Here is a 56,042-nt window from a genome sequence, read left to right as displayed (position 1 = left end):
CCCGCAGTCGCCATCGGCTGGTTGAAGTTGCGCGCGGTCTTGCGGAAGATGAGGTTGCCGCTTTCGTCCGCCTTCCAGCCCTTGATGATCGCGAGGTCGGCGCGGATGCCGCGTTCGAGGATGTATTCCTGGCCGTCGAAGACCTTGGTTTCCTTGCCCTCGGCGACCTGCGTGCCGACGCCGGTCTTGGTGTAGAAGCCGGGAATGCCCGCCCCCCCTGCCCGGCAGCGTTCGGCGAGCGTGCCCTGCGGGCAGAACTCGACCTCGAGTTCGCCGCTGAGATATTGCCGCTCGAATTCCTTGTTCTCGCCGACATAGGACGAGATCATCTTCTTCACTTGGCGCGAGCGGAGCAGTTTGCCGAGGCCCTGCCCGTCGATCCCGGCATTGTTGCTGGCGATCGTCAGGTCCTTCACGCCAGACGCCTGAATCGCGTCGATCAGCCGCTCGGGAATGCCGCACAGCCCGAACCCGCCCGCACAGATCGTCATGCCGTCGAACAGCACGCCTTCGAGTGCCGTTGCCGCATCGGTGTAGCGCTTGTTCGCCATGCATCCTCCTAATCGTCTTTGGTCTCGCATAAGGCGCCTGCGGTCGGTCGGCAACGTGCGCCGAACGACACCGACGCAGAAGCCACCAATCCTCCCCCGCAAGGGGGAGGTGTCGCCGAAGGTGACGGAGGGGGAGGTACGCGGAACGTCGGTTTCCCTTTCCTCCCCCTCCGTCTGGCAAGTGCCAGCCACCTCCCCCTGGCGGGAGAGGATACAGTGGCTTCAATACGCTAGCTTCAACCCCGGCCGCTTCCACCGCGTCTTCACCAGCCGTCCGCTGCCCGAGCAGGTGATGTACGCGTCCATGCCGTCCGCGCCGCCCCAGCAGATGTTGGTCGTGAAGACGTCGTCGGTCGCGACGAACTCGACCAACTCCCCCGCCGGCGAGATCACGCTGATCCCACATTCGCCGATCGTCGCGACGCAGATGTTGCCGCATGCCTCGATCCCGAGCGAATCGAAGAACTTGTAGCCGGCCGGGCGATAGAGAGGCGTGCCCGAGGTGCTGGCGACCTTGCCGGGAGCGACGACGTCGAACGCCATCAGGCGGCAGGTGAACGTCTCCGCCGCGTAGAGCCGCGTGCCGTCGGGCGAGAGGCCGATGCCGTTGGGATTTTCGCTCGGGAAGATGACTTCTTCGAGCTGGGTCCCGTCGGCTTTCGCGTAGAAGATGCCGGTGATGTCGCGTTCCCGGTCGCGCGACTTGCCGTGATCGGTGAACCAGAAGCCGCCGTGCGAATCGAAGACGATGTCGTTGGGTCCGCGCAGCGAGCAGCCGAAATCGCCATCCTTGTAGAGGATCTCGACCGCGCCGGTGGCGAGGTCGATCCGCTCGAGGCGGCCGCCGGAATAGTCGTCCGGCTGACCGTGCGGGGTCAGGAAGCCGTTCGCCTCGCGCCACGCGAAGCCGCCGTTGTTGCAGCAATACAGCTTGCCGTCGGGGCCGATCGCGAGGCCGTTGGGGCCACCGCCGGGTTCGGCGACGGTCGTTTTCGTTCCGTCAGGAGCGATGCGCGTGATGCGGCCCGCCTCGATCTCGACGAGGATGATGCTGCCGTCGGGCATCGCCACCGGGCCCTCGGGGAAACGCAGGCCGTCGGCGACGGTGGTGAAGTCGGTCATGATCCTCTCCGGGCGAGTCGGGTTGGTCCCGGCTTCGACGCCAGCGTAACCGCGTCTCGACTTCGCGCGCAACGGACGGCAGGATGCGCCGATGATCACACCACGCACCGGCGGCCGTATCCTGGTCGATCAACTCGTCGCACAGGGCTGCGACCGGATTTTCACCGTGCCGGGGGAGAGCTTCCTCGCCGTGCTCGACGCGCTGCACGATACGCCGGCGATCGATCTCGTGGTGTGCCGGCAGGAGGGCGGCGTCGGGTTCATGGCGTGCGCGGACGGGACGCTGACGCACCGGCCGGGGGTGGCGTTCGTGACGCGGGGGCCGGGCGCGACCAACGCATCGATCGGCGTGCATGTCGCGATGCAGGATTCGCAGCCGATGATCCTGTTCGTCGGTGATATCGACCGCGGCACGCGTGACCGGGAGGCGTTCCAGGAGATCGATTTCCAGGCGATGTTCGCGCCTATCGCGAAGTGGGCGGCGCGGATCGACGATGCGCGGCGGATCCCGGAATATGTCGCGCGCGCCTATGCGACGGCGATGTCGGGGCGGCCGGGGCCGGTGGTGCTCGCATTGCCCGAGGATATGCTGCTCGATGTCGTGGACGCGGTCGATCGGCCGCGGGTCGAGCGGGTGGCTCAGGGGTGTGACGCCGATACGATGGACCTGCTTGCGGATCTGCTGACGACGGCCGAGCGGCCGGTTGCGATCGTCGGAGGTGCTGGCTGGGATGTGGCGGCGTCGGGCGCGTTCTCGACCTGGGCGGATCGTAATGGCATTCCGGTGGCGGCCGCGTTTCGGCGGCAGGATGCGATTCCGAACGACTGTCCGGTTTGGGCTGGGAATCTGGGGTATGGGCCCAATCCGAAGCTGGTAGAGCGGGTGAAGGCGGCGGATCTGCTACTCGTCGTCGGGCCTCGGCTGGGGGAGGCGACCACCGATGGCTATGCGCTGATCACGGCCGATCATCCGGGGCAGCGGCTGATCCATGTGCATCCCGATCCGGATGAGCTGCACCGGGCATACCGCGCGGATGTCGCGGTATGTGCGGGGATGGCGGAGTTTGCCGAGGCTTTGCTGGTGGTCGACCTGCCGCCGCGGAGTGCTGGGGCGGAGGCACATGCCGAGTGGCTGGAATGGTCTACGCCGGCGCCGCGTGATTTGGTGATGGACCTGGGACCTTGCGTGGCGGCGATGCGCGAGCGGCTGCCGGCGGATGCGATCATCTGCAACGGGGCGGGGAATTATTCGGGCTGGTGGCATCGCTACTGGGCGTATGCCGGGCCGGGGACACAGCTCGCGCCGACCGCCGGGGCGATGGGGTATGGCGTGCCGGCGGCGGTTGCGGCGGCGTTGCGGCATCCTGAGCGGACCGTCGTGGCGCTCGCGGGGGACGGGTGTTTTTTGATGAACGGGCAGGAACTGGCGACGGCGGTGGCGCATGGGGCGGACATGCTGGTGATCGTCGTGGATAATGGCGGGTACGGGACGATCCGGATGCACCAGGAGCGGGAGTATCCGGGGCGGGTTTCGGGGACTGGGTTGCGGAATCCGGACTTTACGGCGCTGGGGCGGGCTTATGGGTGTTGGGCTGAGACTGTTTCCCGGACGGATGAATTTGCGGGGGCGTTGGAGCGGGCTATGTCTCGGTCCGGCGTCAGGTTGCTGCATGTGGAGACGGATATCGAGGCGATTACCGCAGGGACTACGCTGGCGAAGGTGCGTGGGGACTGACTTGCCTTCTGAAATAAAGCTCCGCGCTCCACATAAGCACCACCCCGGCGGAGGCCGGGGCCCAATTGGGGGACGGCTGTAACGAGGGACGAGCCTCCGTTATATCGGCCTTGCCAATTGGGCCCCGGCCTTCGCCGGGGTGGAGGTAGTTGTAGCGGGCGACTTCATCAGCGCAGCCTGTTCCCCCGCGAAGGCGGGGTTCCAGGAGCCGAGGCAGCTAGCGGTATTAAGCTGGGCCCCCGCGTCCGCGGGGGAACATTGCTTGGGGTTTAGCGTGCGACTTCGGCGAGTTTCAGGCGCCCGCCGCCTCCAGCTTTGCCCGCACTGCCGCGACTGCTTCCGCCGCCTTGTCCCCATTAGGCCCACCGCCCTGCGCCATGTCGGGACGGCCGCCGCCGCCCTGCCCGCCTAGCGTCGTCACCGCGATCTTGAGCAGGTCGACGGCGTTGTGGCTGGCGACCAGGTCCGCCGTCACGCCGACCGCGACCGAAGCGCGGCCGTCGTTGATCGCTACCATTACCGCGATGCCGGAGCCGAGGCGCTGCTTGGCTTCGTCGACCGCGCCGCGCAGGCCCTTCGCCTCGAAGTCGTTGAGCACCTGGCCGATGAACGCGACGCCGCCGACCTGTTCGGGGCCAGCCGCTTCGCCCGAGCCACCGCCGCCTAGCGCCAGCGCCTTCTTCGCGTCGGCGAGTTCGCGTTCGAGGCGGCGGCGGTCTTCGAGCAGCGATGCGACGCGCGCCGGGACCTCGTCGGGGGTCGACTTCAGCACTGCCGCCGTCTCGCGGAGGCGGTCGTCACGGCCGGTCAGGTACGCGCGCGCCGCTTCGCCGGTGAGCGCTTCGACACGGCGGATGCCGCTGGAGACCGCGCCTTCGCCGACCACCTTGAACAGGCCGATGTCGCCGAGCGCGTTGACGTGCGTGCCGCCGCACAGTTCGATCGAGTAGGTGCCGTCCTCCGTCGAGCCCATCGACACGACGCGCACCTCGTCGCCGTATTTCTCGCCGAACAGCGCCATCGCGCCCATCGCGATCGCGTCGTCGGGGGTCATCAGCAGCGTCGTGACCGCGCCGTTGCCGCGGACTTGCGCGTTCACGTCGGCCTCGACCTGCGCGATGTCCGCGGGGGTCATCGCGACCGGCTGCGAGAAGTCGAACCGCAGGCGGTCGGGCGCGACGAGGCTCCCCTTCTGCGCGACGTGCGTGCCGAGGCGTTCGCGCAAGGCCTCGTGCAGGAGGTGCGTCGCGGAGTGGTTGGCGCGGATCTGGGCGCGGCGGGCGACGTCGATCTGGAGCTTGACCGGGTCGCCGACCTTGATCTCGCCAGCGTCGACGATCGCGTGGTGGACGAACACGCGGCCGAGCTGCTTCGAGGTCTCGGTGACGTTCGCGCGCAGACCGCTATCGTTCGAGATGTGGCCCGCGTCGCCGACTTGGCCGCCGCTCTCGCCATAGAACGGCGTCTGGTTGACGACGATCGCGACGGTGGCGCCGGTGGTGGCGTGGTCGACGCGCGCGCCGTCCTTCACCAGCGCGACGACCTCGCCCTCGCCGGTATCGGACGCGTAGCCGAGGAATTCGGTGCCGCCGGTCTGCTCGACGATGTCGAACCAGATGTCGTCCGAGGCTTTTGCGCCCGAGCCCTTCCAGGCGGCGCGAGCGGCGCGCTTCTGTTCGGCCATCGCGGTGTCGAAGCCCTCGCGGTCGACCGCGATGTTGCGTTCGCGCAGCGCGTCCTCGGTCAGGTCGTACGGGAAGCCGTAGGTGTCGTAGAGCTTGAACGCGACGTCGCCCGCCAGCGTGCCGTCGGTCATCCCGGTGGTCGCCTCGTCGAGCAGCTTGAGCCCCTTGTCGAGCGTCTGGCGGAAGCGCGTTTCCTCCTGCTGCAACGTCGCCTCGATCAGCGGGCGCGCGCGCGACAGTTCGGGATAGGCGGCGCCCATCTCGGTGACGAGCGCGGGGACGAGCCGGTGCATCAGCGGCTGCTTGGCGCCGAGGATGTGCGCGTGGCGCATCGCGCGGCGCATGATCCGGCGCAGGACATAGCCGCGGCCCTCGCTCGCGGGCAGCACGCCGTCCGCGATCAGGAAGCCGGCGGTGCGCAGGTGATCGGCGATCACGCGGTGGCTGGCGGTGTTGGCGCCGTCGGTCGCGGTGTGCGTCAGCGCGCCCGATGCCGCGATCAGCGCCTTGAACGTGTCCGTATCGTAATTGTCGGTGACGCCCTGCATGACCGCGGCGATGCGCTCGAGCCCCATGCCGGTGTCGATCGACGGCTTGGGCAGGTTGCCGACGATCTCGGCATTCTCCTGCTCATACTGCATGAACACGAGGTTCCAGATCTCGACGAAGCGATCGCCGTCCTCGTCGGGGCTGCCGGGAGGACCGCCGAAGATGTGGTCGCCGTGGTCGTAGAAGATTTCAGAGCACGGCCCGCACGGCCCATTGTCGCCCATCGACCAGAAATTGTCCTTGGTCGGGATGCGGATGATGCGGTGATCGGGGAGTCCGGCGATCTTCTTCCAGAGGTCGAACGCCTCGTCGTCGGTATGATAGACGGTGGCGGTCAGTTTGTCGGGCGACAGGCCCCATTCGCGCGTAAGCAGAGTCCAGGCGTGGACGATCGCCTGCTCCTTGAAATAGTCGCCGAACGAGAAATTGCCGAGCATTTCGAAGAAGGTGTGGTGGCGCGCGGTGTAGCCGACATTGTCGAGATCATTGTGCTTGCCGCCGGCGCGGACGCATTTCTGCGACGAGGTCGCGGTGGTGTAGGGGCGCGATTCGAGGCCGGTGAAGACGTTCTTGAACGGCACCATGCCCGCGTTGACGAACATCAGCGTCGGGTCGTTCTGCGGCACGAGCGGTGCGCTGGGTACGATCTGGTGCCCCTGCGATCCGAAATAGTCGAGGAAGCCGCGGCGGATGTCGTTCGTCGATGTCATGCGCGGGGACTTAGGCGAGCGAGGCGGTTCGCTCAAGTCGGGTGTGAAAAGGGCCGTGCAGTAGAGAATGGTGTCAGCGAATGCCCGCGCTGCACGCATCCGACTGAAACGAAGTGAGCTTGTTTCCCCGCGACGGCGGGGATCCAGACTGGGCGACCGCCTTCGCGGGAGAACAAGGAGGCGGGTGCTGCGGTTCGTTGAGAGCCGCCGTTTGCCCCGATGCACCACCCCGGCGAAGGCCGGGGCCCAATTGGAGAGGTGGAAATGATGGAGAGCAGCGCTTCGTTATCGCCGTCCCCCAATTGGGCCCCGGCCTTCGCCGGGGTGGTGGCGCTATTTTGAAGGTCTCTTACCCCAACGGTGCGTCGATCGATTTGGGCGGTTCGCTGAACCATTCCGGGCCGGCGTCGGTCATGTGGAAGCAATCCTCGATGCGGACCCCGTACCTTCCGGGAATGTAGATCCCCGGCTCATCGGAGAAGCACATCCCCGCCGCCAGCCTGGTCGTCTCGCCGCGGACGAGGTTGACGGGTTCGTGGCCGTCCATGCCGATCCCGTGGCCGGTCCGATGCGACAGGCCGGGCAGCTTGTACCCGGGGCCATATCCGAGCGTCTCGTAATAGCGGCGGACCGCGTCGTCGATGCTGCCCGCAGGCGCACCGATCTTGGCGGCAGCGAACGCGATCTGTTGCCCGCGGGCGACCTGGTCCCACGTCTTGCGCTGGTCGGCGGTTGCCGCGCCGTGGACCCAGGTGCGCGAGATGTCGGATTGATAGCCCTGCACGGTGCAGCCACAGTCCATCAGCACGACCTGGCCGTCGGCGACGCGGTGGATCTCGCGGCTGCCGTGCGGATAGGCCGACGCCTCGCCGATCAGCGCGAGCGCGAACTCGGGGGCGCCGCCGAGTTTCTCCGTCGCGGCGTTCATCAGCGCGCCGATCTCGGGGCCGGTCATGCCCTTCTCGACGCGCGGCTTCGTCCAGCGATACGCGGCCAGCGTGACCTCGGTCGCGGCCTGCATCAGCGCGATTTCGGCGGGGGTCTTGATCATCCGGCAGGCGCGAACGACCGGGTCGGCGGAGACGATCTTGGCGTCAGGCAGGACCCGCGCGAGCCCGGCATAGGCGAAATAGCGCACTTCCGCCTCCAAACCGACCGGCCGCGCGGCGAGTTTCTTGTCGCGCAGGAAGCCGGCGGCCACGGCGAGCGGGTTCTCGTCCTCCTGCCAGACACGGACCTCGGCGGGGACGGCGAGCGTCTCGCGCACCGACGGCTCCTCGAAGAACGGCGTGACGATGCACGGTTCGCCTTCGACCGGGAGGATCGCCAGCGTCAGCCGCTCGCTCGTGTGCCAGCGGACGCCGGTGAAGTAGATCATCGACGAACCCGGCTCGATCAGCACCGCGCCGATGCCCGCCGCCTTCATCAGCGATTGCGCGCGGACCAGCCGCGCGGCGCGTTCGGTGGCATCGATCGGCTTGGTGGCGCCGGTGATGTCGGACAGCGCCGACAGGTCCGGTTCGGCAGCGCGCAGGATCGCGGTGGTCGACAGCAACGGCGCCGCGATGGCGAGGCTCAGCAGGTCGCGGCGCGAGGGGCTGAAGGCGGGCTTGTGGCGTGCGGTCGACATCGCCGGACGATAGGGTCCTTGACCCGGGCGCTGCAATCCCCTTCCCTGTTCGCACTTCTCGGGAGCGATTAATGGCCAAGCGGCTAACCTATTACATCTTGTTCGGCCTCGTCGCGGGGATGGTCGTCGGCTGGGTCCTGAACGCGTCGATCGACAACGGCACGGCCGAGTCCGCCGAACGGCTGAAGGACATCGCCGGCTATTTCTCGATCGTGACGACGCTATTCCTGCGGCTGATCAAGATGATCATCGCGCCATTGGTGTTCTCGACCTTGGTCGTGGGCATCGCGCATATGGGCGATACCGGCGCGCTCGGGCGGGTCGGATTGCGCAGTCTCGGCTGGTTCATCTGCGCGAGCCTGTTGTCGCTCACCCTGGGCCTGATCCTCGTCAACGTGTTGCAGCCGGGCGTCGGCCTCGCGCTCGCGATCCCGCCGGCCACCGCGTCTAGCGGCGTCGACCGCGCGGCGTTCGATCTCGCCAAGTTCATCACGCACATCGTCCCCGATTCGATGATCGCGGCGATGGCGGGCAACGAGATCCTCCAGATCGTCGTGTTCTCGGTGTTCGTCGGCGTTGCGATCACCGCGGTCGGCGAGAAGGCCGCGCCGCTGGTGAAGGCGATAGAGGCGCTGGTCGCGGTGATGCTCCAGATCACCAATTACGTGATGCGGTTCGCGCCGTTTGCGGTGTTCGCGGCGGTGACCGCGACGCTCGCCGAGCGGGGGCCGGCCATCCTCGGCCAGCTCGGCTATTTCATGCTAAGCTTCTACATCGGCTTGGCGCTGTTGTGGGCGGTGCTGATCGGGATCGCGTTCCTGCTGATCGGGCCGCGGACGCGGTTGCTGGTGCGGTATATTCGCGATCCGCTGATCCTCGCCTTCTCGGCGGCATCGTCGGAGGCGGCGTATCCGCGGACGCTGGAGGCGCTCGACCGGTTCGGCGTGCCGCCGCGGATCGCGAGCTTCGTGCTGCCGCTGGGCTATTCGTTCAATCTCGACGGATCGATGATGTACATGACGTTCGCGTCGCTGTTCATCGCGCAGGCGTATGGCATCCACATGCCGATCGGGCAGCAGATCGCGATGCTGCTGGTGCTGATGGTGACGTCGAAGGGGATTGCGGGGGTGCCGCGGGCTTCGTTGGTGGTGATCGCGGGGACGCTGTCGATGTTCAAGATCCCGGAGGCGGGGATCCTGCTGATCCTGGCGGTGGATCATTTCCTCGACATGGGGCGCTCGGCGACCAACGTGATCGGGAATGCGGTGGCGGCGACCGTGGTGGCGAAATGGGAGGGCGGGCTCGACGAGCGGGAGCCGGCGGACCGGGACTTCCCGCATGCGCCTACCGGGCATGGGCCGAAGGTGGATGTGGATAGCTATGAGAAGATTGGGCCGGGACAGGTTTGAGGCTAGTCGGCGATCTTGAACCGGTAACTTCTCAAGGCTGCCCTTTTACGCTGGCGGACCACTGAAGAAGTACCACCCCGGCAAAGGCCGGGGTCCAGTTGGGGGACCCTAATGGTGACCGCCGCGCCTCGTTACTCCAACCTTTCCAACTGGGCCCCGGCCTTCGCCGGGGTGGTGTTTAGCGGAAGGTTGCGTTCTCAGCCTCGACGCGGTTCCTGATTTGCAGCCCTTAAGCGTAGGCATATGGGCCGCCCTTCTTGAGGCCCGCCTGATACGCTGGCCGTGCGTGGACCTTCGCCAGCCACGCGATCGTCGCGGGATGGGACTCGTTCAGCCCACCGCGACTCCGCGCCGCTTCGAGCGGGAAGCTCATCATGATGTCGGCAGCGGTCATCTCGTTACCGGCGAACCAGGGGCGCTGCGACAGTTCGGACTCCACATAGTCGAGGTGGACGTCGATCATCGGCTGGATCTTCCTGGTCGCCGCCTTGCCCAGGATCGGGATGCGCGCGAGGACGAGCTTCAGCAGCAGCGGCGGCATCATCGAGCCCTCCGCGTAGTGGAGCCAGAAGCGGTAGCGTAGCGCGTCGGCGCGGTTGGCGGGGGCGCCGAGCTTGCCGTCCGCCTTGTCGACGAGATATTCGACGATCGCGCCGGTCTCGGCGACCACTTGGCCGTCATCTTCGATCACGGGCGACTTACCGAGCGGGTGGACCTGCTTGAGTTCGGGCGGGGCGAGCATCGTTGCCTTGTTCCGCTCGTAGCGCTTGATCTCGTAGGGGAGGCCGAGTTCCTCGAGCATCCACAGGATCCGCTGCGCTCGCGAGTTTTCGAGGTGGTGGACGATTATCATGCTGAACCCCCTGTTTTTTTATTTGGACGATTTGCGCGCGGTCCAGATCCAGGCGGCGGCGGGGAATTCCACCGTGTCGCCGCTTCGGTACCGGTCGCAGACCTGGGTGAGACGCGCGATGTGGCGCTCGCGTTCCTCGGGGGCGGCGTCTCGGATGGCAGATGCTGCGGGGCCGATGCGGCGGAAATAGTCGACTGCGTCGGCTACGGGATCGGCGCCCTCCCCTGCCCGGTAGGCGAATTCGACACGCTCGGGTGACGCGACGTACCAGCCGGATTTCTCGAGGATGCTCGCGACATAGGTCGGGTCGGCGAAAGCAAAGGGGCCGGGTGCGGCGGTTGCTGGAGCGTCTGCATTGCCGCCGGTTGCGGTGATGATTTCGGTGGCCCAGCGGTTGGCGGCGCGGTCGGCGAAACAGGAGAATACTAGCGTCGCGTCTGGGGCAGCGGCTTCGGCTAATGTCGTGAAGGCGGCGACGGGGTCGGCGAAGAACATGACGCCGTGGCGCGAGACGTAGAGGTCGATGGGGGCGTGGTTCGGGGCGGCGGCGGTGATGTCCGCGCACTCGAAGCTGGCATTGGTTTGAGTTTTGGCGCGGTGTTTGGCGATCTCGATCAGGTTTGGTGAGAGATCTATGCCGGTTATTTGCGCGTTCGGGAGCGCTTGCGCGGTGGCTAGAGAGGTTGCTCCAGCGCCGCAGCCTATGTCGATGATCTTGTGGGTTTGGGGGGTGGCGGCGGACAGGATCGCTGCGTTCAGATGCGGGGTCAGGTTGGTGAAGCTGCGGTCGGTTCGGCGCCATTCCTCGGCCCAGACGTCGCCTATTCTGCCGGTCCAGTCGTAGGCGGTGGTCATGGGCTGGGGTGCTTTTTCGGTTGCGGTCGGGGCGGTGGTTTGGAGTGAAGTATAGGAAGTATAGACGCTGGTGACGATTTGGCACTGCGGGATTGCGAGGCTTTCCCGAGCCTGGCGCGCTGCTTTTCCTTGTTTCCCCGCGAAGGCGGGGATCCAGACTGGGCTCCCGCCTTCGCGGGAGAACAAGGAGGGGGTCGGCTCGTTCAAGAATATGGGGCCATTGCCGCTAAAGAGCTTGGTTTAGTGCAGGACTTTATTTGCAGGGTCATGCCAACTGGGCCCCGGCCTTCGCCGGGGTGGTGCGGAGGGTGGGTTAGCGGGGTGCCAGTTCGCCACGCATTTGAACTATCGGCCGTGCGCGTCCTTGGCACTATGAGCAGTGAGCCGTGAAGCGTGCAGCCACCGCGTGCCCCCTCCCATCGCGGAGGCAATGGGTCCCTCCCTCTCCCCTAAGGGAGAGGGAAAGTGGGGTCAGGCGTCGTCGCCTTCTTCGGGGCCGGCCATCATTTCCTCGGCGACCTTGTCGGTGCGCGCGCGGATCTGCTTTTCGAGGCGGTCGGCGGTTTCGGGGTTGTCCTTGAGGAAGGTCTTCGAGTTCTCGCGACCCTGGCCGAGGCGGACGCTGTCGTAGCTGAACCAGGCGCCAGACTTTTCGACCAAGCCCGCCTTCACGCCGAGATCGAGAATCTCGCCGAGCTTGGAGACGCCCTGCCCGTACATGATGTCGAACTCGACCTGCTTGAACGGCGGGGCGACCTTGTTCTTGACGACCTTCACGCGAGTCTGGTTGCCCGTGACTTCCTCGCCGGCCTTGATCGCGCCGATGCGGCGGATGTCGAGGCGGACCGAGGCGTAGAACTTCAGCGCGTTGCCGCCGGTCGTCGTCTCGGGATTGCCGTACATGACGCCGATCTTCATGCGGAGCTGGTTGATGAAGATCACCATGCAGCGCGAGCGGCTGATCGAGCCCGTGAGCTTGCGCAACGACTGCGACATCAGGCGGGCCTGGAGGCCGACATGGCTGTCGCCCATCTCGCCCTCGATTTCGGCACGCGGCACGAGCGCTGCGACCGAGTCGACCACGAGCACGTCGATCGCGTTCGAGCGGACCAGCGTGTCGACGATCTCGAGCGCCTGCTCGCCGGTGTCGGGCTGCGAGACGATCAGTTCGTCGATGTTGACGCCGAGCTTCTTGGCATAGACCGGGTCGAGCGCGTGCTCGGCATCGACGAACGCGGCGGTGCCGCCGCCCTTCTGCGCTTCGGCGATCACGTGGAGCGCGAGCGTGGTCTTGCCCGAGCTTTCCGGACCGTAGATCTCGATCACGCGGCCGCGCGGCAGGCCGCCGACACCGAGCGCGATGTCGAGCCCGAGCGAGCCAGTCGAGATGACCTCGACCTGCATGGTTTCCTTCGAGCCCAGGCGCATCGCCGAGCCCTTGCCGAAAGCGCGGTCGATCTGCGCGAGCGCGGCGTCGAGCGCCTTCTGCCGGTCGTTGGTTGCGGTTGCCATGCCGGTGTCGATCACTTTCAGATTAGCGGCCATCGAATATGCTCCCATCGCTAAAGCAAGCGCGCGTGCCATTCAACGCGTCAAACACCATGTATTTTCTTTGTTCTTTTGGAACAAGTAGGGAACGATAGGTTTATTGCGTGAAATTTGCGGCGGTGGCGCCGTGCAGAGCCCGTCGGGTGCGGGGACAGCGTCATTCTGGCACCCGCCGTGTCCGCATGCCCGACGCTCCAGGCCCACGAGTTCGTGAGATCGTGGAGTGCAGGCGTTGGAAGACGGTCGGTGCGGACACGATTCGGACAAATGCACCTCCCCGGCGGAGGCCAGTGTCCAGGTGGAGAGGTTGGCGTGACGGCGTGCGGCTGTCGTCAGGAGCGTTTCCCAACTGGGCCCCGGCCTTCGCCGGGGAGGTGCTTTTGTTGTGGGAGATAATGCCGAACACGTTCGGGATGACCGACGAAGGACGGGATCGGCGGTGTGGGCGTTTAGGTCGAGATCTAGATCGAGATCGGTTCGGGTTGTTTGGACGTGCGGTTTGGACAGCCGACTGATCGGAAGTTCGAAGGGTGTCTGGGACGGGTGGTTTCGTTTGTCGCTCTGGATCCTGACTTTCGTCAGGATGACGGGCCGTGGCGGCACGGTGGCGTCCAGCCTCGAAGGTGCCGTCGCCTATCGATCGATCAGGCGAGGTTTGTTGCGAGCGTCCACCAGCCTTTGGCTTGGGCGGCGGTAGCGGCGGTGTCTCGGGTTTCGGGGGTTTCGAACAGCGCGAAGCAGGTGGCGCCGGAGCCAGACATTCTGGACAGGAGGACGCCTTGGGCTGCGTCGAGGAGGGTGCGGACTTCGGCGATTTCGGGGGCGAGGGCCAGCGCGGGAGGTTCTAGGTCGTTGCGGCCTTCGAGGGCGCGATCGAGGAGGTCGCCTTCGGGGATTGGGCCTCGGTCGTGGCCGTCCCAGGTCTTGAAGACGGCGGCGGTGGAGACCGCGACGCCGGGGTTTACGAGCAGGAGGGAGGTGCCGGACAGGCCTTCCAGGGTGGTGAGGGTGTCGCCCTTGCCGGTGCCTAGCGTCGTGCGGTTGGCGAGGCAGGCGGGGACGTCTGCGCCGAGCTTTGCGGCGATTTCGTGGAGGCGGGGCTCGGTTGGGGGGACGCTATGGAGGCGGGCTAGTGCTCGGAGCGTGGCGGCTGCGTCGGCTGAGCCTCCGCCTATGCCCGAGGCGATGGGGAGGTGCTTTTCCAGGGTTATGGCGTGGTGGGTTTCTGGGACGAAGGCGGTGGTGAAGGCGTCTGCTGCGGCGGTTACGAGGTTGCCTTGCCAGGGGGCGTTGCCGGGAGTGGCGCTGGACGAGCGGGGTGCTTCGTCATTGTCCGTCCCCAATTGGGCCCCGGCCTCCGGCGGGGTGGTGTTGGGGGTCGGGGTAATGCTCTGGACGGGGAGGAGTGCTGCGGCGAAGGGGCCGGTTATGGTGAAGCTGTTGGTTTGGGCGGGTTCTACCGTGATCAGGTCGCCGTCGGTGGCGAAGGCGAAGAGCGTTTCGAGATCGTGGTAGCCGTCGGGGCGGCGGCGGCGGACGTGGAGGGCCAGGTTGATCTTGGCGGGAGCGGGTTCGGTGATGGCGGGCATTGTCGGTCTCGAGGTTTGGCGGCGAAGGGGTCCAGCGCGGCTTAGCGTAATACGCGTGATGTCTGCGGGTTTAAGCGCGTCATCCTGACGAAAGTCAGGATCCAGGGTAACGATTGGAGCCGTCCTTGGCTCTGGATCCTGACTTTCGTCAGGATGACGGCGGACCTGAGGTGCGGTGCACCTCGCTAGTTGCTGGCGTTGTCACGATCACTTCCGCGGCTCGTCCGGCACCCAGAATTAATTGTGATCTCGCGAAACCGCCCCTTTGTCGTCAACTCGCCTTGCCCTCCCCACGCCTGCGGGCCCCTTCCCTCTTCCGGTGGGAGAGGAGGGGTTTCAGCGGCGGGCTTTTGGCGGGAGGCCGTTGGCGATCTTGGCAGTTATGCGCGTCGTGTCTGCGGGTTCGGCGGTCAGCAAGGCGGCGCGCCACGCGTAGCGCGCTTCGTAGTTTCGGCCGGTGCTCCAATAGGCGTCGCCGAGGTGGTCGGCGATTTCGGCGTTGGTGGGTTCGGCCTGCGCGGCGGTTTCGAGCAGGGGGAGCGCTCGGGCGGTGTTGCCGGAGAGGTGATAGGCCCAGCCCAGCGAGTCCGTGATCGATGCGTTGGTCGGGTCGATCCGGGTGGCGCGTTCGAGCAGTTTGATCGACGCGGGAATGTCGTCGCCGTGCTCGACCTGCGCGAAGCCGAGATAGTTGAGTGCGAGCGGTTGGGCGGGGCCGCGGGCGACGGCTTTTTCGAGCGCATCGCGCGCTTCGGGCCAGCGGCCGGCCTGGTCGAGTGCGCCGCCATATTGCAGCCAGTTGCCCCAGCTGCCTCCCTTCGCGTCGTCGGCGGCGATGATGCGTTGGTACCAGGTCGCGGCATCGGCGGGGTTGCCGGTAGTCAGCAACAGGTCGGCGTAGCGCTGCCAGTCGGCGGCATCCGCGCCCGACTGGTCGACGCGGTTCTTCGCAGCGGCGAGCGCTTCGCCGTCGCGGTCGGCGTTGGCGAGGATATCAATGCGTTCGGACGCCGCGGCGACCGCGAACGGGCTCTTGGGGCCAACCTGGTCGAGCACGACGAGCGCGCGGTCGACCAGCGTGTTGCGGGCGAGCGCATCGGCGAGGAGGATGCGTGCGCGGTCGTAGCCGGGGTCGGCGCGCAGCGACGCCTGCGTGAGTGCAATCGACAGCGGCGACGGATCGCCGAGCGCGAGGTCGCTGGCGAGGTGCGCGAGCAGCCGCGACACGCCGATCGCGAGCGACTGCTTCGCGGGCGCCTTGACGATCAGGTCGCGGGTTTCGGTGGCGAAGCGGTTGGCGACCGGATCCTTCGTGGCGGTGTCGAGCGACGGGCCTGGATCGCGGCCTTCGGCGTGCGCAACCCAGGCGTAGAGCGAGGGCGCGAGGACAACCAGCGGCCCGGTGGCGAGCGTAGCGATCGCCGCGCTGGCCGCCTTGGCGTCATTGGACCGCGCAGCGTCGGCCAGCGGGATCAGGGCCGCGTCAGCAGGGGCGACTCCGGCCTTGGCCAGCACTGCGGCGGCGCGGGTGGCGAGCGGCATGTCGCCTGCTTCCAACGCTTCCCGGTAGGCGCGAATCGCGACGACCGGGTCGTCGGGCGATGCCGCCAGCACCTTTGCATAGCTGGCGGCGGCTAGCGTCGTTTTTCCGGCAGCGTCGGCGGCACGGGCCTTGAGATAGGCGGCGATGTTGCCAGTGTCGGCCATCGCCCCGGTCGGCAACAGGACGAGGCCGGCAAAGGCAACACCGGACGTGAAGAACAAGCGCTTACATGTTGGGATAATTGGGGCCTCCGCCGCCCTCGGGTACGACCCAGTTGATGTTCTGGGTGGGGTCCTTGATGTCGCAGGTCTTGCAGTGGACGCAGTTCTGCGCGTTGATGACGAACTTTGGATCGGCCGTGTCCTCGCCGACGACTTCGTAAACGCCGGCCGGGCAATAGCGTTGCGCGGGTTCGTCGTACATCGGCAGGTTGTATTCGATCGGCACGCTCGCATCCTTGAGCGTCAGGTGGACCGGCTGATCCTCCTCGTGGTTGGTGTTCGAGACGAACACCGACGAGAGGCGATCGAAGGTCAGGACCCCGTCGGGCTTCGGATAGACGATCGGCTTGACGAGATCCTTGCGCCACAGGCTTTCGTTGTCGGGGTGGTGGTGCATCGTGAAGGGCATCTTGATTCCCAGATGCTCCGCCCACATCGTGATGCCGGCGAGGCCCGAACCGAGGAGGTCGCCGAACTTCTTGACGAGCGGCGCGACGTTGCGGACGACCGACAGCTCCTTCTTGACCCACGATTTCTCGAACGCCTCGGGATAGGCCGCGAGCTCGTCATGGCCGCGCTGCGAGACGATCGCCTCGACCGCGGCCTCGGCGGCCATCATGCCCGACTTCATCGCGGTATGCGTGCCCTTGATCCGCGGCACGTTGAGGAAGCCGGCGCTGTCGCCGATCAACGCCGCGCCGGGCATCACGAGCTTGGGGATCGACTGCAAACCGCCGTCGCTGATCGCGCGCGCACCGTAGCTGACGCGCTTGGCGCCCTTCAGCAGCGCGGCGATCTCGGGGTGAGTCTTCCAGCGCTGCATCTCGTGGAACGGCGAGAGATGCGGGTTGGTGTAGTTCAGCCACGTGACGAAGCCGATCGAGACCTGGCCGTTAGCCTGGTGATAGATCCAGCCGCCGCCGTTCGAGCCGTCGGTTTCGGACAGCGGCCAGCCCTGCGTGTGGATGACGCGGCCGGGGACGTGGAGTTCGGGATCGATGTCCCACAATTCCTTGATGCCGAGGCCGTAGACCTGCGGATCGCTGTCCTTGTCGAGCGCGAACGTCCGGATCAACTCCTTGGTGAGGTGACCGCGGCAACCCTCCGAGAAGAAGGTGTACTTCGCGTGGAGTTCGAGACCCGGCGTGTAGTCGCCCTTGTGCGTGCCATCGCGCGCGACGCCCATGTCGCCGGTCGCGACGCCCTTGACCGAGCCGTCGTCGTTGAACAGGATTTCCGCGGCTGCGAAGCCCGGGAATATCTCGACGCCAAGCTCCTCCGCCTTGCCCGCGAGCCAGCGGCACAGGTTGCCGAGCGAGCCGGTGTACGTGCCCTTGTTGTGCATGAACGAGGGCGTGACGAAGTGCGGCATTTCGCTCTTCTTCGTCTTGGTCAGGATCCAGTGATGGTTCTCGGTCACGGGTACTTCGGCGAGCGGGCAGCCGTCCTCGCGCCAGTTCGGCAACAGTTCGTCGAGCGACTTGGGATCGATGACCGCGCCGGACAGGATGTGTGCGCCGACTTCGGAACCCTTTTCGAGCACGCAGACGCTGATCTCGGCGTCCTTCTCGGCCGCCAATTGTTTCAGGCGGATCGCTGCCGAGAGACCGGCCGGGCCAGCGCCGACGATCACCACGTCGTACGGCATCGATTCACGTGTCGTCATCATCGTCTCCCGGGGGATGTCCCCTCTAGCCCAGTCTATCGACCCCTGCCCTTCGTTCGGGCTCGGGCCGGCACCGCCTTATCCATTATGGCGATTGCGCGAGTTGACCGCCACGTCAACCGTGCAGCATAGGTTACCCTGTGGGGGCGGACCAAACCATCGACTGGCGGAATACAGCGGCGAGCGCGCTCGACTGGTGGCACGAGGCTGGCGTCGACACGCTGGTCGACGACGTCCCGCGCGACTGGTTCACGGCGCCCGAACCGCTTGTTGTCCCCTCCGCAGCGCCTGTTGCGCCGGTCGTTGCACCGTCCGCGATGCCGACTTTGCTGGCCGATTTCCTTGCCTGGCGGAGCAGTGCTGAGGTTCCCGAAGCGGACTGGAGCGGGGTTTCGCTCGCTGCCGTAGGTCCGGCTGACGCTACGGTCATGGTGCTTGTCGATTGCCCCGACCGCGATGATGGCGATGCGGGGGCATTGCTGAGTGGCGCATCGGGACGGTTGCTCGACAAGATGCTCGCGGCGATCGGTCTGACGCGCGACGAAGTGCATCTGGCGGCGGTCTGCGCGAAGCGGCCGACGGCGGGGCGGATCCAGAGCGAGGTCGAGGCACGGCTGTCGGAAATCGCCAAGCATCACATCGGGTTGGTTGCCCCCAAGCGGTTGCTGCTGCTCGGCAATGCGGCGAGCCGTGCGATCCTCGGGACGGAATTACAGGGGGCGCGCGGGCGTTTACACGGATTTAACCATAAGACTGGAGAAACGGGGTCCGGTTCGGCGTCTGGCGAAGCCTCCAGCGAGACCGGCGTGGTCGCGAGCTTTCACCCGCGGTTTCTGATCGAGAAGCCCGCGGCCAAGGCCGAGGCCTGGAAGGATTTGCAGATGCTGATGCGCGGACTGACGTCGCAAGAGGGTGTGAGATGATTCGGATCCGATCGGTTTCCTGGGTGGCTATCGCCCTGGGCCTCAGCGCCCTCCCCCTCCCGGCCTTGGCGGCGACCGCCGCGGGCGAGCCTGCCGGCGATGCACGGCTTGGGACGACCAAGCTGGTCGGTGCGCCGACCCTGGAGCAGATCCCCGACCAGCTCGATGCCAGCCAGCGCGAGGCGTACAAGACGGTGTTCGCGGCAATCCGCGACGGCAAGTGGACCGACGCGCAGATCGGGCTCGACACGATGAAGCCCGGCCCGCTGCATGCGATCGCGCGCGCCGAGATGTACACGGCGAAGGGCTCGCCCCGCGTCGAAATGGAGCCACTGGTCGCGCTGCTCAACGAAGCGCCCGAACTGCCCGAAGCCGCGCAGATCTCGCGCCTTGCGACGACGCGCGGCGCGGTCGGTTTGCCGCCCCTTCCCGTAGCGCAGCGGTTGATCTGGCAGGACGGCGCGCCGCGTCGGGTGCGCGCCAAGAGCCTGCAGGGCGACATGATCGCCGCCGATCTTGCGATGAAGATGCAGCCTTACGTCAAGGCGGACATGGGTCGCGAGGCGCAGTCGCTGCTCGAGACCACGCCCGGCCTCACGCCCGAGGCGCTGACCGAGTGGCAGCAGAAGATCGCGTGGATCTATTTCCTCCAGGGCGACGACGTCAACGCGCGCATGATGGCTGCGAAGGCACAGGACGGCGTCGGCGACTGGGCAGTCCAGGGCCGATGGGTCGGCGCGCTATCGGCATGGCGGCAGAACGACTGTGCGAATGCCGAGACCGGGTTCGAAGGCGTCGCGGCACGCGCCGGCGATGTCGATCTCCGCGCGGCGGCTTTGTATTGGGCGTCGCGCGCGGACATGGTCTGCTCGCGGCCCGACAAGATCGAAGGCCGGCTGAAGGCGGCGGCGCAGTTCGGCGAGAGCTTCTACGGCCAGCTCGCGCGTCAGCAGCTTGCGATGAGGGACAAGGGCACATCCGTCGGCGGGCTGGTCGCGAGCGACTGGAAAATCGTCGGCAACCGCCCGAACGTCCGTGTCGCAGCGGCACTGGTCGAGGTCGGCGAGACCGACTTGGCCGATACCGTCATCCGCCAGCAGGCCAAGATCGGCGATCCGCGCGAGTTCGGCAATCTGGTGCGCGTGGCGGAAGCGTTGAGCCTGCCGGCGACGACCGTGTGGCTCGCGCACAATTGCCCGCAGGGGATCACGTCGACCGCCGAGGCGCGCTATCCGACGCCGAACTGGACGCCCGACAGCGGCTGGCACATCGACAAGGCGCTGGTCTACGCGCACACGCTCGAGGAATCGCGGTTCCGCAACACCGTGAAGAGCCCGGCCGGCGCGTACGGCCTGATGCAGATCATGCCCGCCGCCGCGACCGACTTCGCGCGCGAGCGTGGCACCTCGATCGACGTGAAGGCGCTGACCAAGCCGAGCACCAACATGGATGTCGGCCAGCGTCATCTCGAGCGGCTGCGCGACATGGCGGGTGTCACCGGCGGGCTGCTGCCCAAGGTGATCGCAGCGTATAATGCAGGTCCGCGCCCCGTCGGCGACTGGAACGCGATCGTCCACGATAACGGCGATCCGCTGATGTATATCGAGAGCATCCCGTATTGGGAGACGCGTGGCTACGTGACCACCGTGCTGCGCAACTACTGGATGTACGAGGCGCAGGGCGGCAAGAAGGCTTCGGTCAGCCGTAACGCGCTGGCGCAGGGTATGTGGCCGCGCTTCCCAGGCCTGCCGGGTGCGACTGCGGTGCGGATGGCGGCCAAGCCGTACACGCAATACCAGGCAAGCACGGCGCCCTTGAATGCGACCGTCGCGGTGAATGCGGCCGTCGGGCCGCGGTCCACCACCGTCACGCGCGCGGACTGATTTCATGCCGATCGATGAAAGCCGGATTTTCCTGCCGGTGCGGATTGCGGTGCTGACCGTGTCGGACACGCGTGGCCTTGCCGAGGATCGCTCGGGCGATACGCTGGTCGCGCGTCTGACCGAAGCGGGACACGTTCTCGCCGACCGCCGGATCGAGAAGGACGACGTCGAGACGATCGTCTCGCGCCTGCACGCCTGGATCGGCGATCCCGAGATCGATTGCATCATCACCACCGGCGGCACCGGCGTTACGGGCCGCGACGTTACCCCGGAAGCTGTGGAACAGGTCGCCGAGAAGATGATCCCCGGCTTCGGCGAGCTCTTCCGCATGCTCAGCTACCAGACGATCGGCACCTCGACCGTCCAGTCTCGGGCATGCGCCTGCGTATCGCACGGCACCTATATCTTCGCGCTGCCCGGCTCGACCGGCGCGGTAAAGGACGGCTGGGACGGCATCCTCCGCGACCAGCTCGACAGCCGCCACCGCCCCTGCAACTTCGTCGAGCTGATGCCAAGGCTGCTGGAGCGCTGAGCTAGGCGACCAATGGGTGACTCAACCCGTTCATAGCTGAACCAACGGGCCATCACCTTTCCCCAGCCCTGTTACGCGCGGCGATACTGCTAAGGGCGGTAGTTTTTCCCAACTTCTGGTGCAATCCGCGTTGGCGGTTCCGAACCACGTGGCGCGTCCTGATCAAAAGTATCCCGCACTTCTAACAACTTCCCCGAACTCTGCCACTGTATTATATAACTGGCACACCACCTGCATTGGTAAAGCTGCCGCCCAACCGGGCGTCTCGCACCAACCACAGGGATACCATCATGCCTTCATCGAACATCTTGAAGAGCCTCGTCGTCGCCACCGTGCTCGCAACTGCCGCGCCCGTCGTCGCCGCGCCGTCGGATGCACCGCAAAAGACGACGCTGACCTACAACGCGAAGACGCACAAATATTGCATGGTCGAGCTCGCATCGACCGGCTCGCGCGTTGAACGGATCACCTGCCACACGTCCGCGCAGTGGTCGGCTGCAGGCTTGAACATGCCGAAGACCATGGACCTTGCGGCGAAGTGAGCTTCCGTCTCATGGGCGAAACGTCACCGAAACGGTGCCGGTTCGCCCATGACGCCTCCGTTACCGATACAGCTTCGATCGTCGCGACTCGGCGTGGCGTGACAGCCTTCCCTACCGACTTTTGGGGGAGCGATCATGACCGGAAAATGGAATTTGGGGCTGGACACATTGCGCGTCCAGAATGCCGATGAGGACAATTGGTTGTCCGACGGTGACGAGGTGTACATGGTCGTGATCGCGTTCCGCTCGAAACTGGGCGTGCCCGGATCGACTCAGACGTGGACCAACCCGTGGGCGAGCTATGACTGGGCCAAGCACGTCAAACAGGGCGCAGTGCGGCATGTGCCCGACAATATCGGCCGCGTCGGCTTCGACAACGTCACAAAGTTCGGTTTTTCGGAATTCAGCGCGGCGCGCAAACCCGGCGCCGACCCGCAACTCAAACCCGAGGTTCTCGGCATCGTCAGCCTCGCCTTCGAGAGTGACAGCACGTCGTGGTCGGCGATGAGCGGAATCATCAACAAGGCGGCGCCCGCCGTAAAGGCCGAGTTGGAGAAGATCGTCGCGAATGACATGACTCCACTCGACCAGCTGACCGCGCAGCAGTTGACCGACAAGCTGAAGGGCTCCGCCAACACGATCAAGGACGCGATCACGCCGTCTGTGATGGCCAAGATCGGGCTATTCCTGTCGTCGGGATCGGATCCCGACGACCTGATCGATTACGGGATCAACTGGTACACCAATCTCGATCCCGATCTCGTGCTGTGCTTCCAGGGAATGAAGGAAGCCAAGGACTCGCACGACAGCGGCCAGCCGCGGCCCGCGGATCAATCCCGCGCCGGGATTATCGCGCGTGCCGGGATGCATCCGCTCGATCCGGGGACGTTCCAGAATCCCTACGACAAGTCCGGCGTGGCGTATCTGGTCGACGGATCGCTACGGGTCGGCTGATCCCGGCCTAGCGGTCGACCGCGGAAGCTGGGATCGGGCGCGAAACCCGGTCCCTAGCCCTTCGCGGCATGCATCAAGTCGACCAGCTGCTTGTTGATCGAGGCGCCGTGGAGGTGGATATGGACCGCGTCATAGCCTTCGCGGCGGAGCCGCTGTCGCAGATCGTTGACCGAATTGCACGAGCCCGATCGTGCCAGTTCGAACGCCCGCTCCACCGTGGTCAATTGTCCCGTCATTTCGCTGTCGTACGCGCCATTTGCCGGTCCGGCGAGCGAACATTTCTACCAACGCCGATTGCGACCTAAATGGATGTAATTACGCCACATTGATTCAGTTTAAGATGTTCCGGCCAACGACGCTGCTGGCTGCGCGCGGGAGCGCTCGGACGCTCGCAAAAGCGTTGCAGCAACGACTAGCTTTATCGCCGAAACGTGAGCGGAGATGCGCCCTATCAGCAGGCGCACTCCTCTTTTCGTTCTATCTATGTTCTATAAAATATTCTAGCGTGCGCTGATGAAACAGGCCCGTCCGGTGCGTGGTGCGACGCGCAACAGCGAGAGTCGCCGGTTCAATCTGCCGCAGACCGAGGCGGACGGCGACTGGCTCGACATGCGTGAGGGGATCGACGGGATCGCTCCGAAGCTGCGGACGACGGTGACGGTCGAAACGCCGCGGGCGATCATCAGCCGTAATGCGTCCCCCGACGTGCCGTTCGACCGCTCGATCAATCCGTATCGGGGGTGCGAGCATGGCTGTATCTATTGCTTCGCACGGCCCAGCCATGCGTTTCACGACCTGTCGCCGGGGCTCGATTTCGAGAGCAAGCTGTTCGCCAAGCCGTCCGCCGCGATGCTGTTGCGGGTCGAGCTCGGCAAGCCCGGCTATGTCTGCGCGCCGATGGCGTTGGGAACGAATACCGATCCGTACCAGCCGATCGAGAGCGACTGGCGGATCACGCGCGAGATCATCGCGGTGCTGGCCGAGACCGATCATCCCCTGACGATCACGACCAAATCGGACCGGGTCGTGCGCGACATCGACCTGCTGGCGCCGATGGCAGCCAAGGGTCTGGCGGCGGTGGCGATGTCGATCACGTCGCTCGATCCGAAGATCGCCTCGACCGTCGAACCGCGTGCGCCACATCCCGAGCGCAGGTTGGCGGCGGTGCGCAAGCTCGCCGATGCGGGCGTGCCGGTGTACGTGTCGATCGCCCCGGTAATCCCGGCGATTACCGATCACGAGATCGAACATCTGATCGCACGGGCGGCCGAAGCGGGGGCGACGCGGGCGTTCTTCATCCCGGTGCGGTTGCCGTACGAGGTCGCGCCGCTGTTCCGGGCTTGGCTCGACGAGCATTTCCCCGATCGCGCGGGGAAAGTGATGGCGACGATCGCGTCGTTGCGCGGGGGTAAGGACAATGATCCAAACTTCTTCACGCGAATGAAGGGACAAGGGCCATGGGCGGACCTGCTCGGGACGCGGTTCCGCATCGCGTGCGCAAAGCACGGCCTGAACCAGGTGCGGGTGGCGTTGCGGAGCGACCTGTTTCGCGCGCCGAGAGGACCTCAGGGGGAGTTGTTTTGAACTGCAGAGGGCGCGAGTGCCGGTCGACCAGAGGCTCAATCCATCGTTGACCACGCGCGGCCTAGTTGCTCCGCAAGGGCGCGGATCCGGGCTGCATTACCGCCGTCGCAGGAGACAAGACCGGGTCGCGCCGCGCCGTGTTTGGCCACTTCGGCAAGCGTGACGCAGAGGCAGGAATGCCGCGGGGACACCCGATGCCGTTCTCCTGCAAATGCGGGAGCCCAGGATTACAGGTGTTTCAACCCCGTGACCCCGGGTTCCTGTGTTCGCAGAAACAAGGGTACGTTCGGCGCAGTTCCGGCCGTGTCCCGGGCCTCAGTACGCTCGGCCGATCAGCACCCGCTCGACCGCGGGTTCGCCGGTGAAGATGCACGCGCCATCATCGCACCCGGTCTGGCCCATCGGCGCGTTGCGGATGGTGAGCTTCAGCGCCTTCAGCCGCTCCACCACTTTGTCGAGTGCGGGCCCGGTCGGCTTGGACCAGCGGACGTCGACCCAGCCGGGGTTCTTCACGCCGTCCGCAAAATGCGCTTCGAGCGCGGCGAAATCGTCGGCGGGGACGATGTTGCCCTTCACGCGGTTCATCGACTCGACGTGGAGCTTCGCCTGCACGTCGTGGAGCATACCCGACACCTCTGCGACGAACGTGTCGCGCGCGACCGCGTTGCTGTCGAGCTTGCCGTCCTCGCGGTACAGGCGATCGCGGCGGATCACGGTGACGTTGCCGCCTGCCATGTCGCGGCCGCCGACCTCGATCACGATCGGCGCGCCCTTCTTGACCCAGCCCCAGCGCTTGGTTGCGGCCTTGGCGGGTTTCAGGTCGAGCAGCGCGCGGACCGGTTCGCCGAGCGCGGACTGCTTGGCGAGTTCGGCCTGGAGCGACTTGCAGTATTCGACGATCGCCGCGTCCTCGGGAACGTCGCGCAGCATCGGCACGATCACGACCTGCCACGGCGCGATCATCGGCGGCACGCGCAGGCCGTCATCGTCGCCGTGGACCATAATCACCGCGCCGATCATCCGCGTCGACACGCCCCAGCTGGTGGTGTTGCACAGCTCGAACTCGCCGCCCGCATTCTGGAAGCGGATGTTCTGCGCCGAGGCGAAGTTGGTGCCGAGGAAGTGCGAGGTGCCGGCTTGCAGCGCCTTGCCGTCCTGCATCATCGCCTCGATCGAATAGGTCGCGACGGCACCCGGGAAGCGCTCGTTCTCGGGCTTTTCGCCGGCGATGACGTGGACGCCGAGGCATTCCTCCGCAAAGTCGCGATAGACTTCGAGCATCTTGAGCGTCTCGTCGCGCGCTTCGTCGGCGGTGGCGTGCGCGGTGTGGCCTTCCTGCCAGAGGAACTCGCTGGTGCGCAGGAACATGCGGGTGCGCATCTCCCAGCGGACGACATTGGCCCATTGGTTGATCAGCACGGGCAGGTCGCGCCACGACTGGACCCAGCGCGCGAAGGCGGCGCCGATGACCATCTCGGAGGTCGGGCGGACGACGAGCGGCTCCTCGAGCTTGGCGTCGGGATCGGGAATCAGGCGGCCGTAACCGTCGGCCTTGAGGCGGTGGTGCGTGACCACGGCCATTTCCTTGGCGAACCCGTCGACATGCTCGGCCTCCTTCTCGAAGTAGGAGAGCGGGATGAAGAGCGGGAAATAGCAGTTCTCATGGCCCGTCGCCTTGATCCGGTCGTCGAGCAGGCGCTGGATGCGCTCCCAGATGCCGTAGCCCCAGGGGCGGATGACCATGCAGCCGCGGACGCCGGATTCCTCGGCGAGATCGGCCTCGGAGATGACGGCCTGGTACCAGGCGGAGAAATCCGCCTCGCGGGTGACGGGGAGTGCGCGCTTTATCATGCGGTGCGGATAGCGGGTGCGCGGGGGTTCGTCACCCCGTCTACAGCGCGGTCCGTCATCCTGACGAAAGTCAGGACCCAGGATACCACGCGCACCGCTCTTGGCTCTGGGCCCTGACTTTCGTCAGGATAACGGAGTTTTGTAGGGCGAGGACGGAGGTTTGAGGTGGGATGCCCGCCCGGCCCTCGCTAGGGAACCCCATGCCCACCGACCGCATCCTTCCCGCCATCGGCATGCGGTTGCTGTCGGTCGTGATCTTCGCGCTGATGAACACCGCGATCAAGCTGGCCGAGCGGCACGGCGCTAGCGTGTCGGAGATCCTGTTCTTCCGGCAGTTCGGCGCGTGTCTGCTCGTGTCAGGGGTTATCGTTGCGGGGCCGGGCCTGCCTTCGGTCGCGACCAAGCGGTTGCCGGCGCATGTCGTGCGGGCGATCGTCGGGCTATCGGCGATGGCATTCACGTTCAACGGGATCGTCGCGTTACCGCTGGCGGAGGCGACGACGATCGGGTTCACGGTGCCGATCTTCGCGACCATTCTCGGCGCGCTGGTGTTGCGCGAGCCGACCGGGTGGCATCGCTGGGCGGCGGTCGCGACCGGGTTCGCGGGCGTGCTGATCGTCGCACAGCCGGGCGGGGATCATTTCCCGTTATGGGGCGCGGGGTGTGCGCTGGCGGGGGCGTTCGGGACGGCCAGCGTGTCGATCCTGTTGCGGCAGATCGGCAAGACCGAGAGTGCGTTGACGACGGTGTTCTGGTTCTCGGCGCTGTCGTTGATCCCGTTGTCGGTATTTTACGGGCGGGCGGCGCAGTCGCATGATCTGGTCGCGTGGATTTGCCTGGCGAGCGTCGGGATATTCGGGGGGCTGGCGCAGATCGCGATGACGACGTCGTTGCGGCTCGGGCCGGTGTCGGTGGTGGTGCCGATGGATTATTCGAGCTTGCTGTGGGCGACGTTGCTGGGGTGGCTGGTGTTCGACACGCTACCGGCGGAGGCGACGTGGGTCGGGGCGCCGGTCATCGTCGCGAGCGGTCTGTATATCGTGTGGCGCGAGCATGTCCGGCGGCGGGAGGAGACCGAGCAGGGGATCGCTTGACGGCGAACCCCTCACCCCTCCCCCGCCAGGGGGAGGTGGCGCCGAAGGTGACGGAGGGGGAGGATACGAAACAGAGGTTACCCTTTCCTCCCCCTCCGTCTGGCAAGCGCCAGCCACCTCCCCCTGGCGGGGGAGGATCGTACGGTAGCGGCGGGTTAGCGAACGCGTGCCGTCTTCAGCATCCGCTTGGCGCGGAGGTACATTTCGATGCGTTGCGTGGTGAACAGGCCGAGCGCGAGCGCGACCAGCATGTCGGTGATTGCGAAGGCGTTTAGGTGCAGCGCGTGGCCGTCGCCGATGACGGCGCGCGCGCCGGTGCGGACTGCGACGATCGCTACGATGAACAGGACCGCTGCCGGGGAGGACGTCGTGTTGAGCGCGTGGCTGTCGGGATCGATCGTGATGCGCATGAGCTTGCCGCGTTGCCAGCCTAGTGCTGCGCCCATGATCAGGGCCAGCGCGCAGAACAGCCAGGCAAGGCCCTGCGGTGGGTACATCGTAAACATGTAGAGCGCGACGGCGGCGTAGACCGCGGGGAACACCCAAAGGCGTTCGAGCTTGAGCGGCTTCACTACGCTCATGCGACGCCAGCGAACCGCGAAGACTATGCCGATGATGACGGCCGTGATCGCGTAGCTGATCCAGCCTTGTGCTTCGTGCGCCTGCATTGCTTCCCCCACGCGACCACCTTCAGTTGGTGTAGCATGGCAGCAATACAGCCGAGGTAAAAGAGGCGGCGACACATTTGAACTGCCACCCCGGCGGAGGCCGGGGCCCAATTGGAAAGGTGGCAATAACGACATGCTGCCATTCGTCAGCAGCGCCGCCAAATTGGACCCCGGCCTTCGCCGGGGCGGTATTGTTCTTCGGGTGCACGCGTCACACCCCGAAGACCATCTGCTTCCCTTACTCCGCCGCCTGCGCCAGCGGAGCGGGGTCCTTCCAGACCAGCACGGGCTTCCGTGCCGCGAGCGTCTCGTCGAGACGCGCGCGGGGGGCGAAATGCGGGGCGGTCTTGAGGCTGGGGTCGCCGGCTTTCGCGCGTTCGGCGACCGAGCGGAGCGCGGCGATGAACTGGTCTAGCGCCGCCTTCGATTCGGTCTCGGTCGGTTCGACCAGCATCGCGCCGTGGACGACGAGCGGGAAATACATCGTCATCGGGTGGAAGCCCTCGTCGATCAGGCCCTTGGCGATGTCGATCGTCGAGAAGCCGGCGGCGAGGCCCGAATCCGAGAACAACGCCTCGTGCATGCACGGACCCGAGGGGCCGAACGGTGCGTCGAGCGTGTCGTCGAGGCTGCGCAGGATGTAGTTCGCGTTGAGCACCGCATCCTCCGACACTTGGCGCAGACCGTCCGCACCGTGGCTGAGGATGTAGGTCAGTGCGCGCGTGAACATGCCCATCTGGCCGTGGAACGCAACCATGCGGCCGAAGCTGCCGGCGTGGTGTTCGTCGGCATTCTCTTCCTCGATCAGGACGAATTGATCGCCCTGCTTCTCAACGAAGGGGAGCGGCGCGTACGGGGTCAGAGCTTCCGAGAACACCACCGGGCCTGAACCTGGACCGCCGCCGCCGTGCGGGGTGGAGAAGGTCTTGTGCAGGTTGATGTGCATCGCGTCGATGCCGAGATCGCCGGGCCGCACGCGGCCGACGATCGCGTTGAAGTTCGCGCCGTCGCAATAGACGAAGCCGCCCGCGGCGTGCACCGCGTCGGAAATCTCGCGCATGTCGCGCTCGAACAGTCCACACGTGTTGGGGTTGGTGATCATCACGCCGGCGACGTCGGGGCCGAGCCGGGCCTTCAGCGCGGCGGTGTCGACGCGGCCTTCGGCGGTGGCGGGGATGTCCTCGACGCTGTAGCCGGCGAAGGCCGCGGTGGCGGGGTTGGTGCCGTGTGCGCTCTCGGGGACGAGGATGATCTTCCGCGCGCCTTCGCCCTTGGCTTCGAGTGCCGCGCGGATCGCCAGGATGCCGCAGAGCTCGCCGTGCGCGCCCGCCTTGGGGCTCATCGCGACCGAGGTCATGCCGGTGAGCGTGACGAGCCAGTGCGCGAGCTGATGGATGACTTCGAGTGCGCCCTGCACCGTGTCGACCGGCTGGAGCGGGTGGACGTCGGAAAACCCGGGGAGCCGCGCCATCTTCTCGTTGAGGCGCGGATTGTGCTTCATCGTGCACGAGCCGAGCGGGAAGAAGCCGAGGTCGATGCCGTAGTTCTGGCGCGAGAGGCGGGTGTAGTGGCGGACGGTTTCCGGCTCGGATAGACCGGGGAGGCCGATCGGCGCCTTGCGCGTCAGATCGCCGAGCATGTCGTGCGCGACGTCACCTTCGCCGAAGTCGACGCCCGTCGTCTTCGCGTCGCCGATCTCGAAGATCAGCGCTTCTTCCAGCATCAGCGCCTTGTTGCCGGTGACCGATGCTGGGACGTTGACCGTGTTCGCCTCGGGGGCGGTCGGGCGCCAGCCGCTCTGGTTGATGCTCATGCCAGTATCTCCTCGAGTGCGGACGCAAGCGTTTCGACGTCCTCCGCCGTGGTCGTCTCGGTCACCGCGACGACCAAGCCGTTGGCGAGGTCGTCATTGCCGGGATAGAGCCGGCCCAGCGAGACGCCCGCTAGGATGCCGCGGTCGGCCAGCGTGCGGACGACAGGGCGGGCTTCGACGGGGAGCTTCAGCGTGAATTCGTTGAAGAAGTGCGTGTTGAGCAATTCGACCCCCGGCACCTTCGCCAGTCGACGCGCGGCATGGACCGCACCCGCATGGTTCACCCCCGCAAGGCGGCGCAGACCGGCTTCGCCGAGCAGCGTCATGTGGATCGAGAAGGCCAGCGCGCAGAGGCCGGAGTTGGTGCAGATGTTCGACGTCGCCTTTTCGCGGCGGATGTGCTGCTCGCGGGTCGACAGCGTGAGGACGAACCCGCGGCGGCCGTCGGCGTCGACGGTCTCGCCGCAAAGGCGACCGGGCATCTGGCGGACGTATTTGTCCTTGCAGCCGAACAGGCCGACATAAGGCCCGCCGAACTGAAGGCCGACGCCGAGCGACTGGCCTTCACCGACGACGATGTCCGCATCCATCTCGCCGGGCGAGGTGATCGCGCCCAAGGCGACCGGCTCGGTGACGACCGCGATCAGCAGCGCCTTCTTCGCGTGGCACGCATCCGCCAGCGGGCGCAGGTCGGCGATGCGACCGAGGATGTCGGGGTATTGGACGACCACGCAGGAGGTGTCGTCATCGATCTTCGCGATCAGCTGGTCGAGGTCCATGTCGGCGACCAGTTCGGGCGCGGTCGTGTCGAGCACGTCGCCGGTGAACTTGGCCATCGTGTTCGCGACCGAGACGTAATGCGGGTGGAGGCCCGACGACAGGATCGCCTTGCCCCGCTTGGTGATGCGACGCGCCATCACGATCGCTTCCCAGCACGCGGTCGAACCGTCGTACATCGAGGCATTGGCGACGTCGGTGCCGAGCAGTCGCGCGACCTGAGTCTGGAACTCGAACAGCATCTGCAGCGTGCCCTGCGCGATTTCGGGCTGGTACGGCGTGTAGGCGGTGAGGAACTCGCCGCGCTGGATCAGGTGATCGACCGACGCGGGGACGTGATGTTTGTACGCGCCGCAGCCGAGAAAGAACGGTGCTTCGCCCGCGGTGAGGTTCTTCTTGGCGAGCGCCGACATGTGGCGTTCGACCGCCATTTCTGAGGCGTGCATCGGCAGGTCGCGGACCGGGCCGTCGAGGCGCGCGGCTTCGGGAACGTCGACGAAGAGGTCGTCGATGGTCGAGGCGCCGATGACGGCGAGCATTTCCGCACGGTCGGGCTGGGTCAGGGGAAGGTAGCGCATTCTAGTCTCCTCCCCTCCCGTTCACGGGAGGGGTCGGGGGAGGGAATGAGACGGGGAACGACTGTACCAGCCCCTCCCCCGACCCCTCCCGCAAGCGGGAGGGGAGCAGTTAGTTCAAAGCCCTTCGACGAAGGTCGCGTAGGCGGCTTCGTCCATCAGGCTGTCGAGTTCGCTCGGGTCGCTGAGTGTCAGCTTGAAGAACCAGCCCGCCGCTTCGGCGTCCGAGTTCACCAGGCTGGAGTCGTCGGTGAGCGCAGCGTTGCCCTCGGTAACGGTGCCCGAGACGGGGGAGTACACGTCGGAGGCAGCCTTGACCGACTCGACGACCGCGGCTTCGTCGCCCTTCGACAAGGTCTTGCCGGCTTCAGGAACGTCGACGAACACGACGTCGCCGAGCTGGCTCTGCGCGTATTCCGAAATGCCGACCGTGCCGACATCACCGTCGACATCGACCCATTCATGATCCTGCGTGAAGTAACGGCTCATATCACTTAGCTCCTGCGCGGACGTAGCGGTGGGGAATGAAGGGCATCGCGGTGACGGTGGCGGTGTGGACCTTGCCGCGTTGCGCGATTTCGATGCGGGTACCGGGCGTCGACAGCGCGAGCGGCACATAGGCCATCGCGATCGGCTTCCCGAGCGTGGGTGCGAAACCACCGCTGGTGAGGCGGCCGATCGTCGCGCCGGTATCGTCGATCACCTCGGCGCCTTCGCGCGCGGGCTGGCGGCCCTCGACGATCAGGCCGACGCGCTTAGTGGCGGGGCCGTGCTCGCGCTGGGTGAGGATTCGCTCGGCACCGGGGAAATCGGCGGCTTCGCGGCGGCGCTTCGACAGCGCGAAACCGAGGTCGGCCATGACCGGCGTGATCTCGGGGTCGAGGTCGTGACCGTAGAGCGGGAGGCCGGCTTCGAGTCGCAGCGAGTCGCGTGCGCCGAGGCCGATGGGCTTGATCTCCGGAAGCGCAAGCAGCGCGTCGGCGAACGCGACCGCGTGCTCGGCGGGGAGCGAGATCTCGACGCCGTCCTCGCCGGTGTAACCCGAGCGGCTGATCCAGAGCGGGACGTCGTTCCAGTGGAACGCGCCGGCGGTCATGAACACGAGGCCGTCGACGCCGGGGACGATCCGCGCGACTGCCTCGACCGCCTTCGGGCCCTGCACCGCGAGCAGCGCCTGGTCTTCGAGGATGTTGATCGTGACGTCGTCGGGCAGATGTTCGATCAGATAGCTGATGTCGTCGTACTTGGTGGCGCCGTTGACGACGACGTAGAAGCTGCCGCTCGCAGTCGGCGACGGGTGGAGCGGGTCGTATGCCTCGGGCTCGACGTCCTGCGCGAAGAACGGCGACGGCTGGTCGTCGGGCAGGCGCGTGGCCATCAGGTCGTCGAGGATGCCGCCGTCATGCGCGAGCAGCAGCGAATAGCGCATCTTGCCCTCGCCGAGCCCTGCGATATCGCCCGGCAGGACGGTTTCGAGCGCGTGCGCGACGCCTTCGCCGGAGAAGACGAGCTGGCCCATGTGGCTCACGTCGAACAGGCCCGCCGAATCGCGTGTCCAGGCGTGTTCGGCCATGATGCCTTCATACTGGATCGGCATCTCGTAGCCGGCGAACTCGACCATCCGCGCGCCGTGCGCCCGGTGCCATGCGTCGAGCGGCAATGGCAGGATCTCGGGCTCGACGTAATCGTCGGCCTGATCGATGATGCTGGCGTAATCGCGCAGTTCTGGGTCGCTCATGGTCGTCTCCGTCGAAGGGGCGCGCGGCACCAATGGGTGCAACGATCCGAACCCCCTCTGTCACGGGACCTGAGAGCTTTCGCGGCGGACTTGTCCAGCGCTTACCCCTTCGGTGGCCCTCGGCGCGAGGCCAGGACGCTTTCCAGAGTGTCGATCAGCCCCGCGCGGTCTCTGGTGCCTGAGAGATTCCGGGGTGGTTGCTCCTTCGGCGGTTCCTTTGGCCCTCGAAGGACCGGAAACGCTCTCCCGCGCGGTGCCATGCCGGTTGCCCGACATTGACGCCGCGAGTTGTGACGCGGCGCACAATCTTAGTCAATCGAGGGTTTGGGTTCTTCGCCAACTTCTTGTTCTCCCGCGGAGGCGGGAGCCCAGGGTTACATACGGTATCGTTTGTGGTCCTGGGCCCCCGCCTTCGCGGGGGAACTAGAAAGGAAGAGCTCCCTTTCGCGAAAGCTATTCGACCGTAACGCTCTTCGCCAAATTCCGCGGCTGGTCGACGTCCGTGCCCTTCAGCACCGCGACATGATACGCGAGCAACTGCACCGGCACTGCATACACCAGAGGCGCGATCAGCGGGTGGACCTTGGGCATGGTGATCGTCGCCATGCAGCCTTCGCCGGCCGCCTGGATGCCGTCGTAATCCGAGATCAGAACGACCTTGCCGCCGCGCGCCATGACTTCCTGCATGTTGCTGACGGTCTTGTCGAACAGCGGACCCGACGGCGCGATGACGATGACCGGGACATGCTCGTCGATCAGGGCGATCGGCCCGTGCTTCATCTCGCCCGCGGCATAGCCCTCGGCGTGGATGTAGCTGATTTCCTTCAGCTTGAGCGCGCCTTCGAGTGCCAGCGGGTAATCGGTCCCGCGGCCGAGATACAGCACGTCGCGCGCGCCGGCGATGTTGTGCGCCATCGCCTCGATCGCCTCGTCATACGCCAGCGCGCCGTTCAACGCGGCGGGCGCCTCCGACAGATGCCGGACGATCTCGCGCTCCTGCTCCCTCGTCAGCAAACTCTTCGCGCGCGCCAGGTTGGCAGCGAGTGCGGCGAGCACGGCGAGCTGGCAGGTGAACGCCTTGGTCGAGGCGACGCCGATCTCCGGCCCGGCATGCGTCGGCAACAGCAGGTCCGCCTCGCGCGCCATGGAACTGGTCGGCACGTTCACGACGACCGCGATCTTCTGCCCCTCTGCCTTGGCGTGGCGCAGTGCCGCCAGCGTGTCGGCGGTCTCGCCCGACTGCGAAATGAACAGCGCGAGGCCGCCGTCTTCCATCACCGGCGCGCGGTAGCGGAACTCCGAGGCAACATCGAGATCGACGGGGACGCGCGCGAACTGCTCGAACCAGTATTTGGCGACCATGCCGGCATAGAAGCTCGTTCCGCACGCGACGATCGTCACGCGCTTGATCGTGGACAGGTCGAACTCGGGGATCGGCAGCGAGACTTCGCCCTCCATCCGCTTGAGGTACGAGCGGAGCGTCTGCGCGACGACGATCGGCTGCTCGTAGATCTCCTTGAGCATGTAATGCTTGTGGTTGCCCTTCGAGATCACCTCGCCGGTGATCCCGCACAGCGTGATCGCGCGCTCGACGGGATTGTTGTCACGGTCATAGACCTGTGCGCCGTCGCGGGTCAGCACGACCCAGTCGCCCTCGTCGAGATAGGCGATCCGCTGCGTCAGCGGCGCAAGCGCGAGCGCGTCGGAGCCGAGATACATCTCGCCCTCGCCGTGACCGACGACCAAAGGCGAACCGAGCCGCGCACCGATCAGCAGGTCGGGATGCTGACGGAACAGGATCGCGAGCGCGAACGCACCGTGGAGGCGCGGCAGGATCTCGCGGACGGCCGATACCGGGTCCATGCCCGCCTCGACCTTCTCGCTGATCAGGTGCGCGACGACTTCGGTATCGGTTTCGCTGGTGAACGTCCGGCCGCGCGCGATCAGTTCGTCGCGCAGCGGCTTGAAGTTTTCGATGATGCCGTTGTGGACCACCGCGACTTCGCCGGTGGCGTGCGGATGCGCGTTGTTGGTGGTTGGGCCACCATGCGTCGCCCAGCGGGTGTGGGCGATCCCGGTCTTGCCGGGCAGCGGATGCGCGGCGAGTTCGTTGGCGAGGTTGACGAGCTTGCCCGACGCACGACGCCGCTCGATCGCGCCGTCGTTGTCGGTGGCGATGCCCGCCGAATCATAGCCCCGATATTCGAGCCGCTTGAGGCCATCGAGCAACCGGCCCGCGACGTCTTCGCCGCTCAGAATTCCAACGATGCCACACATCAGATCATACTCCGGGAAAACAGGATTTCGCTTGCGAACTTCATCGAGCAGCCTTGCGTGCGATCATCTTCTCGCGAAAGCGCGCTGCCCAGCCTTGCTTCGAAATCTGTGGCGGGCGAACCAGCGCAAGCGCATCGGCCTCCACGTCCTGCGTCACGACCGATCCCGCGGCGACGATGGCGCCTGCGCCGATCGTGACCGGTGCGACCAGCGCGCAGTTCGAGCCGATGAACGCGCCTTCGCCGACGACGGTCCGGTATTTGAAATAGCCGTCGTAATTGCAGGTGATCGTGCCCGCGCCGATGTTCGCGCCCGCGCCGATGTCCGCGTCGCCGATATAGGTGAGGTGGCTGACCTTCGCGCCCTCGCCGATGATCGCCTTCTTCACCTCGACAAAATTGCCGACCTTGGCGTCCGGACGCAGGTCCGCGCCGGGGCGGAGGCGCGCGAACGGGCCGACATTCGCGCCCTTACCCACGGTGGCGCCCTCGATATGGCTGAACGCGTGGATCGTCGCGCCGTCTTCGATACGCGTGCCGGGTCCGAAGACGACGTTGGGTTCGATCACGACGTCACGGCCGAGTTGCGTGTCGTGCGCGAACCAGACGGTGTCAGGGGCGATCAGCGTGGCGCCATCGACCATCGCCTGCGCGCGGCGCGTTGCCTGCCAGGCAGCTTCGACGCCAGCGAGTTCGCCGCGGCTGTTGACGCCGGCGACTTCGTCCGCGCCAGTCTCGATGACGGCGGACGAGCGGCCGGCTGCGGCGGCAAGCTCGACGATATCGGTGAGGTAATATTCGCCTGCCGCGTTGTCGTTGCCGAGCCGGTCGAGCAGCGCGAACAGGTCGGTCGAGCGGACCGCCATCAGCCCGGAATTGCACAGCGTCACAGCGCGTTCCGCCTCCGACGCGTCCTTATACTCGACGATCCGGTCCATCCGGCCCGCGGCGTCGGCGATCACGCGGCCATAAGCGCCGGGATCGGCGGGGCGGAAGCCGAGCACGACGACCGCGGGCGTGTCGTCGCCGTGCAGCCGGTCGATCATCCGCTGCATCGTCGCGGCGGTGACCAGGGGCACGTCGCCGTAGAGGATCAGCACGTCGCCCTCGAACCCTGCCAGTGCCGCGCGGGCCTGCGCGACCGCGTGGCCGGTGCCGAGCTGCTCCGCCTGGAGCGCGGTGGCGATGCCGAGCGGCGCCACCGCGGCCTCGACCTGCTCGCGGCCTGCGCCCGTCACAACGACGGTTTTCGCGGGGTGCAGCGCTGCCGCGCTGGCGACCAGATGCAGCAGCATCGGCCGCCCGGCGATCGGATGGAGCACCTTGTGCAGATCCGACTTCATCCGCGTACCCTTGCCGGCGGCAAGAATAACCACGGCAACAGGATGCACGGGAGCGTGCGCCGAAATCGGTTGGTCGTCGGAATGCGTCGTCATGGAAGGATCGCTGCCACGAAAGCCTTGCCAATTCCATAGCGCCGCTGGCAGGCGTCATCGCAATGACGCATTTTTCATTCGATATCGTCGGCTTCGACCTCGACGGCACCCTGCTCGATACCAGCGGCGACCTGGCGGCGGCGGTCAATCACGCGCTCGCCTCGGTCGATCGCCCGGCGCTCACCGTCGAACAGGTCAAGCCGATGATCGGCGGCGGTGCGCGGCACATGCTCAAGCAGGGCCTGACCGCGACCGGCGGCTATGACGAGGCGATGCTCGACACGCTGCACACCGAACTCCTCGCATATTACGAGGCCAACATCTGCGTGCTGACCGTCCCCTATCCCGGGGTGATCGAGGCGCTCGACGCGCTGGCGGCGAAGGGCGTGACGCTCGGGATCGTCACCAACAAGATCGAGCGGTTCGCGCGGACGGTGCTCGACCAGCTCGGCTTGACCGATCGATTCGCATGCGTCCTCGGCGGTGACACGATGGCCGAGTCGAAGCCGTCGCCGATGCCGATCCACGAGATGGTCAGGATCTGCGGCGGGGGCAAAGCCGCCTTCGTCGGCGACTCGATCTTCGATATCCAGGCAGCGCAGGCGGCGGGCCTGCCGACGATCGCGTGCAGCTTCGGTTTCCTGATGCAGCCGGTCGCAGAACTCGGCGCCGACGCGGTGATCGACGGTTTTGCCGAGTTGCTGCCAACGCTGGAAAGCCTCGGCGCATGAACCGCGCCCAGTTCCTGCGTCTGGCGCTGATACTTGCCGTCGTGTTCGCCGTGACGATGGCGCTGCTGCCGAACCCGCCGAAGATGCCGATCGACCGGTTCGGCGACAAGTTCGGGCACATGCTTGCCTTTGCGACGATCGCGCTGCTGGCGGCGCTGTCCTATCCGCAGGCCAGGCTGTTCCGGATCGGCGAGCGCCTGTCGTTTCTCGGCGCGATGATCGAGGTGCTGCAGTCTATCCCGTCGCTGCACCGCGATTGCGACATCCACGACTGGATCGCGGACACGCTGGCGATCACGGTCGTGCTGCTGATCGTCTGGTCGGTGCGTCGCCGGCGGGGCGCTCGGCTGCCCTAGGCCTTGCGCCACTTTGTCCAGAGGTGGCGCGCGAGCATCGCCGGCGGCATGCGCAGCCAGTGCGAGCGGATGTAGAAGGCGAGCCGGGTTAGCGGGCGGGTCGACCTGCCCCAGCCGTCTCGCGCGGTGATGCGGCGGAGGTAATGGCGATCGACGCCGCGTGCCTGTCCGTCGCCGAACAGCGCATCGACCAGTCGGAGCGATCGAGCCACCTCGCGGGACAAATCGTGTCGACGCGCATCCTCGACCAGCCCGTTGGTGCCGAACTCGTCGACCAGACAGCGGATATCCCACAGGTTGCGTAAGCCCCCCGCCAGATCGCCGTCCGCGAACAGATGCGCAGCCGCATGGATGATCATTCCGTTCGGCGACAGCGTCCGCTGTCCGTTCCCAAGCGCCACACTGCCCGCGATCAGCGCCGCCGCATCGGGCGTGATCCGCGCGGTGAGTGGCAGGATCGTGTGGTGGACGTCGATCATCCGGTCGCGCTCGCGGTGGATCAGCGGCGGCAGTTCGTGCATCCAGCAGCGGTAATACACGTCGTCATATGGATCGGGCTTCACCCATTCCCACCCCGCCGCGAGCAGCGCCGCCTCGACCGCATCGAGCGATGCGCGCGGTACGAGAATGTCGAGGTCGCCGATCGACCGCCCCTGCCCCGCCGACAATCCGGCCGCGACGAATGCGGTACCCTTCAGCAGCACGACCGGGCAGTCGACCAAGTCTAGCGCGCGCCGCGCCATCTCCGCTTCCCAGAGCGCGGCACGACGACCCTGCTCGGCAGAAGCGCGCGCGTCGGCGAGGACGGCCGTCACCGCGTTCGGCATCGTCAGGCCGTCGAGCCGCAGCGCCAGCGTCCCGATCAACTGTTCGGCGCGCGCCATCGTCAGCAATGCGGTCCACGCATCCGCATCGAAGCCGACGACGCTGGCCGGGTCGGCGAGCGCCCGAGCGAGCAGGCGGGCGTCGGTCACAACGCGGCCCATAACGCCTCGACCTGTTCGAGCGCACTCGCGCCGTCGGGATAGTCGATTGCTATTGCGGGAACGTCCGCGATCAACCCGGTCAGCGCGCGAAACCCCGGTTCGCCGAGCGCGACGTAATTGGTCGACGCCTGCGTCATTCGCACGAACGTCTCGGCGGGCGGCACGGACCGCGTCTCGGCCTCGAACCCGTACCGCGGGAACAGCAGCAGCGCCGGCCGCGCAGGCACGTCCATCGCCGCGATCGCACGCGCGTCGGGGACCATGTGGCGGATGTCGCCCTTCGGCGTCGCCGGCATCAGCGGCCCCAGCCGTGCGTCCGGCCACGCCGCCCCGGCCTCGGCAATCGCCTCGTTTTTCAGGCTGATCAACCGCGGGAACGCATGAACCAGCCCGGTCGCCGGATCGAGCAGCGCGAACTCGTCGCCCATGAACCGCCAGCCCTTCGCCGCGAGCAGCGTCGCCAGCGTCGACTTCCCCGCGCCCGATTCACCGGTCATCAGCAGCGCGCAGCCGTCCCGCTCGACCGCCGACGCGTGCAGCAACAGATACCGCCGCGCGCCGAGTGCCATCTGCAAATTCATCGCCATCTCGGCGGCGAGCAGCCCCTGGCGCAACGGCAACGGTGCGGCTTCGGGCAGCATGTAATCGCCGCCGATCTCGACCGACGGGCGAAGGAACCGACGCCAGGGCCGCCGCGCGAACAGCCGCACGGTGAAATCCGGCACGCCGTCATGCGGCTTGGGATAGTCGCGGTAGAGCGTTTCGAGATGCGCGATCGGCGACCGCCAGTCGGACCCGATGCGGAACCCGACCGGGCCGATGCGGACGGAGAAGGAGTGCCTCACAGGCGCTCGACGAGCCCGGACTCGATCAGTTCCTCGAGCCGCGCCGCCAGCGCATCGCGCGTGCCGTCGGTCAGGTCATAGTCCTGCCCGAGCCGGTCGAGCAACGCGTCGAGCGCCAGGCCATCCTCGCCCAAGGCTGCGAGAATCTGCGGGGCAGGCTCGGTCAGCAGGTGCGTGATGCCGGACGCGCGATGGTAGACGGCGGTGAACGCGTCGAGCGGGGCGACCAGCAGCCCCCCAGCGGGCGGACCGCGATAGACGCGCTCATCCACGGCCTCAGCCGCGCGGCATCTGCAACGATGCGAAGCACGTGAAGCCGCCCTGGCCGCGCTGCAAGCGGCGGATGTACTTGATATAGGCGCGGCTGCGATCGGAGTCGGTGCCGGGCAAATTGTTGCCGCTCGCCATCGACCGGTGGACGTCTTCGCCCCTGAAGGGCCGGGTCGCGGGCGGGAAGGCGCCACGCGTACCCGACGGGACGACCTTGCCGTCCGCATCGATATAGCCACCCGCACGGCTCGGATCGGGAACCGGGATCTGGCAGTTCAGCACCGAGCCGGCGGTCTGCGCGAGCGCCGGGCGGATCGACATCACCGCCCCCGCCGTGACCGCGCCGAGCGCCAGCACGCGGCGCCGCGACGGCATGGCGGTTTCGGGCTCTGCTGCCGGATCGGTATCGGGTCGCGTGTCGCTCATGATTTTCCTGCTAGGCCCCAAGCCCTTTCACAATCCTGAAGCGCTGACAATATAGCCGCGGCGTTCGTATCGCGGTAGGCGTGCCGAAGTAGGACGTCGCGGCGCTGCGCCTGCACGATTTGTGCACGTCTTGGAGATCATGATGCTTTCCGGATTTGGCCTGCGCACGTTCTGGGCGATCGTCGTCGTCATCGTCGGGGCGATCGCGGTGTTCGCGATCACGCGCGACGTGCAGGGCGCGATCGTGGCGTTGGTCGGCGGGATCGCCGCCGCGCTGGTCGCCGCAGGAACGGGTGACGAGGCGCCTGCGCCCGATGACGCGACGAGCGTCTCGCCATCGGTGCTCGACGACGTGCTCGACGCGATCGTTGCGCCGGTGATGCTGGTCGAGGACGGCCGCGTCGTGGTCGCCAATCGTGCCGCGCGGACGTTGCTTGGCGCGCATATCCTCGGTGAGGATGCGCGCGTTGCGATCCGCCATCCTGCCGCCGCCGAACGGCTGGGAACGCCGGGACCGATCGACGGCGAGCGGCCGATCGAGTTGGTCGGGCTCGGTACGCGGGACCAGCGCTGGGAAATGCTGCTTAGCGAGACGTCGGAGGGCCAGCGGATCGTCCATTTGGTCGATCAGACCGGCAATTACGCCGCTGAGCGGATGCGGATCGATTTCGTGGCCAATGCCAGCCACGAATTGCGCACGCCGCTGGCGTCGATCCTCGGCTTCATCGAGACGCTGCGCGACGAGGCCGGCGAGGATGCGGAAGTCCGTGCGCGGTTCCTGAAGGTGATGGACGACGAGGCGCGGCGGATGCAGCGGCTGGTCGAGGACCTGATCTCGCTGTCGCGTATCGAGGCGGAGAAGTTTCGCCTGCCCGACCAGGCGGTCGATCTTGCGCAATTGGTCGAGGATACGCGTGAGGAACTGGCCGATGCCGCGGGTGACCGGGGGCAGGATCTGGTCGCGACGATCGACCCGGGGATCGCCGCAGTGTCGGGGGACCGGGTGCAGCTGTCGCAGATGCTCCACAACCTCATAGGCAATGCGATGAAATACGGGCGTGCAGGGACGCCGGTGACGATCGACCTGAAGCGCGACGATGCCGGGATGATCCGCCTGTCGATCCGCGACGAGGGCGACGGGATCGCGGCAGTGCACATCCCGCGGCTGACCGAGCGCTTCTATCGCGCCGATGCGGGGCGCAGCCGGTCGCTGGGCGGAACGGGCCTCGGGCTCGCGATCGTCAAGCATATCGTCGAGCGGCACCGCGGTCGGCTCGATATCGCGAGTCAGGTCGGCGTCGGGACGGTCGTTTCGATCATCCTGCCCCCGAGCGGCGGGGCTGCCAAAGGCGCTGTCATAAAAGGGTAACCCAACTGTCACACAGGATCGTCTTAAGTACCGCTAAGGCCGGTGCATGACGGGAATTCTGGTGCAGCGGTTCGTTCTACTTGGGGTGTTGGGTGCTCTGGCCGCGTGCGTCGATCAGGCGAACGGCGGCGGGGCGGGCTCGCGTGACCAGATCACCGCGGTCGGCTCTTCCACCGTCTATCCGTTCACAACGATGATCGCCGAGCAGCTTGTCGCCAACGATCCCGATGCGAAGGCGCCGGTGATCGAATCGACTGGGACCGGCGCGGGGATGAAGCTGTTCTGTGCGGGCATCGGCGCGGCGCATCCCGATATCGAGGACGCGTCGCGGCGGATGAAGGCGAGCGAGTACGCGACCTGCGCGAAGAACGGCGTGCGCGACGTGATCGAGATACAGGTCGGGATCGACGGGATCGCCTTTGCCGAGGCGAAGAACGGCCCGAAGATGCAGCTGACACCGACCGATCTCTACAAGGCGCTGGCCGCCAATCCGGGCGGCAAGGTGAATACCGCTCGGGTATGGCGCGACGTCAATCCGGCGCTGCCCGCGGTGCCGATCCAGGTTTATGGACCGCCAGCGACCAGCGGCACGCGCGATGCGCTGGCCGAGCTGATCCTGACCAAGGGGTGCGAGGCGAGCGATCCGACGGCCAAGGCGCTCGGGAAGTCGGATGCCGAGGCGCACAAGGCGCTGTGCACGCGGGTGCGCGAGGACGGCGTGTATGTCGATGCGGGCGAGAACGACAATCTGATCGTCCAGAAACTCCAGTCGAACCCGAATGCGATCGGCGTGTTCGGGTACAGCTATCTCGAAGAGAACAAGGACGACGTGAACGGGGTGTCGATCTCGGGCGTCGCGCCGACCTATGCGACGATCGCGGACAACGCGTATCCGGGGTCTCGGCCGCTCTATATCTATGTGAAGAAGGCGCATCTGACCGCAATCCCGGGGTTGCGGAACTTGTTGAAGCTGTATGCGGCGAACTGGGGGGCGACGGGGCCGTTGGTGAAGCGGGGGTTGATTGCTTCGCCGGCTGGGGTTCAGGCGCGGTCGGCGGCGATTATCGCGAACGAGACTGTGCTGGATCCGGCGGTGTTGTCGTGATGTTTGGCCCACGTAATCGCATGCCCCTCCTCGTTCCCCCGCGAACGCGGGGGCCCAGGAACCACACGCGCTATCTTAGCTTAGCTGGCCCCCCGCGTCCGCGGGGGAACCGGAATTTGGAGTCGATAACATCACATAACAGAGCCCCCACCCCGGCGAAGGCCGGGGCCCAGTTGGGCAGCGTTGTTTTGTTGGAAGCTGCGCTGCGTTACCTCGACCTTTCCAACTGGGCCCCGGCCTCCGCCGGGGTGGTGGCTAGTGGGCATCCGCGCGCGGCCAGACGCCACGGGCGAGAACTGTAATGTCCCCCATCGCTCTCCTCTTCCTAGTCCTCGGCCTGGGCCTCATCGGCTGGCTGACCGCGCGCGTCCGCGCCACCCGCTTCCGCGCCGGCAGCACCGTACGGTTCAGCTCGCTCCCCTCGCATCACGGCTGGTACGTCGCGTTGTGGACCGCGATCCCGCCGCTCGTGTTTCTCGTGGTGTGGTCGATGACCGCGCCGGCGCTCGTCACCGATGCGGTGCTTGCGACCCCGGCAGCGATCCAGCTCCCCCCGCCCGGCTTCGACCGCGCCTCGATCCTCTCCGAAGCACGCAGCCTTGCAGACGGTCGCAGCTTCGGTGCATTCCACGGGCTCGCCCGCACGCTCGCTCCGTCCTACGCCGCGGCGCAATCCCGCTACGACTGGATCGCCACCGCCGCCGCGTTGCTGCTCGCCTTCGCCGGCGGCGCGTTAGCCTTCACGCGCGTCAAACCCGGGTTCGGTGCACGGACTCAGGTCGAGCGGGTCGTGATGCTGATGCTGCTCGGTGCGTCGTTGATCGCGATCCTGACCACGGTCGGGATCGTCGCCTCGCTGCTGTACGAATCCGCGCGGTTCTTCTCGGTCGTGCCGATCACGGACTTCCTGTTCGGCACGCACTGGAGCCCGCAGGTCATCGACGCGCGCGATCCGGGCGCGTCGCTCGGTGCGGTGCCGTTGTTCTGGGGGACGTTCTTCATCGGCGCGGTGATCGCGATGATCGTCGCCATTCCGTTTGGCTTGATGAGCGCGATCTACCTCACGCAATATGCCGCGCCCAACACGCGCAAATGGATGAAGCCGATCCTCGAGGTGCTCGCGGGCGTGCCGACCGTCGTCTACGGCTATTTCGCCGCGCTGACCGTCGCCCCCGCGGTGCGTGACCTTGCCGTGTCGGTCGGGATCAGTTGGGCATCGTCGGAGAGCGCGCTCGCTGCAGGCCTCGTGATGGGCATCATGATCATCCCGTTCGTGTCGTCGATGGCGGATGACTCGATCGCCGCCGTCCCCTCGTCGATGCGCGACGGCAGCCTCGCAATGGGCGCGACCTCATCCGAGACGATCCGCCGCGTGCTGCTTCCCGCCGCCCTCCCCGGCGTCGTAGGCGGCGTGCTGCTAGCTGTTAGCCGCGCGATCGGCGAGACGATGATCGTCGTCATGGCCGCCTCCGGCGTTGCGACGCTGACGCTCAACCCGTTCGCGAGCACCACCACGGTCACCAAGCAGATCGTCGACCTGCTGACCGGTGAGGCGGAGTTCGACAGCCCCAAGACGCTCGCCGCGTTCGCGCTCGGGCTGACGCTGTTCGTGGTCACGCTCCTTCTCAACATCGTCGCGCTGCGCGTCGTCAAACGGTACCGCGAAGCCTATGAGTGACACGCTCGTGCCCCAGATTCCTGTGACGAATGCGGAGCCAGTGCGCCGCGTGCCGACCGACTGGACGACTCAGGCGATGCAATCGCGCATCCGGCGTCGCTATGCATCCGAGCGACGCTTCCGCTTTGCCGGGCTCGCCGCGGTATGGCTGTCCGCGGCGTTCCTCGCCTATCTGCTGATCACGATGGTGATGCAGGGCGCGAGCGGGTTCGTCGAGACGCGCGTGTCGCTCCCGGTCGATCTCGCCGCCGCCAAGCTGCCGATCGAGCCCGCCCGCCTCGTCGGCCGCGGCGCAGATCTCGCACTCGCGGGCGCAGGGCTGGAAGGCACGGTAGACCTCGCCGCCACGAAGGCGTTCGGCAAGGACGGCACCGACCTTCTCTCCGACGGCGCCTGGGCGGTGGTCCGCGATGCGATCAAGGCCGACCCGTCGCTGCTTCAGCGCAGGACCGTGTTCGAGGTCCCCGTCTCCAGCCCGATCGACGTCGCCGCCAAGGGCAATGGCACGCGCGACGCCGAAGCGATCGTCGCGCGGCTGAAGGCGAGCGGCGCGCTGACCCGCGGGTTCAACGCAGGCTTCCTCACCTCGGCGGACTCGACCGATGCCACCCGCGTCGGCATTTGGGGGGCGTTCAAGGGGTCGTTGCTGACGATGATCGTCACGCTTTTGCTGGCCTTCCCGATCGGCGTGCTGTCGGCGCTGTATCTCGAGGAATATGCGCCGAAGAACCGCTGGACCGACCTGATCGAGGTGTCGATCAACAACCTCGCGGCGGTGCCGTCGATCATCTTCGGGCTGCTCGGACTCGCCGTATTCCTCGGCACGTTCGGGATGCCGCGCTCCGCGCCGATCGTGGGCGGGCTCACGCTCGCGCTGATGACGATGCCGGTCATCGTCATCGCCGGGCGCAACGCGATCAAGGCGGTGCCGCCGTCAATCCGGGATGCCGCGCTCGGGATCGGCGCGTCGCCGGTGCAGGTCGTCTTCCACCACGTCCTGCCGCTTGCGCTGCCCGGTATCCTCACCGGCACGATCATCGGCATGGCGCGTGCGCTCGGCGAGACCGCGCCGCTGCTGATGATCGGCATGCGCGCGTTCATCGCCGCGCCGCCCTCCGGCCTCGCCGATCCCGCGACCGTGCTGCCCGTCCAGATCTTCCTCTGGTCCGATCAGGTCAGCCGCGGCTTCGTCGAGAAGACGTCGGCCGCGATCATCGTCCTGCTCGTGTTCCTGCTCGCGATGAACGGCGTCGCGATCTACCTCCGCAACCGATTCGAGACCCGCTGGTGATGCCAAAACCTTTTAAGCCTTCCATCCTCAAGATGACGGCGCGTAACGTCTCCGTCGCCTATGGCAGCAAGATCGCGATCAACGACGTCTCGATCGACGTCGATCAGGACGAGGTGGTCGCGTTCATCGGCCCGTCGGGCTGCGGCAAGTCGACCTTCCTGCGCACCTTGAATCGGATGAACGACACCGTCGCCAGCGCGCGCGTCACCGGCGAGATCAAGCTCGACGGACAGGATATCTACTCCCCCGACATGGACGTGGTCCAGCTGAGGGCGCGCGTGGGCATGGTGTTCCAGAAGCCCAACCCGTTCCCGAAATCGATCTACGAGAACGTCGCCTATGGCCCCCGCATCCACGGGCTGGCCGGTGCGAAAGCGGACCTCGACCGGATCGTCGAGAAGTCGCTGCGCCGTGCCGGGCTGTGGGACGAGGTCAAGGATCGACTGAGCGACAGCGGCACCGCCTTGTCGGGCGGCCAGCAGCAGCGCCTGTGCATCGCGCGTGCGATCGCGGTCGACCCGGAGGTCATCCTGATGGACGAGCCGTGCTCAGCACTCGATCCGATCGCGACCGCCAAGATCGAAGAGCTGATCCACGAACTGCGCGGACGCTACGCCATGGTGATCGTCACGCACAACATGCAGCAGGCGGCGCGCGTCAGCCAGAAGACCGCGTTCTTCCACCTCGGCACGCTGGTCGAATACGGCAACACCTCGGACATCTTCACCAATCCCCGCGAAGAGCGGACCAAGGATTACATCACCGGCCGTTACGGCTGAGTCGGGAAACGACCATGAACACGCATACGGTCAAGGCCTTCGACAACGACATCGGCGAGCTCCGCGGGTTGATCTCGCAGATGGGCGGGCTCGCCGAGGACGCGATCGACAAGGCGATGCAGGCGCTGCAACGCAACGACCTCGCGCTCGCCGAGCAGGTGCGCGTCGCCGACAAGCAGATCGACGTCATCGAGGCGGAGGTCGAGCGGCTCGCGGTGCGGATCATCGCCCTGCGCGCGCCGATGGCGGTCGATCTCCGCGAAGTCGTCGCCGCGCTGAAGATTGCCGGCGTCGTCGAACGGATCGGCGATTACGCCAAGAACATCGCCAAGCGCGTGCCGATGATCGAGAGCGAGCACCGGATCGAGCCGATCTCGATCCTGCCCGCGATGGGCCGGATGGCGAGCGAAATGGTCCACGACGTGCTCGACGCGTTTGCCGCGCGCGACCCCGAGGAAGCCGTCCGCGTCGTCGAATGCGACAATGCACTCGACGATTTCTACGACAGCATCTTCCGCACGCTCGTCACCTACATGGTCGAGAACCCCAGGACGATCGGTCAGGTCGCGCATCTGCTGTTCGTCGCGAAGAACCTCGAGCGGATCGGCGACCACGCCACCAACGTCGCCGAGATGGTCTATTTCGCCGCGACCGGCACGCAGATGGTCGATCGCGAACGCGGCATAAAGAAGGAGCAGGCATAATGGCACGCGCAAAGATGCTGCTGGTCGAGGACGACGCCGCCCTCGCCGAATTGCTGGTCTGGCATTTCAAGCGCGAGGATTTCGAGATCGCGCATACCCCCGATGGCGAGGAAGCCTTGCTGCTCGCCAAGGAGAAGGTGCCCGACATCGTCTTGCTCGACTGGATGGTCGAGGGGCTGTCGGGGATCGAGGTGTGTCGCCGCCTGCGCCGCGCACCCGAGACGCAGAACGTGCCGATCATCATGCTCACCGCGCGTGGTGAGGAGGAGGATCGCGTGCGCGGGCTCGAAACCGGGGCCGACGATTACGTGACCAAGCCATTCTCGCCGCGCGAACTCGTCGCCCGCGTCGGGGCGGTGTTGCGCCGCGTCCGCCCTGCCCTCGCCGGCGAAGCGCTGAGCTATGCCGACATCGAGATGGACACGGTCGGCCACAAGGTCCGTCGCTCCGGCGAAGTCGTGTCGCTCGGACCGACCGAGTTCCGGCTGCTGAAGCATTTCCTCGAGCATCCGGGCTGGGTGTTTTCGCGCGAACGTCTGCTCGATGCGGTGTGGGGTCATGACTCGGATATCGAGAGCCGCACTGTCGACGTGCACATCCGGCGGCTGCGCAAGGCGATCAACGTCGGCGAGCGTCCGGACATCATCCGCACTGTCCGGTCGGCCGGCTATTCGCTCGATACGGGCGGATAAGGACTCTGTCCCGCGATGGGGCGAATGGAATCGGATGCGAAACGAAGGACCCAAGCGCGACTTAGTGCGTTCAGACGTCGCGCTACCAAAATGGTGCACCCATTTAGGAGATCCATATGAAGTCCATCCTTCTCGCCGCCGCCGCTCTTCTCGCGTCGCCCGTGATCGCCCAGACGACGCCACCGGCAGACCCCGCCGCGCAGACCGCTCCGGCCGATCCCGCGATGCAGACGGCACCGGCCGATCAGGCTGCCCCCGCTGCACCAGCAGATCAGGCGATGGCCGCTCCTGCTGATCCGGCTGCAGCACCCGCTGCACCGATGGCGGCCCCTGCCCCGGCTGGCGGCGTGACGTTCGGCCAGCCAACCGTGACGCCACCGACGCCAGCACCGGCGACGTATCCGGTGTGCTCGAAGACGGTCAAGGACGGCTGCCGCAACCGCGGCGGCAAGTAAGCTACAGCGCGAGCGGCAGACAATCCTGCCGCTTGCGTAGCTAGGTTTACGTTCTAGGAAAGGCGCTCCAACCATAAGAGAGGAGCGCCTTTTCCATGTCTATTCGCTTTGATGACAGAGTAGCCATCGTCACCGGCGCAGGCGGCGGCCTTGGCCGCGAATACGCGCTCGAACTCGCCCGCCGCGGCGCGAAGGTCGTGGTCAACGATCTGGGGGCGTCGCGCGACGGCACCGGCCATTCCGACGCCGCGCTGAAAGTCGTCGAGGAAATCGAAGCGGCCGGCGGTGAGGCAATGTCGAACGGCGGCAGTGTCACCGACTACGACCAGATGGTCGAGATGGTCGCCCGCGCCTCGGAAAAATGGGGCGGCGTCCACATCCTCATCAACAACGCCGGCGTGTTGCGCGACAAGAGCTTCGCCAAGATGGAGCCCGCCGACTTCAAGTTCGTCGTCGACGTCCACCTGAACGGCTCGGCCAACACCACAAAGGCTGTGTGGGACACGATGCGTGCCCAGAATTACGGCCGCATACTGCTGACCGCGTCGTCGACCGGGCTCTACGGCAATTTCGGTCAGGCGAACTACGGCGCCGCCAAGCTTGGCCTCGCCGGCCTGACCAAGACGCTCGCGATCGAGGGCGCGAAGACCAACATCAAGGTCAACACGATCGCCCCGACCGCGGGCACGCGGATGACGCAGGACATTTTCCCCAAGGAAGCGTTCAAGGCCTTCTCGCCGGACAAGGTCGCCCCCGCCGCAGTGTTCCTCGTGTCGGAAGATGCACCTACCAACATGATCGTCGGCGCGGGCGCGGGCGTGTTCCAGGCGGCGTACGTCACGCTGACGCAGGGCAAACTGCTGACCGGTGACGATCTGTCGGCCGAGGGGGTCGCCGCACACTGGGACCAGATTGTCGACCGCGCGGGCGAGATCGTCCCACAGTCTGGCTCGGAACAGTCGCTGAGCATCCTGAGCAAGCTGCAGGGTCGGTAGTTCGGATCCCCGTCAAAGGGGGCAGCGAAGGTTACGGAAGGCGGAGGACACGAAATGCCGGACGTGCCTTGTGCCGCCCTCTCCGTCGGGCTGCCCCCCACCCCCCTCTGTTGGGAAACAATCGAACAGATTTAGCGTCGATTAGGGTCTCGCGCACGAGTCCATGACAGACGCGCTATTTCGCGTAAGGGTCGTTCAGCGCCGCAAGCCATCCTGCCGAGGGCGCCACGCTCACATAGCCGGCCGGGCGACGAGCCCTGGCTTCGGCGAGGTCGATCGGCGTGTGGAACCGGAGCCCGGCGAGACCGGTCCGAACCCATATGACATCGGCGGGCACCTGTTCGACCCGGCCAATCGTAACGACGACGACGCTGCCGACCGCGAGATTTCCCGGTCGCGCGATGCAGAGGCCGGTCTCTGAAATATTGGTGACCCGGTAAGTGCTGCTGCCCGGTGTTCCGGCGCGGAATAATTCCGCACTTAGCATGACGCTGGTGCGCGTCGCACGCGAAAGAGCAACTGGGCTATCCATGGCCGTCGCGTGATAGAAGTTCGAAGGAATCCGCGCCACGCTGCCGATCAACCTTCGCAACTTAATTTGATCGGCATGCCAAGGCTCGGACCGCATGGCTCCGTCATCGGATTGGAGCGGCGGCGTTCTTGCTCGTCCGTACGCCGCTCCACCCATTTGCCTAAGGCCGCCGCGCACGCCTTTGCGCGCGACCTAACAGCTATCGCTTACCCTGTCACCGCGGGCCGGGGCCGCGCAACGGCGCGACCGCATCCCTGCCGAACTGCATGATCATCTCACCGATTTCCTTGGCCTGGCTCATGCTGCGCTGGCTCTGTTCCCGCAGGAAATCGCCCTGGATCTTCATCACCTGAGTCAGGTCCTTCGCGCTGGCCGCCTCGCGCATCGCGTTGAAGGCTTCGCGCGCGTTCTGCTCGGCTTGGTCGATGATCGTCTTGCCGATCGTCGCGCCGCCCTCGGCGATCTTCTCGCCCGACTGCTTCATCGCCTCGCCGGTCCGCTTGGCGGGTTCGGCAACGTGCTCGGAAAAGGCGCTGCGAGCCTGCTCGGCGCCGTCTCGCATCTGCTCGGTGGCGGTTGCCGCTGCGGATTTCATTTGGTCGGCGGCATTGTCGGCCGCGGTCTTGACGTCGTCTGCCATGTTCGTACTCCTTGGCTTCCCAAATGGGATCGCGGTTTCAACCGGTACGATAGCTATTGGTTGCACGCCCGCAGACGCTCTTGCACGAACACCTACCGATGATACTCGTGGTACCACCGGACAAATGCGGCAACCCCCGTCTGGACGGTCGTATCGGGCGCATACCCGGTCAGTGCGCGCAGCAGCGAGGCATCGGCAAAGGTCCGCTGCACGTCCCCCGGCTGCATGCCCATCAGGTTGATCTGCGCCTTTTGCCCCAGCGCGTCCTCGAGCGTGCCGACATAGTCCATCAGCGGGGTCGGCGAGCCGCCTGCGATGTTCACCACGCGGAACGGCGCGACCTTCGACAGCGTGTCGACGCCCTCGACCCGGTTGGCTTCGTTCGGGACGATGTCGGCCAGCCGGACGATCGCCTCGACCAGATCCTCGACGAAGGTGAAGTCGCGCGCCATCTGGCCCTGCCCGTACACGTCGATCGGCCGGTCGTGGAGGATCGCATCGGTGAACTTGAACAGCGCCATGTCGGGCCGCCCCCACGGGCCATAGACCGTGAAGAAGCGGAACATCGTCATCGGCAGGCCGAACAGGTGCGACTGGCTGAACGCCATCGCTTCCATCGCCTTCTTGGTCGCGGCGTAGAGACTGAGCGGTTCGTCGGCGCGGTCGAGTTCGCGAAACGGCATGGTCTCGTTCGCGCCATAGACCGACGAGGTTGAAGCCATCATCAGATGCTTGCACCCGACCGCCTTGGCGATGTCGAGCACGTTCCACGAGCCGACGAGGTTGCTGTCGATATAGGCCCGCGGCGCCTCGATCGAATAGCGCACGCCCGCCTGCGCGGCGAGATGGACGATGACGTCCGGCTTGGCGAGATCGGCTGCGGCGGCCAGCGCATCGCGGTCCTCGAGCATGCCGACGACGAGCTGGAAGCGCGGATGCTGCCGCAACAGATCGACCCGCGCCTCCTTCAGGCGGACGTCGTAGTAGGTCGTCATCCCATCGAACCCGACGACTTCATGCCCGTCCTGCAACAGCCGCGACGCGAGATGAAAGCCGATAAAGCCCGCAGCGCCGGTGATCAGGTATCGGGTCATCATATGCCTCCCTTAAACGCGCGAAAGTGTCGACCGCCGCTGTCATCGGGCGCAGTCGAGGTTGTCGCACGCGCTTGCATGGACCGCGATTTATCTCAATAGGCACTCCAGCTTCTGGGGAATTGTCCATGCGCATCACGATGATCGGTTCTGGCTATGTCGGCCTTGTCTCCGGCGCATGCTTCTCTGATTTCGGCCACGACGTCGTATGCGTCGACAAAGACAGCGCGAAGATCGACGCACTGCGCGCCGGACGCATGCCGATTTTCGAGCCCGGCCTCGATCAACTGGTTGCTGCCAACGTGGCTGCCGGTCGCCTGACCTTTACGACCGACCTTGCCGGTGCTGCGGCGGACGCCGATGCGATCTTCATCGCGGTCGGCACGCCGTCACGCCGCGGCGATGGCCATGCCGATCTCAGCTACGTTTTTGCCGCGACCGAAGAGATTGCCGCAGCGATCACCGGCCCGACCGTCGTCGTCACTAAATCGACCGTGCCCGTCGGTACCGGCGACCGCGTCGAAGCGATCCTGCGCGAAAAGCGGCCCGATATCGACATCGCGGTTGTTTCGAACCCCGAATTCCTGCGCGAAGGCGCTGCTATCGGCGACTTCAAGCGACCCGACCGGATCGTCATCGGCACCGACGACGAACGGGCGATGCAGGTGATGCGCAACGTGTATCGGCCGCTGTACCTCAACGAATCGCCGATCCTGTTCGTCGGACGTCGCACGAGCGAGTTGATTAAGTACGCCGCCAACGCGTTTCTCGCGACCAAGATCACCTTCATCAACGAGATTGCGGATCTGTGCGAGGCGGTCGGAGCAGACGTGCAGGACGTGAGTCGCGGGATTGGCCTCGATAACCGCATCGGCAAGAAATTCCTCCATGCCGGACCAGGCTATGGCGGCTCATGCTTCCCGAAGGATACGCTGGCTCTGCTGAAGACCGCGGAGGACTACCAGTCGCCGATCCATATAGTCGAGGCGGTGGTAAAGGTGAACGACAGCCGCAAGCGTGCGATGGGCCGTAAGGTGATCGAAGCACTCGGCGACGAGCCACGCGGCAAGACGGTCGCCCTGCTTGGCCTCACGTTCAAGCCGAATACCGACGACATGCGCGACGCCCCTAGCCTCGCGATCGCCACCGCGCTTGCCGACGCGGGCGTCGCCGTACGTGCCTATGATCCCGAAGGCATGGACGCGGCGCGCGCGCTGATGCCGGACATCACCTATTGCGCGGATGCCTATGATGCCGCGGACAACGTCGATGCCGTCGTCATCGTGACTGAATGGGATGCCTTCCGCGCGCTCGATTTCGATCGGTTGAAGGCGTCGATGGCGGCGTGCCGGATCATCGATCTGCGGAACATCTACCGCCGCGACGACGTCGAACGGCGCGGCTTCGCCTATACCGCCGTGGGCCGCTAACCAGGCGGCGGCCGGTCACATCTGCGTGCATCGATGAAGATCGCACGCGATCGGTCGCTGGGCGACGCTCTACCAAGCCGAGCCAAATGCCGCCTTGGAGCTTTCCCCAAACGGAACGGCCCACCGACGACGATTTGATCGATCGACGATGAGCCGCATTTCAGGCACCTTCGGGGTGCCTTACCGTCTCAAGAAGTGGCGCGTTCGTCGCCGGCAATCTTGTGCATGAACGGCTTCACGCTCAGCCCGTTGGCTTCGATGAAGTTGATGTAGTTCTGTGCCCGCTCCTGCCGGAAGGCATCGTATGCCGCGCCATCGAACGGGAAGAGTGTCTTCAATACCGCTCTGGTCAGCGGAACGCCGTTCAATTTCTCGTGCGGGATGTAGGGAACGCCGGTCTGGCTGCACAATTCCTCGGTCCGTGAGTCGATCGTAACCACGACCCCCATCTTACCGGCCTGGATCGCCAGCTGCGTACCATGATAGCGCGGCCCTATCGTCAGGTCGTACCGCCGGAGCGAATCCATCCATGCCGGTACGTCGTAGAACGACCGCGCATAGTTGTTGCACCATGCCAGGAACTCATCGTGCGTGTAATGCGGCACCAGATGCTTGTGGATCTTGGTCAGGTTCGCTGGTTCGATCTCATCGAAGGCGCCGCGCGAAATGCGGATCATGTCGCCCATCGACTGAACCACATACTGGCCGAGGCAAGCCGGATCCATCATCATCGCGATGAGCTGCTGCTCGATCGTGCGGACCTTCGCCCAAGACTGGTGCCCGCCAGCGACCGAGATGGCGCGTGGAATCTTGATCGTATTCCAGGCCTTCTGGATCGTACGGCCAAGATTCGCCGATTGAGCGATGAAATGGGACGGGCACCCACCGACGACGCTGTCCTCGATCCCGAAACGCGCGAGCTGGCGCGACGTGTACGGTCCGCGCGTGTAGATGTTCGAACCGCTACCGCCCCGGCGGGCATTGATCGCGTTCACCCAGGCGAGTGTACCGTCGGCGACTTCCACATCCGCTTCGAAACTGTCGGCCTGGGCGCCCAGACCGATGGCAACGACGGGCTTCTCGACCTTCTCGAAGATCTTGGCCAAGCCCGACAATTCGGTGTGTTTGCCGAACTGGTTTGCGCACGGAATGACGACGGCATCGTATTTGTTCAGTACGTCTGGCGAGGTATGCCACGGCAGGTACTTTACATTACCTTCCAGTTGCGATGCAATCGAGTACACGAAAGCAAGATTGCCGTTGTTATGGCCGATGCCCTTGAACAGGGTATCGAACGCCTTGTTCGAATATATTCCCAGACTTTCGGTCGCCCAGAGAAGTGCAATTTTCTTTACCATTTTACCCCCGTCATCCGATTCACCTCGCGAGGAGAATCTACGTTTATCGTTCGATCGATACCGCACACGAACAAAGATCCCGATCCGTCGCAAAGTCGACTGAGAGATCGGTCTCGATTATTACATTCTGTGCGGGATGCCGTTCGCCTCATGAATAAACTTCATCTTCTCATACCGCAAAGGGTATAATTTGTTGAACGCATCGAACGAAACCGAATCGATCATCTCCTGTGCGGTCATCCTTGCGGCGTCCGCCAGTTTGAGCGTCGGGATGGCGTGCGTATCGGCAAGTTCCTGGCTGCGCGAATCGTAAGCGATCAAAGCCGCGGGCACCCCGTTGGCCAACGCCGGCAGCACCCCGTGGACGCGCATGCCGATCGCAAAGTCCTTTGAGCGAATGAATCGATCGTAATCGGCAACCTTCAAGAAGAAGAAATGCCGGTTCATGTATATATCGCGCATCTGATCGCGATTATCGTCCGAGAACCAGCCACTCTCGGCAAACGCCTGCTCGGCTCGCTCGATCCGGGCTGCATCCTTGAAGAAAAATGCTTTCTCTTCTTGCTCGCCATGGCTGGTGAACGTGATCGCATAGCGATCATCGGCACTGACCAGCAAATTGCGTTGCATCGAAAGATACCCCGCGACATCAGACGTGTACGTCGAGCTCACCTCGCGCCGCAACGATACCGCGATGTTCTCGATCGGGCTGCGCGGCTTGATCTGCAGATTGGGGTTGCGGGTCCTGAAGATCGATGGGCATCCGCAAATCTCGACGTTCTTGATACCATTATGATAGAAGACTTCAGCCGAAAACGTTCCACGCACTCCGATCAGATTGGAGCTTGCCGCGACGGTCTGCCAAAATCGAAGATTTTCCGCATTCAGCAAGTACGGCCTGTCGTCCGCCGACTGCCCTCCGACCCCGGTGCAGTAGACCGGAATCTTGATCTTCTCGATAATCTCGGCCGCGCGGTGGAAATTCGCCCCGTTGTGAACGAAGTTCGACGCGCGAACGATCGCGAAATCATATCCCTTGTAGCGCTCGATATCCGCGTCGGTCGGATTGACGATCTCCATCGCATCGACCTCGGCATAGTCGATCAGCTTCAGAGTGGAATCGAAGACCACCATATCGCCGATGTTGAAATATCGATCCAGCAACTGGTCATGAGTATTGTGATACCATTCGACATTGTCGTGATCCACGACGCGCCCAGCCGGCGAAATCACAAGAATGCGGGGTTTACGCGACGTCATCGAAGATCCTAACAGGTTGGCCCTGACATATCGACTGCAGGGACTGGAGCGGCCTTCCGGCGCTTGATGCCGCGCTTCGGTGAATCCTCATCCTGGACCGCCACAGTTACACGATCGGACCAACGAGGCAACGCGTCTTGAGTTCGCACGTGCAAGATCACAACGCGATGCCCCTGATTCTAGGTTCAACCGCCTCGGCAGCAGCAATGGCGAACCGCTACATCGTCGCGAGGCCCGCCAGCTCACCCTCATGCCAGAGGCCCGCTTACGGTCAAGCGACTGTGATCCATACGGCTTCCTCGACACTCAGAAGGGTATCTTCCGGCCAATGCCGAACGACTACCGGTTGACGCCTTAAAGGCTACCCGACGGATAACACAACGGTTTTCGCGCAGATTTTGTTACAACACCTCAATCTTTGTGGATGTGTTCAGATCAGTTGGGATATTAGACTTCGTCCGCAGGTATTAACGACGCTTTTAGAAAAGCTTCCAGCCGAGAGGTCGAGTCATTTAGTGAAATGAGACTTTCTCGTTAACCAGAATGGTTGGATTTGTAACTTTATTACTACCCTTTCCGGGTTGATTGTTGCACTGCACAGGAGTAAATTAATTGTCATTCGACACCGCTGGTTGATGCGGTCAATGTCCATATCGACGGTGGGGGCAAGTCATGATTCGGGGCGCAATAGATTTTTTCGACGGTGAACGCGTTGGCGGGTGGGTCCACTCGGA

The 56,042-nt window shown here is 65.5% G+C and carries 50 protein-coding genes and 2 riboswitches (2 of these 52 running past the window's edge); of the genes, 21 read left to right on the top strand and 29 right to left on the bottom strand.

Annotated features, from left to right (window positions below; genetic code table 11):
- A protein-coding gene (locus O6Y00_RS03725; protein ID WP_353441255.1) for a CoA transferase subunit A crosses the window boundary here: on the bottom strand, positions 1-551 show its 5' portion. It extends 160 nt beyond the left edge of the window; 551 of the gene's 711 nt are visible here — the first part of the coding sequence; the start codon lies at positions 549-551; its stop codon lies off the left edge, out of view.
- A 222-nt stretch (positions 552-773) separates the two neighbouring features.
- Entirely contained in the window at positions 774-1,673 is a 900-nt protein-coding gene (locus tag O6Y00_RS03720) for an SMP-30/gluconolactonase/LRE family protein (RefSeq protein ID WP_353441254.1), read from the bottom strand.
- 91 nt (positions 1,674-1,764) lie between these two features.
- On the opposite strand from O6Y00_RS03720, the gene O6Y00_RS03715 reads away from it, so the two are divergent.
- Positions 1,765-3,408, top strand: a complete 1,644-nt coding sequence (locus O6Y00_RS03715) for a thiamine pyrophosphate-binding protein (protein WP_353441253.1) — start codon at positions 1,765-1,767, stop codon at positions 3,406-3,408.
- A gap of 292 nt (positions 3,409-3,700) precedes the next feature.
- Here O6Y00_RS03715 and alaS read toward each other — a convergent pair whose 3' ends face one another.
- Together alaS and O6Y00_RS03705 are read right to left on the bottom strand one after the other, a co-directional pair.
- Positions 3,701-6,352, bottom strand: a complete 2,652-nt coding sequence (gene alaS / locus O6Y00_RS03710; RefSeq protein WP_353441252.1) for an alanine--tRNA ligase — start codon at positions 6,350-6,352, stop codon at positions 3,701-3,703.
- A 349-nt stretch (positions 6,353-6,701) separates the two neighbouring features.
- Positions 6,702-7,982, bottom strand: coding sequence for a M24 family metallopeptidase (locus O6Y00_RS03705; protein ID WP_353441251.1), 1,281 nt, complete (start codon positions 7,980-7,982; stop codon positions 6,702-6,704).
- A gap of 71 nt (positions 7,983-8,053) precedes the next feature.
- Between O6Y00_RS03705 and O6Y00_RS03700 the strand changes: the two genes are divergently transcribed.
- Positions 8,054-9,391: a dicarboxylate/amino acid:cation symporter gene (locus tag O6Y00_RS03700; RefSeq protein WP_353441250.1), complete on the top strand. Its 1,338-nt coding sequence runs from the start codon at positions 8,054-8,056 to the stop codon at positions 9,389-9,391.
- Between the two features lie 229 nt (positions 9,392-9,620).
- Here the strand turns inward: O6Y00_RS03700 and O6Y00_RS03695 are convergent, their stop codons facing one another.
- The 6 genes from O6Y00_RS03695 to O6Y00_RS03670 form a co-directional block, all read right to left on the bottom strand.
- Positions 9,621-10,244: a glutathione S-transferase family protein gene (locus tag O6Y00_RS03695; RefSeq protein ID WP_353441249.1), complete on the bottom strand. Its 624-nt coding sequence runs from the start codon at positions 10,242-10,244 to the stop codon at positions 9,621-9,623.
- An 18-nt stretch (positions 10,245-10,262) separates the two neighbouring features.
- Positions 10,263-11,306, bottom strand: a complete 1,044-nt coding sequence (locus tag O6Y00_RS03690) for a class I SAM-dependent methyltransferase (RefSeq protein WP_353441248.1) — start codon at positions 11,304-11,306, stop codon at positions 10,263-10,265.
- Between the two features lie 264 nt (positions 11,307-11,570).
- Positions 11,571-12,644: a recombinase RecA gene (recA, locus tag O6Y00_RS03685; protein WP_056047175.1), complete on the bottom strand. Its 1,074-nt coding sequence runs from the start codon at positions 12,642-12,644 to the stop codon at positions 11,571-11,573.
- A gap of 647 nt (positions 12,645-13,291) precedes the next feature.
- Positions 13,292-14,236 carry a 4-(cytidine 5'-diphospho)-2-C-methyl-D-erythritol kinase gene (locus O6Y00_RS03680; RefSeq protein ID WP_353441247.1) on the bottom strand — a complete coding sequence of 315 codons (945 nt, stop codon included), beginning with the start codon at positions 14,234-14,236 and terminating at the stop codon, positions 13,292-13,294.
- A gap of 336 nt (positions 14,237-14,572) precedes the next feature.
- Entirely contained in the window at positions 14,573-15,943 is a 1,371-nt protein-coding gene (locus O6Y00_RS03675; protein WP_353441246.1) for a tetratricopeptide repeat protein, read from the bottom strand.
- 61 nt (positions 15,944-16,004) lie between these two features.
- Positions 16,005-17,666, bottom strand: coding sequence for an electron transfer flavoprotein-ubiquinone oxidoreductase (locus O6Y00_RS03670; RefSeq protein WP_353441245.1), 1,662 nt, complete (start codon positions 17,664-17,666; stop codon positions 16,005-16,007).
- 140 nt (positions 17,667-17,806) lie between these two features.
- Here O6Y00_RS03670 and O6Y00_RS03665 point away from each other — a divergent pair, with 140 nt between their 5' ends.
- The 5 genes from O6Y00_RS03665 (at position 17,807) to O6Y00_RS03645 (ending at position 22,500) form a co-directional block, all read left to right on the top strand.
- Positions 17,807-18,589 (top strand): uracil-DNA glycosylase, encoded by a 783-nt coding sequence (locus tag O6Y00_RS03665; protein WP_353441244.1) that lies wholly within the window; start codon positions 17,807-17,809, stop codon positions 18,587-18,589.
- A complete protein-coding gene (locus O6Y00_RS03660; protein WP_435368576.1) occupies positions 18,586-20,472 on the top strand; it encodes a lytic transglycosylase domain-containing protein in 1,887 nt (628 codons plus the stop codon). The genes O6Y00_RS03665 and O6Y00_RS03660 overlap by 4 nt, the downstream gene beginning before the upstream one ends.
- 4 nt (positions 20,473-20,476) lie before the next feature.
- Positions 20,477-21,004 carry a molybdenum cofactor biosynthesis protein B gene (gene moaB / locus O6Y00_RS03655; RefSeq protein ID WP_120299809.1) on the top strand — a complete coding sequence of 176 codons (528 nt, stop codon included), beginning with the start codon at positions 20,477-20,479 and terminating at the stop codon, positions 21,002-21,004.
- Positions 21,005-21,294: 290 nt separating this feature from the next.
- Complete coding sequence (locus O6Y00_RS03650) at positions 21,295-21,546, top strand: hypothetical protein (protein WP_353441242.1); 252 nt, start codon at positions 21,295-21,297, stop codon at positions 21,544-21,546.
- 135 nt (positions 21,547-21,681) lie between these two features.
- Complete coding sequence (locus O6Y00_RS03645; protein WP_353441241.1) at positions 21,682-22,500, top strand: hypothetical protein; 819 nt, start codon at positions 21,682-21,684, stop codon at positions 22,498-22,500.
- 53 nt (positions 22,501-22,553) lie between these two features.
- On the opposite strand, the gene O6Y00_RS03640 is transcribed toward O6Y00_RS03645, so the two are convergent.
- Complete coding sequence (locus O6Y00_RS03640) at positions 22,554-22,736, bottom strand: hypothetical protein (RefSeq protein ID WP_353441240.1); 183 nt, start codon at positions 22,734-22,736, stop codon at positions 22,554-22,556.
- A gap of 277 nt (positions 22,737-23,013) precedes the next feature.
- On the opposite strand from O6Y00_RS03640, the gene O6Y00_RS03635 reads away from it, so the two are divergent.
- A complete protein-coding gene (locus O6Y00_RS03635) occupies positions 23,014-24,084 on the top strand; it encodes a PA0069 family radical SAM protein (protein WP_353441239.1) in 1,071 nt (356 codons plus the stop codon).
- Between the two features lie 315 nt (positions 24,085-24,399).
- Here the strand turns inward: O6Y00_RS03635 and O6Y00_RS03630 are convergent, their stop codons facing one another.
- Positions 24,400-25,935: an aminoacyl--tRNA ligase-related protein gene (locus O6Y00_RS03630; RefSeq protein ID WP_353441238.1), complete on the bottom strand. Its 1,536-nt coding sequence runs from the start codon at positions 25,933-25,935 to the stop codon at positions 24,400-24,402.
- A 200-nt stretch (positions 25,936-26,135) separates the two neighbouring features.
- Here O6Y00_RS03630 and O6Y00_RS03625 point away from each other — a divergent pair, with 200 nt between their 5' ends.
- Positions 26,136-27,029, top strand: a complete 894-nt coding sequence (locus O6Y00_RS03625; protein WP_353441237.1) for a DMT family transporter — start codon at positions 26,136-26,138, stop codon at positions 27,027-27,029.
- A 155-nt stretch (positions 27,030-27,184) separates the two neighbouring features.
- Here O6Y00_RS03625 and O6Y00_RS03620 read toward each other — a convergent pair whose 3' ends face one another.
- The 7 genes from O6Y00_RS03620 to glmU form a co-directional block, all read right to left on the bottom strand.
- Positions 27,185-27,697: a CcdC protein domain-containing protein gene (locus tag O6Y00_RS03620; RefSeq protein WP_353441236.1), complete on the bottom strand. Its 513-nt coding sequence runs from the start codon at positions 27,695-27,697 to the stop codon at positions 27,185-27,187.
- Positions 27,698-27,935: 238 nt separating this feature from the next.
- A complete protein-coding gene (gene gcvPB / locus O6Y00_RS03615; RefSeq protein ID WP_353441235.1) occupies positions 27,936-29,510 on the bottom strand; it encodes an aminomethyl-transferring glycine dehydrogenase subunit GcvPB in 1,575 nt (524 codons plus the stop codon).
- Positions 29,507-30,865, bottom strand: a complete 1,359-nt coding sequence (gcvPA, locus tag O6Y00_RS03610; RefSeq protein WP_353441234.1) for an aminomethyl-transferring glycine dehydrogenase subunit GcvPA — start codon at positions 30,863-30,865, stop codon at positions 29,507-29,509. Before gcvPA ends, gcvPB begins: the two co-directional genes overlap by 4 nt.
- A 114-nt stretch (positions 30,866-30,979) precedes the next feature.
- Positions 30,980-31,351, bottom strand: coding sequence for a glycine cleavage system protein GcvH (gene gcvH / locus O6Y00_RS03605; protein ID WP_056057335.1), 372 nt, complete (start codon positions 31,349-31,351; stop codon positions 30,980-30,982).
- 1 nt (position 31,352) lies between these two features.
- On the bottom strand, positions 31,353-32,600 hold the full coding sequence (gene gcvT / locus O6Y00_RS03600; RefSeq protein ID WP_353441233.1) for a glycine cleavage system aminomethyltransferase GcvT: 1,248 nt from the start codon (positions 32,598-32,600) through the stop codon (positions 31,353-31,355).
- 47 nt (positions 32,601-32,647) lie between these two features.
- Positions 32,648-32,754, bottom strand: a riboswitch (glycine riboswitch).
- 1 nt (position 32,755) lies between these two features.
- Positions 32,756-32,859, bottom strand: a riboswitch (glycine riboswitch).
- A gap of 194 nt (positions 32,860-33,053) precedes the next feature.
- Positions 33,054-34,877, bottom strand: coding sequence for a glutamine--fructose-6-phosphate transaminase (isomerizing) (glmS, locus tag O6Y00_RS03595; RefSeq protein ID WP_353441232.1), 1,824 nt, complete (start codon positions 34,875-34,877; stop codon positions 33,054-33,056).
- Positions 34,878-34,917: 40 nt separating this feature from the next.
- On the bottom strand, positions 34,918-36,312 hold the full coding sequence (gene glmU, locus O6Y00_RS03590; protein WP_353441231.1) for a bifunctional UDP-N-acetylglucosamine diphosphorylase/glucosamine-1-phosphate N-acetyltransferase GlmU: 1,395 nt from the start codon (positions 36,310-36,312) through the stop codon (positions 34,918-34,920).
- Between the two features lie 62 nt (positions 36,313-36,374).
- Here glmU and gph point away from each other — a divergent pair, with 62 nt between their 5' ends.
- Both gph and O6Y00_RS03580 read left to right on the top strand, forming a co-directional pair.
- Positions 36,375-37,043 carry a phosphoglycolate phosphatase gene (gph, locus tag O6Y00_RS03585; RefSeq protein ID WP_353441230.1) on the top strand — a complete coding sequence of 223 codons (669 nt, stop codon included), beginning with the start codon at positions 36,375-36,377 and terminating at the stop codon, positions 37,041-37,043.
- A complete protein-coding gene (locus O6Y00_RS03580) occupies positions 37,040-37,399 on the top strand; it encodes a hypothetical protein (protein WP_353441229.1) in 360 nt (119 codons plus the stop codon). The genes gph and O6Y00_RS03580 overlap by 4 nt, the downstream gene beginning before the upstream one ends.
- Here O6Y00_RS03580 and O6Y00_RS03575 read toward each other — a convergent pair.
- Genes O6Y00_RS03575 through O6Y00_RS03560 form a run of 4 tightly spaced genes read right to left on the bottom strand, consistent with a single transcriptional unit; the run spans position 37,396 to position 39,926 of the window.
- On the bottom strand, positions 37,396-38,385 hold the full coding sequence (locus tag O6Y00_RS03575; protein WP_353441228.1) for a nucleotidyltransferase domain-containing protein: 990 nt from the start codon (positions 38,383-38,385) through the stop codon (positions 37,396-37,398). The two genes, O6Y00_RS03580 and O6Y00_RS03575, sit on opposite strands and share 4 nt — an antisense overlap.
- Positions 38,370-39,230: an HprK-related kinase A gene (locus tag O6Y00_RS03570; protein ID WP_353441227.1), complete on the bottom strand. Its 861-nt coding sequence runs from the start codon at positions 39,228-39,230 to the stop codon at positions 38,370-38,372. Before O6Y00_RS03570 ends, O6Y00_RS03575 begins: the two co-directional genes overlap by 16 nt.
- A complete protein-coding gene (locus O6Y00_RS03565) occupies positions 39,227-39,502 on the bottom strand; it encodes an HPr-rel-A system PqqD family peptide chaperone (RefSeq protein WP_353441226.1) in 276 nt (91 codons plus the stop codon). Before O6Y00_RS03565 ends, O6Y00_RS03570 begins: the two co-directional genes overlap by 4 nt.
- Positions 39,503-39,506: 4 nt before the next feature.
- A complete protein-coding gene (locus O6Y00_RS03560; RefSeq protein ID WP_353441225.1) occupies positions 39,507-39,926 on the bottom strand; it encodes a hypothetical protein in 420 nt (139 codons plus the stop codon).
- A 142-nt stretch (positions 39,927-40,068) separates the two neighbouring features.
- Between O6Y00_RS03560 and O6Y00_RS03555 the strand changes: the two genes are divergently transcribed.
- From O6Y00_RS03555 to O6Y00_RS03515, 9 genes are all read left to right on the top strand, one after another.
- A complete protein-coding gene (locus tag O6Y00_RS03555; RefSeq protein WP_353441224.1) occupies positions 40,069-41,295 on the top strand; it encodes an ATP-binding protein in 1,227 nt (408 codons plus the stop codon).
- A gap of 46 nt (positions 41,296-41,341) precedes the next feature.
- A complete protein-coding gene (locus O6Y00_RS03550) occupies positions 41,342-42,400 on the top strand; it encodes a substrate-binding domain-containing protein (protein ID WP_353441223.1) in 1,059 nt (352 codons plus the stop codon).
- Between the two features lie 301 nt (positions 42,401-42,701).
- Complete coding sequence (pstC, locus tag O6Y00_RS03545) at positions 42,702-44,078, top strand: phosphate ABC transporter permease subunit PstC (protein ID WP_353441222.1); 1,377 nt, start codon at positions 42,702-42,704, stop codon at positions 44,076-44,078.
- Positions 44,071-45,369, top strand: coding sequence for a phosphate ABC transporter permease PstA (gene pstA / locus O6Y00_RS03540; protein WP_353441221.1), 1,299 nt, complete (start codon positions 44,071-44,073; stop codon positions 45,367-45,369). Before pstC ends, pstA begins: the two co-directional genes overlap by 8 nt.
- Entirely contained in the window at positions 45,369-46,148 is a 780-nt protein-coding gene (pstB, locus tag O6Y00_RS03535) for a phosphate ABC transporter ATP-binding protein PstB (RefSeq protein ID WP_353441220.1), read from the top strand. The genes pstA and pstB overlap by 1 nt, the downstream gene beginning before the upstream one ends.
- Before the next feature lie 14 nt (positions 46,149-46,162).
- Complete coding sequence (gene phoU, locus O6Y00_RS03530; RefSeq protein ID WP_056057297.1) at positions 46,163-46,852, top strand: phosphate signaling complex protein PhoU; 690 nt, start codon at positions 46,163-46,165, stop codon at positions 46,850-46,852.
- Positions 46,852-47,544, top strand: a complete 693-nt coding sequence (gene phoB, locus O6Y00_RS03525; RefSeq protein ID WP_055873047.1) for a phosphate regulon transcriptional regulator PhoB — start codon at positions 46,852-46,854, stop codon at positions 47,542-47,544. The genes phoU and phoB overlap by 1 nt, the downstream gene beginning before the upstream one ends.
- 116 nt (positions 47,545-47,660) lie before the next feature.
- On the top strand, positions 47,661-47,999 hold the full coding sequence (locus tag O6Y00_RS03520; protein ID WP_353441219.1) for a hypothetical protein: 339 nt from the start codon (positions 47,661-47,663) through the stop codon (positions 47,997-47,999).
- A gap of 95 nt (positions 48,000-48,094) precedes the next feature.
- On the top strand, positions 48,095-48,994 hold the full coding sequence (locus O6Y00_RS03515) for an SDR family NAD(P)-dependent oxidoreductase (protein WP_353441218.1): 900 nt from the start codon (positions 48,095-48,097) through the stop codon (positions 48,992-48,994).
- A gap of 175 nt (positions 48,995-49,169) precedes the next feature.
- On the opposite strand, the gene O6Y00_RS03510 is transcribed toward O6Y00_RS03515, so the two are convergent.
- The 3 genes from O6Y00_RS03510 to O6Y00_RS03500 form a co-directional block, all read right to left on the bottom strand.
- Positions 49,170-49,622 (bottom strand): PilZ domain-containing protein, encoded by a 453-nt coding sequence (locus O6Y00_RS03510; RefSeq protein ID WP_353441217.1) that lies wholly within the window; start codon positions 49,620-49,622, stop codon positions 49,170-49,172.
- 118 nt (positions 49,623-49,740) lie between these two features.
- Positions 49,741-50,166: a phasin family protein gene (locus O6Y00_RS03505; RefSeq protein WP_353441216.1), complete on the bottom strand. Its 426-nt coding sequence runs from the start codon at positions 50,164-50,166 to the stop codon at positions 49,741-49,743.
- 92 nt (positions 50,167-50,258) lie between these two features.
- Positions 50,259-51,260 carry an NAD-dependent epimerase/dehydratase family protein gene (locus tag O6Y00_RS03500; RefSeq protein WP_353441215.1) on the bottom strand — a complete coding sequence of 334 codons (1,002 nt, stop codon included), beginning with the start codon at positions 51,258-51,260 and terminating at the stop codon, positions 50,259-50,261.
- A gap of 128 nt (positions 51,261-51,388) precedes the next feature.
- Here O6Y00_RS03500 and O6Y00_RS03495 point away from each other — a divergent pair, with 128 nt between their 5' ends.
- Positions 51,389-52,690 carry a UDP-glucose dehydrogenase family protein gene (locus tag O6Y00_RS03495; RefSeq protein ID WP_353441214.1) on the top strand — a complete coding sequence of 434 codons (1,302 nt, stop codon included), beginning with the start codon at positions 51,389-51,391 and terminating at the stop codon, positions 52,688-52,690.
- Between the two features lie 188 nt (positions 52,691-52,878).
- Here O6Y00_RS03495 and O6Y00_RS03490 read toward each other — a convergent pair whose 3' ends face one another.
- The 3 genes from O6Y00_RS03490 to O6Y00_RS03480 form a co-directional block, all read right to left on the bottom strand.
- Positions 52,879-54,114: a polysaccharide pyruvyl transferase family protein gene (locus O6Y00_RS03490; RefSeq protein ID WP_353441213.1), complete on the bottom strand. Its 1,236-nt coding sequence runs from the start codon at positions 54,112-54,114 to the stop codon at positions 52,879-52,881.
- Between the two features lie 54 nt (positions 54,115-54,168).
- Entirely contained in the window at positions 54,169-55,308 is a 1,140-nt protein-coding gene (locus O6Y00_RS03485) for a polysaccharide pyruvyl transferase family protein (protein WP_353441212.1), read from the bottom strand.
- 615 nt (positions 55,309-55,923) lie between these two features.
- A protein-coding gene (locus tag O6Y00_RS03480) for a hypothetical protein (RefSeq protein ID WP_353441211.1) crosses the window boundary here: on the bottom strand, positions 55,924-56,042 show its 3' end. The gene runs 211 nt beyond the window's last position; only the last 119 of its 330 coding nucleotides appear in the window; its start codon lies beyond the right edge, outside the window; its stop codon occupies positions 55,924-55,926.

It is taken from the genome of Sphingomonas faeni (assembly GCF_040407565.1).
In the GTDB taxonomy this organism is placed as follows: Bacteria; Pseudomonadota; Alphaproteobacteria; order Sphingomonadales; family Sphingomonadaceae; genus Sphingomonas; species Sphingomonas faeni_F.
Note: the sequence above shows the minus strand (reverse complement) of the source record. Positions and strands in the feature narration are given on the sequence as shown.

Excerpts from the sequence above, each read along its gene's own strand:
- O6Y00_RS03705 (WP_353441251.1), bottom strand. The coding sequence starts at position 7,982 with ATGTCGACCGCACGCCACAAGCCCGCCTTCAGCCCCTCGCGCCGCGAC.
- O6Y00_RS03485 (WP_353441212.1), bottom strand. The coding sequence starts at position 55,308 with ATGACGTCGCGTAAACCCCGCATTCTTGTGATTTCGCCGGCTGGGCGC.
- gcvPB (WP_353441235.1), bottom strand. The coding sequence starts at position 29,510 with ATGAGCATCAACCAGAGCGGCTGGCGCCCGACCGCCCCCGAGGCGAAC.
- O6Y00_RS03580 (WP_353441229.1), top strand. The coding sequence starts at position 37,040 with ATGAACCGCGCCCAGTTCCTGCGTCTGGCGCTGATACTTGCCGTCGTG.
- O6Y00_RS03640 (WP_353441240.1), bottom strand. The coding sequence starts at position 22,736 with ATGACGGGACAATTGACCACGGTGGAGCGGGCGTTCGAACTGGCACGA.
- O6Y00_RS03500 (WP_353441215.1), bottom strand. The coding sequence starts at position 51,260 with ATGACCCGATACCTGATCACCGGCGCTGCGGGCTTTATCGGCTTTCAT.
- O6Y00_RS03550 (WP_353441223.1), top strand. The coding sequence starts at position 41,342 with ATGACGGGAATTCTGGTGCAGCGGTTCGTTCTACTTGGGGTGTTGGGT.
- pstB (WP_353441220.1), top strand. The coding sequence starts at position 45,369 with ATGCCAAAACCTTTTAAGCCTTCCATCCTCAAGATGACGGCGCGTAAC.
- gcvPA (WP_353441234.1), bottom strand. The coding sequence starts at position 30,865 with ATGCGCTACCTTCCCCTGACCCAGCCCGACCGTGCGGAAATGCTCGCC.
- pstC (WP_353441222.1), top strand. The coding sequence starts at position 42,702 with ATGTCCCCCATCGCTCTCCTCTTCCTAGTCCTCGGCCTGGGCCTCATC.
- gph (WP_353441230.1), top strand. The coding sequence starts at position 36,375 with ATGACGCATTTTTCATTCGATATCGTCGGCTTCGACCTCGACGGCACC.
- O6Y00_RS03695 (WP_353441249.1), bottom strand. The coding sequence starts at position 10,244 with ATGATAATCGTCCACCACCTCGAAAACTCGCGAGCGCAGCGGATCCTG.
- O6Y00_RS03575 (WP_353441228.1), bottom strand. The coding sequence starts at position 38,385 with ATGGGCCGCGTTGTGACCGACGCCCGCCTGCTCGCTCGGGCGCTCGCC.
- O6Y00_RS03635 (WP_353441239.1), top strand. The coding sequence starts at position 23,014 with ATGAAACAGGCCCGTCCGGTGCGTGGTGCGACGCGCAACAGCGAGAGT.
- gcvT (WP_353441233.1), bottom strand. The coding sequence starts at position 32,600 with ATGAGCGACCCAGAACTGCGCGATTACGCCAGCATCATCGATCAGGCC.
- phoU (WP_056057297.1), top strand. The coding sequence starts at position 46,163 with ATGAACACGCATACGGTCAAGGCCTTCGACAACGACATCGGCGAGCTC.
- O6Y00_RS03630 (WP_353441238.1), bottom strand. The coding sequence starts at position 25,935 with ATGATAAAGCGCGCACTCCCCGTCACCCGCGAGGCGGATTTCTCCGCC.
- O6Y00_RS03520 (WP_353441219.1), top strand. The coding sequence starts at position 47,661 with ATGAAGTCCATCCTTCTCGCCGCCGCCGCTCTTCTCGCGTCGCCCGTG.
- pstA (WP_353441221.1), top strand. The coding sequence starts at position 44,071 with ATGAGTGACACGCTCGTGCCCCAGATTCCTGTGACGAATGCGGAGCCA.
- O6Y00_RS03680 (WP_353441247.1), bottom strand. The coding sequence starts at position 14,236 with ATGCCCGCCATCACCGAACCCGCTCCCGCCAAGATCAACCTGGCCCTC.
- O6Y00_RS03645 (WP_353441241.1), top strand. The coding sequence starts at position 21,682 with ATGACCGGAAAATGGAATTTGGGGCTGGACACATTGCGCGTCCAGAAT.
- phoB (WP_055873047.1), top strand. The coding sequence starts at position 46,852 with ATGGCACGCGCAAAGATGCTGCTGGTCGAGGACGACGCCGCCCTCGCC.
- moaB (WP_120299809.1), top strand. The coding sequence starts at position 20,477 with ATGCCGATCGATGAAAGCCGGATTTTCCTGCCGGTGCGGATTGCGGTG.
- O6Y00_RS03650 (WP_353441242.1), top strand. The coding sequence starts at position 21,295 with ATGCCTTCATCGAACATCTTGAAGAGCCTCGTCGTCGCCACCGTGCTC.
- O6Y00_RS03660 (WP_435368576.1), top strand. The coding sequence starts at position 18,586 with ATGATTCGGATCCGATCGGTTTCCTGGGTGGCTATCGCCCTGGGCCTC.
- O6Y00_RS03625 (WP_353441237.1), top strand. The coding sequence starts at position 26,136 with ATGCCCACCGACCGCATCCTTCCCGCCATCGGCATGCGGTTGCTGTCG.
- O6Y00_RS03515 (WP_353441218.1), top strand. The coding sequence starts at position 48,095 with ATGTCTATTCGCTTTGATGACAGAGTAGCCATCGTCACCGGCGCAGGC.
- O6Y00_RS03700 (WP_353441250.1), top strand. The coding sequence starts at position 8,054 with ATGGCCAAGCGGCTAACCTATTACATCTTGTTCGGCCTCGTCGCGGGG.
- alaS (WP_353441252.1), bottom strand. The coding sequence starts at position 6,352 with ATGACATCGACGAACGACATCCGCCGCGGCTTCCTCGACTATTTCGGA.
- O6Y00_RS03720 (WP_353441254.1), bottom strand. The coding sequence starts at position 1,673 with ATGACCGACTTCACCACCGTCGCCGACGGCCTGCGTTTCCCCGAGGGC.
- O6Y00_RS03620 (WP_353441236.1), bottom strand. The coding sequence starts at position 27,697 with ATGCAGGCGCACGAAGCACAAGGCTGGATCAGCTACGCGATCACGGCC.
- recA (WP_056047175.1), bottom strand. The coding sequence starts at position 12,644 with ATGGCCGCTAATCTGAAAGTGATCGACACCGGCATGGCAACCGCAACC.
- O6Y00_RS03715 (WP_353441253.1), top strand. The coding sequence starts at position 1,765 with ATGATCACACCACGCACCGGCGGCCGTATCCTGGTCGATCAACTCGTC.
- O6Y00_RS03510 (WP_353441217.1), bottom strand. The coding sequence starts at position 49,622 with ATGCGGTCCGAGCCTTGGCATGCCGATCAAATTAAGTTGCGAAGGTTG.
- gcvH (WP_056057335.1), bottom strand. The coding sequence starts at position 31,351 with ATGAGCCGTTACTTCACGCAGGATCATGAATGGGTCGATGTCGACGGT.
- O6Y00_RS03560 (WP_353441225.1), bottom strand. The coding sequence starts at position 39,926 with ATGAGCGACACGCGACCCGATACCGATCCGGCAGCAGAGCCCGAAACC.
- O6Y00_RS03675 (WP_353441246.1), bottom strand. The coding sequence starts at position 15,943 with ATGGCCGACACTGGCAACATCGCCGCCTATCTCAAGGCCCGTGCCGCC.
- O6Y00_RS03505 (WP_353441216.1), bottom strand. The coding sequence starts at position 50,166 with ATGGCAGACGACGTCAAGACCGCGGCCGACAATGCCGCCGACCAAATG.
- O6Y00_RS03670 (WP_353441245.1), bottom strand. The coding sequence starts at position 17,666 with ATGACGACACGTGAATCGATGCCGTACGACGTGGTGATCGTCGGCGCT.
- glmU (WP_353441231.1), bottom strand. The coding sequence starts at position 36,312 with ATGACGACGCATTCCGACGACCAACCGATTTCGGCGCACGCTCCCGTG.
- O6Y00_RS03495 (WP_353441214.1), top strand. The coding sequence starts at position 51,389 with ATGCGCATCACGATGATCGGTTCTGGCTATGTCGGCCTTGTCTCCGGC.
- glmS (WP_353441232.1), bottom strand. The coding sequence starts at position 34,877 with ATGTGTGGCATCGTTGGAATTCTGAGCGGCGAAGACGTCGCGGGCCGG.
- O6Y00_RS03555 (WP_353441224.1), top strand. The coding sequence starts at position 40,069 with ATGCTTTCCGGATTTGGCCTGCGCACGTTCTGGGCGATCGTCGTCGTC.